Consider the following 47,245-nt stretch of genomic DNA (forward strand, 5'->3'; position numbering starts at 1 on the left):
TTCTGCTTAGACGAACATGACCCATGCACTGATGCAGTCGCTGTGACGAATGCAGTGCGCCGACGGATCAGGGGTACAGGTTTCGTCACCAGTGGTTCGCTGGCGTCGCAATGGCAACTGCTCTTGCGACGATGCGTTACAAAGCCAGGCGCTGCGCTTAGACTTGAGACGGGTTTGTTTTCCTGGGGCAAGTCCACCAATTCGGGAGAGAGTTTTCATGAAGCTAGTCACTGCCATCATCAAGCCGTTCAAGTTGGACGATGTACGCGAGTCGTTGTCCGAAATCGGCGTGCAGGGCATTACCGTTACTGAGGTCAAAGGCTTCGGGCGGCAGAAGGGTCACACCGAGCTGTATCGCGGCGCGGAATACGTGGTTGATTTCCTGCCGAAGGTGAAGATTGATGTCGCCATTGACGACAAGGATCTTGATCGGGTTATCGAGGCGATAACCAAGGCCGCCAACACCGGCAAGATCGGTGACGGCAAGATCTTTGTGGTCAATCTGGAACAGGCTATTCGCATCCGTACCGGCGAAACCGATACCGACGCAATCTAAGCCGCCAAACCCAACGCCCCAGGAGAAAACAATATGACTCTGCGTAAATTCGCAGGGCTCGGAGCCCTGTTGTCCATCGTAATGCCAAGCCTGGCCATGGCGGCAGACGAAGTGGCTGCTCCAGTCCTCAATTCCGGCGACACCGCGTGGATGCTGACATCCACCGCGCTGGTGCTATTCATGACCATTCCCGGCCTGGCGCTGTTCTACGGCGGTATGGTTCGCTCGAAAAACATTCTGTCGGTGATGATGCAGTGTTTTGCCATCACTGGCCTGATCAGCATTCTGTGGGTCATCTACGGTTACAGCATCGCGTTTGACACGACCGGCATGGAGCAGGGCGTTGTAAACTTCAACTCCTTCTTTGGCGGCATGGGCAAGGCGTTCCTGGCGGGCGTAACCCCGGCCAGCATCACCGGGCCTGCGGCGCTGTTTCCGGAAGCGGTGTTCGTCACCTTCCAGATGACCTTCGCCATCATCACCCCGGCGCTGATCGTCGGTGCGTTCGCCGAGCGCATGAAGTTCTCCGCGATGCTGATCTTCATGGCTATCTGGTTCACCCTGGTTTACGCGCCGATCGCACACATGGTCTGGAGCGGCAATGGTGGCCTGCTGTGGGACTGGGGCGTGCTGGACTTCGCTGGTGGCACCGTGGTGCATATCAACGCGGGTGTGGCTGGTCTGGTGGCGTGCATCGTGCTTGGCAAGCGTAAAGGCTACCCGACTACCCCGATGGCCCCTCACAACCTGGGTTACACCTTGGTCGGTGCGGCCATGCTGTGGGTCGGTTGGTTCGGCTTCAACGCCGGCTCCGCTGCTGCGGCCAACGGCACTGCCGGTATGGCGATGCTGGTGACCCAGATCGCTACAGCTGCTGCGGCGCTGGGCTGGATGTTCGCCGAGTGGATCACCCACGGTAAGCCAAGTGCCCTGGGCATCGCCTCGGGTGTGGTGGCTGGCCTGGTCGCCGTCACGCCTGCGGCAGGCACCGTGGGCCCGATGGGCGCTCTGGTGATCGGCCTGGTTGCCGGTGTGATCTGCTTCTTCTGCGCCACCAGCCTCAAGCGCAAGCTGGGCTATGACGACTCCCTGGATGCGTTCGGCGTACACGGTATCGGTGGCATCGTCGGTGCGATCCTCACGGGCGTTTTCGCAGCCCCAGCCCTGGGCGGCTTCGGCACCGTGACTGACGTGGCGGCCCAAGTCTGGATTCAGTGCAAAGGCGTCGGCTTCACTGTGATCTACACCGCCATCGTGACCTTCATCATCCTCAAGGTGCTGGATATGGTCATGGGCCTGCGGGTTACCGACGAAGAAGAGGCTGTCGGCCTCGACCTGGCACAACACAACGAACGCGGCTACAACTTGTAAGTAGGCGAAAAAAACATGCCCGGCTTGCCGGGCATTTTTTTGTCTGGTGTTTGTCACTCATGACGCGGGATGCCGGGTTTTTGCGTCGCGTGGATGATGGCGCTCACACGGCACTTTTCCGGGTGCGAATGTCTTACAGGCATGTAGGCGTATTCGACACTTTGTTTTTTCCCAGAGCGCGCTAGAATGCGCGCCGATGGGCGGAGAACTGTATGTGGCAACAGACCCTGATTACCCTGCGGGCCAAGCCCCGGGGCTTTCACCTGGTAACCGACGAGTTGCTTGCCGGTTTGCCTGAATTGAAGGCGTGTCGCGTGGGCCTGTTGCATCTGTGGTTGCAGCATACCTCGGCCTCGTTGACCATCAACGAGAATGCCGATCCGGCGGTTCGTCGTGACTTCGAGCGTTTTTTCAACTCGCTGGTGCCGCAAGGCCGAGCCGGGTTCGAACACAACGACGAAGGCCCGGACGATCTGCCGGCGCACTTCAAGGCCAGTCTCCTGGGTTGCCAGCTGAGTTTGCCGGTCAAGGCCGGCCGCTTGGCGATGGGGACCTGGCAAGGTGTTTATCTGGGCGAGCACCGTGATCATGGCGGTGCTCGTAAAGTCCTCGCCACTTTGCACGGTGATGGGGCATAAGCCACTGGTTATCCGGTGGATGTTGATTTTTTTCCGGCGACCTTCGACAGATGGTGAAGCTGGGCTATAACTAATCTGCTTTTCGCAAGTCATGAGGTAGAACATGAGCGACGATGATCTGGAAAACGACGAACTGGAAGTAGGCGACGAAGACGACACCGAAGAAGGTCTTGAGGCGGCAGCGGAAGACGTTGCTGACGACGACGGTGGCGATGACGTTCCTGTTCCGGCTGCCAAAGGCAAAGCCAAGGCCGCTGTTTCGGTCGATGAGCTGCCAAGTGTTGAAGCCAAGAACAAAGAGCGCGACGCGCTGGCCCGTGCGATGGAGGAATTCCTCGCTAAAGGCGGCAAAGTGCAGGAAGTCGAGGCCAACGTGGTAGCAGATCCACCCAAGAAGCCGGATAACAAGTACGGCAGCCGACCTATCTGAGGTCTGCTTCTGGCTTGCTGGAAAAGCCCGCCGTCGCTGCGGGCTTTTTCATGCCTGAAACAAATTCCTACGACTCACCGCCTGCCAATATAGGCAAACCCCCTCCCACTTACTGCCAGCTTTTGAGCAACGGAGGCAGTTCCGTCAGGCTGCGAATCTGCGCATCCGGGAGTTTATCCCCTTCCCAGACCTTGCCTGCCGGGTTGAACCACACGGCACGCAGCCCCGCCTGTTGCGCTCCGGCGATGTCGTCACCGGGGTGATCGCCGATATGCACCGCCGCGCTGGCATCCACCCCGCCCCGTTGCAGCGCTTCCTGAAACAACCGCGCATCCGGCTTGGCGATGCCGATGTCTTCGGCGCGCAACGCAAAGTGGAAGTAGTCCGCCAACCCGACGCGCTGTACGTCAGCGTTACCGTTGGTGATCACGCCCAGCAGGAAGTGTTTGCGCAGCGCTTGCAGCATCGGCTCGGCTTCGGGGAATACGGTGAGCTGGTGGCGCGCATGAATGAACGCTTCAAAGCACACATCGGCCATTTCCGTCGCTTCAGGTTGTGGATAACCGGCCTCTTCAAACGCGTGCATCAGTACGCGGTGGCGCAGCATGCTGATGCGGTGCTTGAGTTCGGGATGGCGTTCCAGCACCTGCTGGCGAAGACTGGCGAAATGTTCCAGGGGCAGTTCGCCGACCTTGGCGGCATGGGTGGCCAGCCATTCGCGCATCGACGCTTCGGCGCTGATGATGACGGGGACGTTGTCCCAGAGAGTGTCGTCGAGGTCGAAGGTGATCAGCTTGATACTCATGAGTCGCCGCCCTTGATGCGTTTGGCCCGTGGATGGGCGCTGTCGTACACCGTTGCCAGGTGTTGGAAGTCCAGGTGGGTGTAGATCTGTGTCGTCTTGATATCAGAGTGGCCGAGCAGTTCCTGCACCGCGCGCAGGTCTTGGGACGACTCCAGCAAATGGCTGGCAAACGAGTGCCGCAGCATGTGCGGATGCAGGTTCTGCCCCAGCTCGCGCTCGCCGGCCGCCTTGACCCGCAGTTGAATCGCCCGCGGCCCCAGGCGCCGGCCCTGCTGGCTGACGAATACGGCGTCGTCCGCCGGGTTGGTCAGTGCGCGCAGGGGCAGCCACAGTTGCAGCGCTTCCCGGGCCTTCCTGCCCACCGGCAGCACGCGGGTCTTGCTGCCTTTGCCGAGCACTTGCACCAGGCCGTCGGCGAGGTCGAGCTGATCGAGGTTCAGCCCGGTCAGTTCCGACAGGCGCAGGCCCGAAGAATAGAACAGCTCCAGGATCGCCTGGTCACGATGGGCCAGGAAGTCGTCCTCGACGGCGCCATCGAGCAATTGCAGGGCGCGGTCGGTGTCGAGGGTCTTGGGCAGCCGCCGCTCGCCCTTGGGCGGGGCCAGCCCATTGGCCGGGTCGTGGTCGCACAGGCCTTCGCGGTTGAGGTAGTGATACAGGCCGCGCACCGCCGACAGCAGGCGCGCCAGGCTGCGCGAGGATTGGCCCTGCTGGTGCAGGCGCGCGATCAGGCTGCGCAGGCCCTGGATGTCCAAGGCCTTCCAGCTGGGGATCTGCTGCTTTTCGCAGTAGGCCAGGACCTTGTTCAAGTCCCGCCGGTAGGCCTCCAGGGTGTGGGGCGACACCTGGCGCTCGCTGCGCAGGTGTGCGCAGTAAGCGTCCAGTTGCCGTTCCATGGTCAGCGCACCGCGCGCAGGGCGGTGGTGAAGCGCGGTAATACGCGGCCCAGCACTTCGGCGATGTAGGTCAGGAACAACGTGCCCACCGAACTTTTGTAGTGCGCAGGATCACGGCTGGCGATGGCCAGTACCCCATGCAGGCCTTGATGGCTGAGGGCGACCACGGCGGTCGAGCCGATCTGCTTACGCTGCTCGGCGCCAAACAAAAAGTCCAGTTCATGCTCGCGCAAGGTGCCGCTGATGGTCTTGCCTTCGGAAAGCAGGCCGCCGATCGCCGTTTGCGCTTCGCCGCCGCTGACCCAGCGCCCGACCGGCATCGGGTTGTCGCTGAACAGGATCAGGCTGACGAAGGGCACCTGGAAGTCCTGGCGCAGGCTGTCTTCCACGGCGATCACAGTTTCTTCCAGGCTGGTGGCGTCCATCAGCGTCAGAATCAGGCGACGGGTCTTGTCGAACAGGCGGTCGTTATCGCGGGCGACGTCCATCAAGTGCGAGAGCCGATGGCGCATTTCGATGTTGCGCTCGCGCAGGATCTTCATCTGCCGCTCCACCAGCGACACGGTATCGCCACGCTGGTGGGGGATGCGCAGGGCTGGCAGCAGTTCTTCGTGTTCGACGAAGAAGTCCGGGTTAGCCTCAAGGTACGCCGCGACGGCAGCGGCCTCCAGACTTTCGCTCGGGGATGCTTGTGCGGGTACTTGAGGCTTATCGGTCATTTGCTTGGCTCACTCATAGACGGACCTGTCCTTCGTATACGCGCGTGGCCGGCCCGGTCATCATCACCGGGTGGCCGGGGCCTGCCCATTCGATGGACAAACGTCCGCCGGGCAGGTCGATCAGCAGCGGCGAATCCATCCACCCCTGGCTGATCGCGGCCACGGCAGCGGCGCAAGCACCGGTGCCGCAGGCCTGGGTTTCGCCAGCGCCGCGTTCCCATACGCGCAATTGCGCGCGGGAGCGGTCGATCACCTGCAGGAAGCCCACATTGACCCGTGCCGGAAAGCGCGGGTGATGTTCGATCTTCGGCCCCAGCTCGTGCACCGGCGCATTATTGATGTCGTCGACCCGCAGCACCGCATGGGGGTTGCCCATGGACACCGCCGCCAGTTCGACAGCCTGGCCGTCGACATCGACGGTGTAGTGGGTGGCCTGCTCGGTGGCCTGGAACGGAATATCCGCCGGCACCAGGCGTGGCGCGCCCATGTTGACGCTGATCTGGCCGTCGCTGCGGACATCCAGCTCGATCACGCCGCTCTTGGTCTCGACACGAATCTGCCGCTTGGCGGTCAGGCGCTTGTCCAGCACAAAGCGGGCGAAGCAGCGCGCACCGTTGCCGCACTGTTCCACTTCGGAACCGTCGGAGTTGAAGATCCGGTAACGGAAATCCACCTCCGGGTTGCTCGGCGCCTCAACGATCAGCAACTGGTCGAAGCCGATGCCGGTATGACGGTCGCCCCACTGTTTGGCGTGCTTGGGCAGGATGTGCGCGTGCTGGCTGACCAGGTCAAGGACCATGAAGTCATTGCCCAGCCCGTGCATCTTGGTAAAACGCAGCAGCATGGCTTACTCCGGCAGCAGGCTTTCGCCAGCATACAACTCGGCTACCGTCTCGCGGCGACGCACTTCAAACGCTTGATCACCGTCCACCAGCACCTCGGCGGCACGCCCGCGGGTGTTGTAGTTGGAACTCATGACAAACCCGTAGGCACCGGCCGAATGAATGGCCAGCAGGTCGCCTTCTTCCAGGGCCAACTGACGATCCTTGGCCAGGAAGTCGCCGGTTTCGCAGATCGGGCCGACGACGTCATAGGCGCGCGCTGCGCTGTCGCGAGGCGTTACGGCGGTGACATTCATCCAGGCCTGGTACAGCGCCGGGCGGATCAGGTCGTTCATCGCCGCATCGACGATGGCGAAATCCTTGTATTCGGTGTGCTTGAGGTACTCGACCTGGGTCAGCAGCACGCCGGCATTGGCGACGATGTAGCGGCCCGGCTCGAACATCAGCGTCAGGTCGCGGCCTTCCAGGCGTTCGCGCACGGCCTTGATGTAGTCGCCGATCAGCGGTGGCTCTTCATCGCGGTACTGCACGCCCACGCCGCCACCGAGGTCGATGTGCTGCAGGTAGATGCCGCACTCGCCGAGGCGGTCGGTCAGCGCCAGCAGACGGTCGAGGGCATCCAGAAACGGCGGCAGGGTGGTCAGTTGCGAGCCGATATGGCAGTCGACACCCAGCACTTCCAGGTTCGGCAATTGGGCGGCGCGGATGTACACGTCCTCGGCGTCGGCGATGGCGATGCCGAACTTGTTCTCTTTCAGGCCGGTGGAAATGTACGGGTGGGTGCCAGCGTCGACGTCCGGGTTGACGCGCAGGGAAATCGGCGCGCGAACGCCCATCTCGGCGGCGACCACTTGCAGGCGCTCCAGCTCGTCGGTGGATTCGACGTTGAAGCAATGCACGCCGACTTCCAGGGCACGGCGCATGTCTTCGCGGCTCTTGCCGACGCCGGAGAAGACGATCTTGTCAGCCTGGCCGCCAGCCGCCAGGACACGTTCCAGCTCGCCGCGGGAGACGATGTCGAAACCGGCGCCCAGACGCGCCAGGACATTGAGCACGCCCAGGTTGGAGTTGGCCTTGACCGCGTAGCACACCAGGTGCGGCACGCCGTTCAACGGGTCGGTGAAAGAGCGATATTGGGCTTCGATATGCGCGCGCGAGTACACATAGGTCGGGGTGCCAAAGCGCTCGGCAATTGCGGACAGCGCCACGCCTTCCGCGAACAGCTCGCCGTTCCGGTAGTTAAAAGCGTCCATGGGGTTCCCTTAGTAAGTGTCGTGCTTATGCGCTTTGGCAGGCTTTTGCGACGATTGCGCCTGTTCATTCGGGTCTTTGCTGTCATCGGGCAGATACAGCGGGCCTTTTTGACCACAGGCACTAACGAGGCAAGCGACCGCGACGAGCGCAGCAAGGGAAGAGATCAGGCGCTTCATGGCGAAATCCTTGAATATGCATTAATTGCGCCCGAGTATACCGACCACCCGCCAGCTTGCCTATGCGCCGGAATACCCGTCCGGCGGGGGTTTGCCGACATAACTGCGAAGCTGGCTACGCTAGTCAGGGATATTTCTTACCGCCATCGGTAATGAACTCGGTATCCTTTGCAATCGGCGGAGCGCGTCCGTATCGTGCGGCGCTTGAGCAAAACCAGACACTTTTGAGGTTGCCGCAATGAGTTTGACCGAAGCCCGTTTTCACGACCTGGTGGATTCGACCCAGAACGCGCTGGAAGATATTTTCGACGACAGCGGCCTGGATGTGGACCTGGAAAGCTCGGCCGGGGTGCTGACCGTCAAGTTCGAGAACGGCACTCAACTGATCTTCAGTCGCCAGGAACCGTTGCGCCAACTGTGGCTGGCGGCACGTTCCGGTGGTTTTCACTTCGATTACAACGAAGAAGACCGCAATTGGCAGTGCGATACCAGCGATGAGCTGCTCAGCGAAATGCTCGCGCGGCTGGTTCAGGAACAAGCCGGCGTCGAGCTCGGCTTCGATGAGCTGAACCCCGACGAGAATTGATTGTGAGCCAGCCTGCAATCGTGCGTCCGCCCAAGCCGTTGTTCAGTAATGTCAGCCCGGCGGTGCCGTCACCTTGTATCAGTTTGTGTCGGCTGGACGAGGCAAAAGTCTGCCTTGGCTGCTTTCGCCATGTGGAAGACATCCGTGAATGGCGCTCCGCCGATGATCAGCGGCGACGCGTGATCGTGGCCCAGGCCGAGCGGCGCAAAGTCGGGCCTTGAGCCCGTCTTGTTTATTTACGGTGCTGTGGTAGTGTCCGGGTACACCTCAACTCATCGAGGTCCGTGAGAACCCCGCCTTTTCCTGGCGGGGTTTTGCTTTTTTGTGCAGAAAAAAGGAGTCTGCCTGAATCATGACCGCACCTTCCATCATTCTTACCCGTCTCGACGTGCAGCGTCTTGAGCAACTGATCGACCGTGTCGGCGAGAATTCGCCAGGCGTAGAAGCCCTGCAGCACGAACTCGACCGCGCCGAAGAAGTGGTTGGCCACGATGAAGTGCCTGCAAGCGTCGTGACCATGAACTCCAGCGTGCATTGCCGCGAGCAAGGCAGCGGCAAGGACTATCACCTGACCCTGGTTTACCCCAAGGATGCGAATGCCGACGCGGGCAAGATTTCGATCCTGGCGCCGGTGGGCAGCGCGTTGCTCGGCCTGAAAGTGGGTCAGCACATCGACTGGCCGGCACCCGGCGGCAAGACCCTCAAGCTCGAACTGCTCAGTGTTGAAGGCCAGCCCAAAGACGGCGGCGCCTTCTCGCTTTAAATCTGCTTCAGTGCGTCATTGAGCGCCTGTTCCAGCTCGGCTTTGTAACGCAGGTACAGATTGCTCGGGCTTTGTACGTCGCCGAGCAGGCCCGACAGATCCAGATCAGTGATATAGCAGCGGTAGCGCTCGGTTTCGCGGCGCTGCCCGACGATCTCCCGGGCGACCACTGCAAACAGCTGGTCGCCAAACTCCAGTTCGGAAAACTCCCGCTGATTGCAGTACAGGGTGATCCCCACCTGGCCCGGCGCCGCCTTGCCGATAATCGCCTGCACGTCATAAAACGGCTTGTTGGCCGGGTTTTGCGGGGCCGGCCGGGGCTCGATACCGCGTGCGCGATTGCTGCCCGACGGCAACAGTTGGTAATACAAGGTTTGCACCGCGCCCAGCGGTTCTTGCGGGTCCAGGGGCGACAGCGCGTCCCGGCGATAGATGATCGACTGCAGAAAACGCTGCAACGGCGCCAGCAGGCTCTGTTCATCATGGAACGGCAAGCGTTGCTGCCAGAGCGCGTTGAACTCATCCAGCACATACAGCTCGGCGAAGCCTTCGTTGACCCGGTAAAACACCTGCACGCATTCGGCCATGCCCATCGGCAGCAGCAGCGCCAGGTCGTGGTCTTCCAGGGCCATGGCGTCCAGGTGCAACGGGCTGTAGCTGGCCAGTTCTTCTCTGAGGTAGGCGATCAGCGCGTCCTGGGTCGCCAGTGAGACGTGGGTGGCCTGGCCGGGCATCAGCTCCATCACGTGATAGTGCTGCTGCACCTGCAGCAAGTAGCGATGGTTGCCCTGGCCCAGCAGCAGGTTCTGCGCGGTGTCGAAGATGTCTTCCACGCGCTGGGCAATGAACTGTGCGCGGTTGTGGCAGAAGCAGCGCACCCGCAGGCGTGGCAGGTGGTCCGACGGCAACTGGTTGAGGTAGTCGCGCAGGCAGTCGAGCAGGGCATGGGGACCGTCGTAGCGGCTGACCATCACCTCGTTCCAGCTGTTGAGCGTGACCTGGTCGAGGGTCAGCACCAGGTTTTCGCGCACGCCGGCGTAACTCAGGGAGTCGGTGCGCTCGGTGGTCATCAGGATGTTCAGGTCGCGATGGTGCTTGAGCGGGTCGACGCCGACGTTGATCAGCAACAGCACTTCTTCCGGCACCGCCGAGCGCAGCAGGCGCTCTTCATCGACGCTGGCCAGGGGCAGGGCGATGGTCTGTTGCAGGCTGCCCAGCAGGTTGAACAGTTCGAATTCGGTCATGTCGCTGACGCCTGGGTGCAGCGCCAGGCGCGTGCTGCTGTCGATCACGCCGTTGCGGTGACACCAGGTGAGCATTTCCAGCAGGTCGCGGCTGCGCTTGATCGGCGCGAAGTGCTCCGATTCCAGGGCGGTGAGGTTGCCGTTGTACAGGCCCCAATGATGCTGGCCCGGTTCCTTGCGGTTGGCCGATTGCACCAGGGTCAGGGTGTCTTCGGCCAGGTCCGGGGCGATGCCGGGGTTGATGAATTCGACCTTGCCGGCCTTGCGTTCAAACGCCGCGTACAAGCGACGGCCAAGCACATTGAGGTCGCGCTTGTTGATCAGGCTGACGGTCTGTTCGGTGCGGGCGAACTGGGTCAGGAAGCGATAGCTGTAGTTCAGCTCATTGACCAGGGCGCGGCGCTCGGAGGCCACCTGGCGTACTTTCCATTGGCTGCGGCTGTCGAGCAGCGCCAGTTGGCGCTGGTCCCAACCCCATTCATGGGCCAGGCGTTCCAGCAACAGGCGCTGCCAGCCGACGGTGCGCTGGCCGGCGCTGAGCTTGCGGTTGACCTTCAAGTACAGCGCGCGCCGTACCAGTTCCAGGCGTTCCGGCTCGTTGCGCGCGTTGAGGTATTCCTCGATGCGCCGGTAGACCACGACGTAAGGGTCCAGCTCGTCCAGGTCCATCCGGTTGGCGAACACCGCCCGTTTGAAGCGCAGGCTCAGGCACTGCACATTCGGGTGCTCGCTGGCGTAGACCTCGGTCAACAGCAGCTTGAGCAGCGACTTGTAGGGCGATTCGATGCCCTTGAACAATTGCCACAGCCCGGCGCCAATGAACTCGCCGGGCGGGATGCGCGCCAGGTGGCCGAGGTCGAGGGTTTCATCGGCGCGGATAAAGCGTTTGGAAATCAGTGTGTGGGTGAACTCGGCGTAGCGCACTTCTTCATACACCGGCACCAGCCACCAGATCGGCGTGCGACCGGCGAGCCAGATGGCGGTGCGATAGAACTCATCCAGCAACAGATAATGCTGGGTGGTGCCGCAGTCGTCGGAGCTCAGTTGCGTGTCGCGTTCGCCCAAGACAAACCGGCTCGGCTCGATCAGGAAGAAGTGCGCCTCGGCGCCCATGCTCTGGGCCCAGGCTTCCAGTAACTGGCATTTCTTGCGCAGCTCGACCAGTTCGTTGTCGCTCAGGTCGGGGGCGTGGCATACCCACACGTCCATGTCGCTCTGGTCGGCTTGGGCCAATGTGCCGAGGCTGCCCATCAGGAACAGGCCATGGATCGGCTGCGGCGGGTTGCCGTGGCGCGGTTTGTAGGAGAACGAACGGGTCAGGCGTTGGGCTTCGTTCAGGGCCTGCGCGTCGGGTTCGAAATTCGACAGCCCGGCCGGGGTGCTGCCCGACACGTAACCGGGCAACAGCGGGTGATTGACGTGGAAAAACAGCGGCAGCAGGGTCAATACGCTTTGCTGGCGTGGCGTCAGCCCTTCGACAGCCCGGGCCATGCGCCCTGCGTTAAGCGCCATGAACCGCGCGCGCAGTTGGGCCAGCACCTTGCGGTCGATGCCTTCGTCCAGGTCGGGGCGGATCTCATGGGTGCGGGTCATGTCGAACTCGGCGGCGTGCAAGGCCCGACATGGGCGGCCGTGTAGGAGTTTACATTCAGAAGCGTAGGAGGTTTAGAGGGGAAACGGTTTTTGGCGTCAGAATTTTATCCGGTTCACGGCAATGCCCTCGGAATCCGCCGCGGCGGACTCCATGGGCAGTATCCGGAATCAGGCAGCTTCTTTGGTTGCGGCGGTGGTCAGGATGGTCAGCAGGGTTTGGGCTTGTTCTGCAGCGTCCCGGCCAAGGCTGGTCAGGTAACCGCCGTCCGGTTGGTCGATCAGTTTTTTCTCGAACAGGCGTTTGGCGGCGGCGATAGCAGTCGGTGCGGCAGTCTGATGGACTTTCAGACCTTCCTGGGAGCTGTCCAGGTTGAAGAGTGCAAGGATTTCCAGTTCGGCAACCAACTCAGGGGTATACGACATAGGGACTCCAGACTTTCTAAGAATTTGTTAGAGGCTAGCAGGCCCTAAGGTGAACGTACTTTGGCGGGCTGTCCAGTGGGAAACTCGCGGCTGTTGATATGGCGCAGTGTTGTGGCGAGGAAGCAGGCTTCCCGGCCACACGGGCGCTCGCTTCAGGCGTTTTCAGGCGGCAGCTCGGGCAGTGCGCGCAAGGCGGATTCATACCATTGGGTATCGAAGGCGCGGTCTTCGTCGAGCATCTTGTCGATTTCCACCGCCAGCACATGGGCCATCATGTTCAAAATCTCTTCGCGCTCGTAACCCACCAGCGTCAGCTTGTTGAACGTGGCCTTGGCGGCGGGCGGATTGTCGCTTTCGATCTGGTTTTCGATGGCCTGGGTCAGCGTGCTTTCGGTGAACGCTTCTTCGTCGTTGTCGATATCGGTCGGCTCGCTCATGGCAGGCTCCTCAAGAAAAGGGCGCCAGTCTACCCCCATTCAGGCAGGTGATGCTGCTAGCCAGGTTGGTCGGGCGGATCTATAACTCATGCAGCCAACCCCGCACATGGCCTGGAGGCTTTGCGATGCTCAAGCTCTACGGATTTTCGGTCAGCAATTACTACAACATGGTCAAGCTGGCGCTCTTGGAGAAAGGCCTGGCATTCGAAGAGGTGCCTTTTTTTGCCGGGCAAACACCCGCCGCCCTAGCGATCAGCCCGCGGGGAAAGGTGCCGGTGCTGGGTGTCAAACAGGGCTTTATCAACGAAACCAGCGTGATCCTCGAATACATCGAGCAAACCCAGGAAGGCCCCTCGCTGCTGCCGGCCGAACCGTTTCAGCGCGCTCAGGTGCTGACATTGTGCAGGGAAATCGAGCTGTACATCGAGCTGCCCGCCCGTGCGTGTTTCGCCGAAGCGTATTTCGGCATGCCGGTGCCGGAGGCGATCAAGGACAAAGCCCGGGCCGAGTTGCTGCTGGGGGTGGGGACGTTAGGTCGGCACGGCAAGTTCGCGCCTTACGTAGCGGGGGAGAGCTTTACGATTGCCGATCTGTATTTCATGTACAGCCTGAACCTCGCCTGCGGCGTGGCCGAGAAGCTGTTCGGCCTGGACCTGTTGGCTGAATTGCCGACGGCCAAGGCATTGCTGGAGCGTTTGCACGCCATGCCTAACGCCCTCAAGGTGGCGGCGGACAGGGAAGCGGCGATGCCGGCGTTCATGGCGATGGTGGCGGCGAAGAAGTGATCAATGTGGGAGGGAGCAAGCCCCCTCCCACATTTTCGACCTAGCGGCTGGCGAGCAGGACCTGACCGCGCACGACGGCGGCCTTGACCTGGGCCGGTGCGGTACCGCCCACGTGGTTGCGCGCATTCACCGAACCTTCCAGGGTCAGCACGGCAAACACGTCCTGCTCGATCTGGTCGCTGAACTGGCGCAGTTCTTCCAGGCTCATTTCCGCCAGGTCCTTGCCGCTTTCCACGCCGTACTTCACGGCATGGCCGACGATTTCGTGGCAGTCGCGGAACGGCAGGCCACGGCGCACAAGGTAGTCCGCCAGGTCGGTCGCGGTGGAGAACCCACGTAGCGCCGCTTCACGCATGATCGCGTGCTTGGGCTTGATCGCCGGGATCATGTCGGCAAAGGCACGCAGCGAATCGCGCAGGGTGTCGGCGGCGTCGAACAGCGGTTCCTTGTCTTCCTGGTTGTCCTTGTTGTAGGCCAGGGGCTGGCCTTTCATCAGGGTCAGCAGGCCCATCAGCGCGCCGAATACGCGGCCGCTCTTGCCACGTACCAGCTCCGGCACGTCGGGGTTTTTCTTTTGCGGCATGATCGAGCTGCCGGTGCAGAAGCGGTCGGGCAGGTCGATGAACTGGAATTGCGCGCTGGTCCACAGCACCAGTTCTTCGGAGAAGCGCGACAGGTGCATCATCGCGATACTGGCGGCGGCGCAGAATTCGATGGCGAAGTCGCGGTCCGACACGCCGTCCAGGGAGTTGCCGCCCACGGCGTCAAAACCCAGCAGTTGTGCGGTGTACTCGCGGTCGATCGGGTAGGTGGTGCCCGCCAGCGCGGCGCTGCCCAACGGCATGCGGTTGGCGCGCTTGCGGCAGTCCACCAGGCGCTCGTAGTCGCGGCTGAGCATTTCGAACCAGGCCAGCAGGTGGTGGCCGAAGGTTACCGGTTGTGCGGTCTGCAGGTGGGTGAAGCCGGGCATGATGGTGTCCGATTCACGCTCGGCCTGTTCCAGCAACCCTTTTTGCAGGCGGGTGATTTCGGCCAGGATCAGGTCGATTTCGTCACGCAGCCACAGGCGGATATCGGTGGCCACCTGGTCGTTACGGCTGCGCCCGGTGTGCAGTTTCTTGCCGGTCACGCCGATGCGATCGGTGAGGCGGGCTTCGATGTTCATGTGCACGTCTTCCAGGTCGACGCGCCAGTCGAACGTGCCGGCTTCGATCTCGCCACGGATGGTGGTCAGGCCGTCGATGATGCTGTCGCGCTCGGCGTCGGTCAGCACGCCGACCTTGGCCAGCATCGTGGCGTGGGCGATCGAGCCCATGATGTCGTGGCGGTACAGGCGCTGGTCGAAGGTGACGGAGGCGGTGAAGCGGGCGACGAAGGCGTCGACGGGTTCACTGAAGCGGCCGCCCCAGGACTGGTTGGTCTTGTCGGTGCTCATGGATTCGCTCGTGATCTGCTTAAAAGAGGCGTGGAGGTGTGCCGACGATAATAACAGGGTTGCCCGTGGAGGCGGTGCTGCGGGTGGTCGGCATTTTATTTGTGCCAAGCATGGCTAAGTGCCTTGCCGCCGACCGCGTCCGGGAAGAGACTGGGCAGAGGTGCTTATTGAAACGATATTTGACGAATGAGCAATGTCGTCTCGGCGAGCGTCTACAGTTGGACTGATAGTGTGTGAATGCACCAAAGTCAGGTGATGCGGTCATAACCCTGACTACCATTAAACAAGGGGGGTATTCGGATTGTGTATCAGCAAACCCTACGACGATGCCCAAGGGCGGCAGGTTTTGGGCGCTATTGAACAGGTCCGGATAAATATGAGTGCCACTCTCAGGGCACTTTTTGCCGCTCGCGCTAGTCTTAGCGTGGATCGCTGTGACGCAAGTCACCGCACCTGTCTACGCTATCCTTGTGCGAGACTCACGCAGGAATCCAGCGCAATATGAATGTCCTGATCGTTGATGACGAACCCCAAGCCCGCGAGCGACTGAGCCGTCTGCTCAGCGAACTCGAGGGTTATACAGTCCTTGAACCGAGCGCCAGCACGGGTGAGGAGGCGTTGACGTTGATCGACAGCCTCAAGCCGGATGTGGTGCTGCTCGACATCCGCATGCCGGGCCTGGATGGCCTGCAAGTCGCCGCCCGCCTGAGCGAGCGCGAATCGCCGCCGGCCGTGGTGTTGTGTGCCGCCGAGGAAGAATTCCCTGCCGAAACCCTGGAAGCCAGCGGTGTCAGCTTCCTGGCCAAGCCGGTGACTGCCGAGGTGTTGCTCAAGGCGTTGAAAAAAGCCGAGCGCCCCAATCGCGTCCAGCTCGCCGCCCTGACCCAGCCCGCCGCCCAGAGCGGTAACGGGCCGCGCAGCCATATCAGTGCGCGCACCCGCAAGGGTATCGAGCTGATCCCGCTGAGCCAGGTGGTGTACTTCATCGCCGATCACAAGTACGTGACCCTGCGTCACGAGTCTGGCGAAGTGCTGCTCGACGAGCCGCTCAAGGCCCTTGAGGATGAATTCGGCGACCGTTTCGTGCGTATCCACCGCAACGCGCTGGTGGCCCGCGAGCGCATCGAGCGCCTGCAACGCACGCCCCTGGGGCACTTTCAGTTGTTCCTGAAAGGGCTTAACGGCGATGCTTTGATCGTCAGCCGCCGCCATGTCGCTGGCGTGCGCAAGATGATGCAGCAGCTTTAGTCCACGGGCTGCAGCGCGGTCTATAGTCGTGATCCCGGTGCGCTGTGGCCAGGGAGGCCCCGCACTTGCTGATTCAAATCAAAGCGAATTTGCCTGAGCTGTTATTATCTGCCGTATCTATTCAGTACGGATTGATCCATGTCCTCTCGCGAAATCCGCATCGCCACCCGTAAAAGCGCCCTGGCCTTGTGGCAGGCCGAATACGTCAAAGCACGTCTCGAGCAGGCCCACCCTGGGCTCCAGGTATCCCTGGTGCCCATGGTCAGTCGCGGCGACAAGCTGCTCGACTCGCCGCTGTCGAAGATCGGCGGCAAGGGTCTGTTCGTCAAGGAACTGGAAACCGCGCTGCTGGAAAACGAAGCCGACATCGCCGTGCATTCGATGAAAGACGTGCCCATGGACTTCCCCGAAGGCCTGGGCCTGTTTTGCATCTGCGAGCGCGAAGACCCGCGTGATGCCTTTGTGTCCAATACCTACGCGTCCCTGGATGAGCTGCCGTTGGGCAGCATCGTCGGCACTTCCAGCCTGCGTCGTCAGGCCCAGTTGCTGACGCGTCGCCCGGATCTGCAGATCCGCTTCCTGCGCGGCAACGTCAACACGCGTCTGGCCAAGCTCGATGCCGGTGAATATGACGCGATCATCCTCGCGGCGGCCGGCTTGATCCGGCTCGGCTTCGAGGACCGCATCACCTCGGTCATCAGCGTCGAAGACAGCTTGCCCGCCGGCGGGCAGGGCGCAGTGGGCATCGAATGTCGCACCGCCGACAGTGAAATCCACGCCTTGCTCAAACCGCTCGACCACCACGACACCGACGTCCGTGTCACCGCCGAACGCGCCCTGAACAAACACCTCAATGGTGGCTGCCAGGTGCCAATCGCCTGCTACGCCGTGCTCGAAGGCGAAAACCTGTGGCTGCGTGGCCTGGTGGGCGACCCGGAAGGCGGCAACTTGATCACCGCGCAAGTGCGCGGGCCGCAGCGTGATGCGACGGCGCTGGGGATCCAGGTTGCCGAAGAGCTGCTGGACCAGGGCGCCGGTGCCATCCTGCAAAAAGTCTACGGCGAGGCCGGTCCGCAGTGACCGATTGGCGTGTGCTGCTGACGCGGCCTGCCGAGGAGTCTGCGCTGTTGGCGGCGTCGTTGTCGGATGTCGGGATTTTCAGCAGCAGCCTGCCGTTGCTGGAGATCGAAGCCTTGCCGGTCACGCCTGAGCAGCAGGCGGTCTGGGCTGACCTGGGTCGCTATTGCGCGGTAATTGTGGTCAGCAAACCGGCGGCGCGCCTTGGCGTGCAACGCCTGGAGCGACACTGGCCGCGGTTGCCGTGGTTCAGCGTGGGTGCCGCCACCGCCCAGGTACTGGCCGATCAGGGCCTGGACGTTCATTATCCGCCCAGCGGCGACGACAGCGAGGCCTTGCTGGCCTTGCCCGCCTTGCGCGAGGCCATTGCGCGCACCGATGCGCGGGTGCTGATCCTGCGCGGCGAGGGCGGGCGAGAGCTGCTGGCGGAGCGTTTGCGCGAGCAAGGTGCTAGTGTCGACTATCTGGAGTTGTATCGCCGTTTCCTTCCGGCCTACGACCCGGGTGTACTGATGCAGCGCATCCAGTTGGAACGCTTGAACGGCCTGGTGGTCAGCAGTGGGCAGGGTTTTTTGCACCTGCAGGCCCTGGCCGGTTCGGATTGGTCACAGGTGGCCCGGCTGCCGTTGTTCGTGCCCAGCCCGCGCGTCTATGAGATGGCGCGGGCGGCTGGCGCAGAAAAAGTTGTGGATTGTCGCGGCGCGAGTGCCGCGGCTTTGTTAGTGGCGTTACGGAGCCATTCCGTTCCCACTCTCTGATACGCAAAGGATGGATACGTGAGCGAAACAGCCTTGCCTAAAGATGAAGCTCAGCCCGCGCTCGATGCGCCGGGCCAGACACCGGTCACCGCGCCGCGCCGTGGCAATGGCCTGGCAATCGTCGCCTTGCTGCTGGGTGCTGCGGGCGTTGCCGCCGGCGGGTGGGGGATCTGGCAGGTCCGCACCCTGCAAGCCAGCAACCAGCAACAGCTGAGCCAGGTAAAGAGCCTCGACGACCAGTCCCAGACCCTCAAGCAAAGCCAGCAACAGTTGGCTGCACGCCTGGCGCAACTGCCGGGTGCGGACGAGCTGGAGGAGCGCCGCCGCTTGCTGGCCCAGTTGCAGGGCGACCAGCAGCGTTTGGGCCAGCGCCTGGAAACCGTGCTCGGGGCCAGCCGCAAGGACTGGCGCCTGGCGGAAGCCGAACACTTGATTCGTCTGGCGAGCCTGCGCTTGTCTGCCCTGCAGGACATTAACAGCGCGCAGTCGCTGGTCCAGGGCGCCGACGAGATTCTTCGCGAGCAGAGCGATCCGGGTTCCTACGCCGCGCGCGAGCAATTGGCCAAGAGCCTTGCCGCGTTGCGCAGTACCGAACAACCGGACCGTACCGGGCTCTACCTGCAATTGGCGGCCTTGCGCGATCAAGTCGTGCAACTGGCGGCGATTGCGCCGGAGTACCAGCTTCAGGAACCGACATCCCATGGGCGTCCGACCACCGATACGGAAAACCGCTTGAGCCAATGGTGGGAGCAGCTCTCGCGTTACTTCCGCATCGACTTCAACCCCGATGACAACATTCGCCCACTGCTCGCCGGCCAAGGCCTGAACCAAGTGCGCCTGGCCCTGAGCCTGGCCCTCGAACAGGCGCAATGGGCTGCGCTCAATGGCGAGGCGGCGGTGTACAGCCGTTCGCTGGGTGAAGCGCGCAGCGTGTTGCAGGACAACTTCAACCAGGACAACCCGCAGAGCAAAGCGATGCTCGCGCGTATCGCCGAGCTTGAGCCCAAGGCCGTCTCGGTTGTGACTCCGGACCTGGCCGCCAGCCTGGCCGCCGTGCAGGCATACCTTGAACGTCGTCACTTGCCTGCCGACGAAGCCAAGGCTTCGGCCGGCACGCCGGCGAGCCAGGAGTAGAGCCGATGAAGCGTTTCTATGTGATCCTGGTGCTGGCGATTGCGGTCGCCCTGGCGCTGGCCGTGGGCATTTCGAAACACACCGGCTACGTGTTGATTACCTATCCCCATCTGCTGCATTACGAGTCGAGCCTGTGGGCTACCCTGGTGGCGGTGTTTGTCATCGGCCTGGCGATCTACCTGATTCGTGTGTTGTTGAGCCTGTTGAGCACCTCGGGCGGCGTGGTCAACCCATGGTCGCAGCGTAACCGCAGCCGTCGCGTGCAGATCGCGATCGAGCACGGCCAGATGGACCTCGCCGAAGGCCGCTGGGCCAGTGCCGAACGCCACCTGCATCGTGCCGCCGAAGCCGAACGCCAGCCGCTGTTGTATTACCTTGGCGCGGCCCGGGCGGCAAACGAGCAAGGGCGATATGAAGAGTGCGACGGCCTGCTGGAGCGCGCCCTTGAGCGACAGCCCCAGGCCGAACTGGCGATTGCCTTGAGCCATGCACAATTGCAGACGGACCGTGGCGACACCGACGGCGCGCTGACCACCTTGCAGGCCATGCACGAGCGTCATCCGCATAACGCCCAGGTGCTGCGCCAGTTGCAACGCTTGCATCAGCAGCGGGGCGATTGGTCGTCGGTGATTCGTCTGTTGCCTGAGCTGCGCAAGGACAAAGTATTGCCGGCCGGCGAATTGGCCGAGCTGGAGCGCCGCGCCTGGGGTGAAAACCTGAGCCTGGCCGCCCAGCGTGAAGAGCAGGGCGAAGCGGGGTTGCAGGCGCTTGAGCGCGCCTGGCAGCAACTGACGTCCGCCCAGCGCCAGGAGCCGCCGTTGGTGCTGGCCTACGCCGAGCAACTGCGCCAGCTGGGCGCCGATGCCAAGGCCGAAGAGGTGCTGCGCGGCGCGCTCAAGCGTGCGTATGACAGCCACCTGATCCGCCTGTATGGCCTGTTGCGCGGCAGTGACCCGGCCCGTCAGTTGAAGTTTGCCGAAGGCTGGCTCAAGGATCATCCCGGTGATGCCAGCTTGCTGTTGACCCTCGGGCGCCTGTGCCTGCAAAACAGTCTGTGGGGCAAGGCGCGGGACTATCTGGAAAGCAGCCTGCAGGTGCAGCGTAACCCCGAGGCGTGTGCCGAACTGGCACGCCTGCTGGCCCAGTTGGGTGACACCGAGCGCAGCAACCAGCTGTTCCAGGAAGGCCTGGGCCTGCTGGACAATCGTTTGCTCGCCTCACCGTTGCCCGCGCCGGTGCGGGGTTGAAGTAGGAACAGGTACGAGGGTTGGCTCGGATGCATCCGACAGCCAACCCTTGGGTTCTGTGTAAAGACTCGGTTTAACTGGGTTCGTAATACATTCCTACGTTGCGTCAGGTTATGTCCTCCAAGCTCTGGCGGGATGTCCCTACGTTTTAACGGAATCGTCTGCTCTAACGCGTATTGAAAGGGGTCAGGCCTTTCCTCTACCGTAACGGCCTATCTCTCGCGGTACGGATAAACAATGTCTTTGGCCCCCTCACGCTCCTTGTTTTTCCTGGCGTTCATGGCCGGTGCGCTGACGTTGGGTGCGTCTTTCTACCTGGAATATGGCGCGCTGCTGCGGCCCTGCTTTCTGTGCCAGGTTCAGCGGCTATTCCTCGCCACCTTTACGTTGATCAACCTGGTCGCGGCTGTTCATAACCCCAAGCGCTACGGCATCTATGGGTACGGGTTGGCGAGCATGGGCTGTGCCGCGCTAGGCGCAATTACCGCGGTGCGCCAGGTGTTGCTGCAGAACACTGCGTCTGATCAGGCCGGCGATTGTTGGCCCAGTTTGCAGTACATGCTCGAAAACCTGTCGTTCTCGCAGGCGCTGCGCTCGATCTTCAACGGTACCGTCGACTGCGTGGAAATCACCTGGACCCTGTTCGATTTGAGCCTCCCGGAGTGGAGTCTGTTGTTTTTCGTGGCGATGTTGATCCTGGGTTTCATGCAGTTTTCACGGCTGATATTCAGCCAACGCTTGCGCCTGTCGACACGCTGAAAAGTGGTCGCAAGTTGTAGGACGGGATTAAACACTTGTATGAACTTTCTCTCCTGCGTACCTTGAAGCCATAGTCATGCGGGCATAATCTGGCCCGCATGCGTTATTGAAACCGTTGTCAGATGCGGCTTTGTCCGGCTGCCGCTTTATCCTTGAAGTACTGCGCGGGCACAGAGTGGCAGCGCCCCCTATAGGGAAGAGAGATCATCATGCTGGAAAGTTGTCAGAATGCTCAGGAACGCTGGGGTGGGGTGCACAAGCTGATCGACAGCTGGTTGAAGGCACGCCACGAACTGGTTCGGGCGTTTGATGCTCTCGGCGAGAAGCCCGAAGCATTAGCGATGAATCGCAAGCCGCTGCAGGCGTTTTGCGGTGTCTTGGTGGACTACGTGTCTGCCGGTCATTTCGGCGTCTACGAACAGTTGACCAAGGAGGCGGAAGCCTTCGACGATCAGCGTGGTCTTGAATTGGCCGAGACCCTCTACCCACGCATCGATGTGATCACCGAGAAGCTGCTGGCGTTCAATGACCTGTGTGATGCCGGCAAGTGTGTTGCCGAGAAATTCAAAGAGCTGGGCGGCCTGCTCCATGAGCGTTTCGAGTTGGAGGATTGCCTGATCGAAGTGCTGCACAATGCTCACCGGGATGTGGCTGTCGCCCAGGCCTGACCTTTGCTGATGAGATAAAAAAACGGTGCGTATGACGCGCCGTTTTTTATTGGATCAATGCCGGGTGCCGAGCAATTCGATCTCGAATACCAGAGGCGTGTAAGGCGGGATCAACGCGCCAGCACCGTCGGCGCCATAGGCCTGCGCCGATGGAATCACCAGGCGCCACTTCGCGCCCACCGGCATCTGTTGCAGCGCACTGCTCCAGCCGCTGATCACACTGTCCAGACGAAACCATTGCGCCTGGGTGCTTTGATCGAACACCGTCCCATCGGGCAATCGCCCCACGTATTTCACCTGAACCTCATCACTGGCCAACGGCTTGTTGCCGCTGCCGGGCGTGAGTTCCGTGAGCAGAACGCCATCGGCCAATTCGCGCACGCCGCTCGCGGCTTTTTCCTGGGTCAAAAACTGCTGTTCGGCCGTCAGTGCTTTTTCGCTTTGCGGTGCCTGAGCATCGGCTTCGTCCTGCGCTTCATGCTGCGCCAGGAGTTGTTCGATGCGCGCGCTATCCAGTGCCAGCGGTTTACCTTGATAGGCTTGCTTGAGACCCTCGATCAAGGCCTGGATCTGCAGGTCGGGGACCTCCTGGCGCAGCCGCTCACCGAGGCTGGCGCCCAGGCTGTACGCGAGGTCGTGCGCGTCCGGGGCAGTGGTTTTGGAGGACGCCGGCTCGTTTGCATTGGCCACGGAAATCGCCAAGCCAAGCGCAAGAAAAAGGTAACGCGACATGGGTCTTCTCCAGCCGAAAGTGCGACGGATTATGCCAGTGTGAGAGGGTAAAAAGTGGCGTGGTTTTTCGTTATATCGATAAGATTTTTCGCACGGTGCAACGCAAGGCAAACGATACTGTCAACATGCCCTAGCGGCGGTAAGAGCAGAGGGCTAGTATGAGCCGCACCCACGTCAGCCAGGAGGTAAACCATGTCGGCCAAACAAAAGCCTGTAAATACCCCGTTGCACTTACTCCAACAACTCTCGGGCAGTCTGCTCGAGCATTTGGAAAGCGCGTGTTCCCAAGCCTTGGCTGATGCAGAAAAACTGCTCGCCAAGTTGGAAAAACAACGCGGTAAAGCGCAAGAAAAACTGCATAAGTCCCGCACCAAATTGCAAGACGCCGCCACTGCCGGCAAAGCCAAGGCTCAAGCCAAAGCCAAAGACGCAGTCAAAGAACTTGAGGACATGCTGGACGCCCTCAAGGATCGCCAAGCCGAAACCCGCACCTACATTTCCCAACTCAAAAAAGATGCTCAAGAAAGCCTGAAACTGGCCCAGGGCGTTGGTCGTGTGAAGGAAGCTGTATCGAAAGTGCTGGGCGCTCGTACACCGGCAAAAGCCGTTGCCGCCAAAGCGCCGGCGAAGGCCGCCGCCAAGCCAGCTGCCAAGACTGTTGCCAAGACCGCTGCTGCCAAACCGGCCGCCAAGCCAGCTGCCAAAACGGCTGCTGCAAAACCAGCCGCCAAGCCAGTGGCTAAAGCCGTTGCTGCCAAACCAGCCGCCAAGCCAGTCGCTAAAGCCGCTGCTGCAAAACCGGCTGCCAAGCCAGCTGCCAAAACGGCCGCTGCCAAACCAGCCGCCAAGCCAGTGGCTAAAGCCGCTGCTGCAAAACCAGCTGCCAAACCAGTTGCTAAAGCCGCTGCTGCAAAACCGGCTGCCAAGCCAGCTGCCAAAACTGCTGCTGCAAAACCAGCTGCCAAGCCAGTGGTTAAAGCCGCTGCTGCAAAACCAGCCGCCAAGCCAGTGGTTAAAGCGGCTGCTGCGAAACCAGCCGCCAAGCCAGTGGTTAAAGCGGCTGCCGCGAAACCAGCTGCCAAGCCAGTGGCTAAAGCTGCTGCTGCAAAACCAGCACCGGCCAAGCCAGCCACCCCGGCAGCATCGGTTGCTACCCCTGCAGCGCCAAGCGCATCGACCAGCACCCCTGCGTCGGTCGCGCCAAGCAACAGCACTCCAACCAGCGCTTCCTAAGTGCCGGTGACTGCGACGCGCAGCTGCTGCAGCGCGTCGTGGTCAAGGTTGGCGGCTCCCTCAGCCGCCAGGCCTTCCAACCATCGTTGACCCATCGCCTCGCCTGTCAGCCATGTCGTTGCCAGCGCTTCCAGGCGCGCCAGCAACTCGCGTTCCGCGTCCAGCTCCAGGGCTTTGACCCGCTCCCGTAACGCCGCCAAGGGCGCATCCTGCTGCGCCACGGCCCGCCATTGCCGGCGTACCTGTCGCAACGGTTCAACCACCTGCGATTGCCAGGGCTCGGCGATTTGCCTCAGCGCCAGCGCGCGTTCACGCGTCAGCGCCACGCCCCGCTGTTCCAGCCACGCCCCGCAGAGCAACAGGCACACATCCGCGCCTTGTTCCTGCACACGCAGGCACGCAGCCTCGACGCCCGGGCGGGCGTAAGTCGAGAGGGCAAAGCTCCATAGGTCAGCGCACATATTCACACCCAAGCCAGCGGCCAACGAAGCTGGTAGACTCCGCCGCCATTATGATCCGACTTCAAAGCCTAACATTACAGCGTGGCCCGCAACGTCTTCTCGAAGACGCCGAGCTGACCCTGCACGCCGGTCACAAAGCCGGCCTGATCGGTGCCAACGGCGCCGGCAAATCCACGTTGTTCGCCCTGTTGCTGGGTGAGCTGACCCCGGACTCCGGGGACTGCTTGCTGCCGGCCGACTGGCGCATCGCCCATATGCGCCAGGAGATCGACACCCTGGACCGCATCGCGATCGACTACGTGCTCGATGGCGACCTGCGTCTGCGCCAGGTGCAACACGACCTGGCCGCGGCCGAGAAAGCCCAGGACGGCGCCGCTCAAGCCCGCCTGCACGCGGAACTGGACAGCGCCGACGGCTACACCGCCGACGCCCGTGCGCGCAAGATGCTCGCCGGCCTTGGCTTTACCAACGAACAGATGGACCGCCCGGTCGCCGACTTCTCCGGCGGCTGGCGCATGCGCCTGAACCTGGCCCAGGCACTGATGTGCCCCTCGGACCTGTTACTGCTCGACGAACCGACCAACCACTTGGACCTCGATGCGATCCTGTGGCTGGAGGATTTCCTCAAGAGCTACCAGGGCACCTTGCTGCTGATTTCCCACGACCGGGATTTCCTCGACGCCGTGGTCGACAACATCGCCCACGTCGAACAGAAGAAAATCACCCTCTATCGTGGCGGCTACACCGCGTTCGAACGCGCCCGCGCCGAACGCCTGGCCCAGCAACAGCAGGCGTTCGAGAAGCAGCAGGCGCAGCGCGCGCACATGGAAAGCTACATCGCCCGGTTCAAGGCCCAGGCCACCAAGGCCCGCCAGGCCCAGAGCCGGATCAAGGCGCTGGAGCGCATGGAAGAACTGTCGGCGGCCCACGTCGATTCGCCTTTCGATTTCGTGTTCCGCGAGTCGGTGAAGATCTCCAGCCCGTTGTTCGACCTGTCCGATGCCCGCCTGGGCTATGGCGAGAAAACCATCCTCGAGAAGGTCAAGCTGCAACTCACACCGGGCGCGCGCATTGGCCTGCTCGGGCCGAACGGTGCGGGCAAGTCGACGCTGATCAAGAACCTGTCGGGCGAGCTGCAACCCCTGGCCGGTCGCCTGACCCGTGGCGAGAACCTGGTGGTCGGCTACTTCGCCCAGCATCAGTTGGACTCCCTGGACGCCAAGGCCAGCCCGTTGCTGCACCTGCAGCGCCTGGCGCCGACCGAACGCGAGCAGCCATTGCGCGACTTCCTCGGCGGCTTCGACTTCCGTGGCGCGCGCATCGATGAGCCGGTGCTGAATTTCTCCGGCGGCGAAAAAGCCCGCCTGGCCCTGGCGTTGATCGCCTGGGACCGGCCGAACCTGTTGCTGCTCGACGAACCGACCAACCACCTCGACCTGGAAATGCGCCTGGCGCTGACCATGGCCTTGCAGGAGTTCAGCGGTGCGGTACTGGTGGTGTCTCACGATCGCCACTTGCTCAAGAGCACCACCGACAACTTCCTGCTGGTGGCCGACGGCAAAGTCGAAGAGTTCGACGGTGACCTCGACGACTACGCGCGCTGGCTGACGGAATACCGCCTGCGCAACGCGCCGACCAGCAACACCCCGGTCAACCCGGACAAAACCGACAAGAAGGCCCAGCGCCAGGCCGCCGCCGCCCTGCGTCAGCAGTTGGCGCCGCACAAGCGCGAAGCCGACAAGCTGGAAGCCGAGTTGGGCAAGGTCCACGAGCGCCTGGCCAAGATCGAAACCAGCCTGGGCGACAGTGCCGTGTACGAAGCCGCGCGCAAGGATGAACTGCGCGATCTGCTGGCCGAGCAGGCCAAGCTCAAGGTCCGTGAAGGGCAGTTGGAGGAAAGCTGGATGGAAGCCCTCGAACTGCTCGAAAGCCTGCAAGCGGAGCTGGAGGCGCTGTCCTGATGGACGCGCTGCAACTGCCGCTGCCGGCGCAATGGGTCGCGCCCGTGTGGATCGGCGTGCAAATCCTGCTGATCCTGCTGGCCGGCTACCTGACCCAGCGGTTTGTCGCCAAAGGCCTGACCCGCCTCGGCGAGCACTACCCCTTCCCGCCGCAGCTGTTGATGCCGCTGCGCGGCGGCTTGCGCTGGCTGATCATGGGCAGTGCGCTGATCTTCGTGCTGGAGCGCCTGGGCGTGTCCGCCACGGTGTTGTGGACTGCGCTGTCGGGGTTTGTCGCGGTGGCGGCGGTGGCGTTCTTCGCCATGTGGTCGGTGTTGTCCAACCTGTTGTGCGCGATCCTGATCTTCACCGTCGGGCCGTTCCGCCTCGGTGATGTGGTCGAGCTGGTGGACACCGTCGACAAGCCCGGCGTCAAAGGCCGGGTAGTGGCGATCAACCTGCTTTACACCACGCTGATCGAAGTCGAAGAGGCGGGGACCGGCGGCGTGACGGTGCAGGTGCCCAATAGCCTGTTCTTCCAACGCTCGGTGCGCCGCTGGCGCGACAGTGCTGTCCTCCCGGGCCAGCGCTAGCGTTCACATCTTGCAAAAAACTATAGCCAGCCTTCGGTCGGCAGCGTTAGCTTAAGGCACAACCGCAAACTCGCTGCTGAGGTGTGCAATGGCACTCGACACATGGCTGGCTTTTTTCCTCGCTAGTTGGATCATTTCCCTTTCTCCTGGCGCAGGCGCCATCGCCTCAATGTCCAGTGGCCTGCAATATGGTTTCCTGCGCGGCTACTGGAACGCCATCGGCCTGCAAATCGGCCTGGCGATGCAGATCGCCGTGGTCGCGGGCGGCTTGGGAGCCATTCTGGCGGCGTCGTCCACTGCGTTCTATGCGATCAAATGGTTTGGCGTGGCGTACCTGGTGTACCTGGCCGTCAAGCAATGGCGCGCGCTGCCCATGGACATGACCGATGACGCCGCAGTACGGCCGATCGGCAAGCCGATGGCGATGATGTTCCGTGGCTTTCTGGTCAACGCCAGCAACCCCAAGGCGTTGGTGTTCATGCTCGCGGTGCTGCCGCAGTTCGTGAACCCGCAGGCGCCGCTGCTGATCCAATACCTGATCCTCGGCGCGACGATGATCAGCGTCGATATGATCGTGATGGCGGGCTATACCGGCCTGGCGTCGAAAGTCTTGCGCCTGTTGCGCACGCCCAAGCAGCAAAAACGCATGAACCGCACGTTTGCCGGGTTGTTCGTGGGGGCTGCGGGCTTCCTCGCCAGCTTGCATCGCGCGACGGCTTGAACCCGGACCGGGCTGAAGAAATCGGATCGACAATGTGGGAGCGGGCTTGCTCGCGATAGTGGAGTGTCAGTCACCGAGTCAGTCGGCTGACCCACTGCTATCGCGAGCAAGCCCGCTCCCACATTGGTTTTGCGTTGTCTGTGCGCGTTGGGTTCAGCGCAGAATCGTCGGGCGTGGCGTCATTGCTACAGCTCAATCTACTCTGTTACTCAAAATACAAATCACTTACACCTTGAGTCAAATCTCATAAAGCTCAACAATGTGTTACTTCGTATTTCCCTTTGAGATTCGTTCATGACTGCCCCCTTCCGTTTTCTCGCCTGGCTGCTATTGCCGGCGTTGATGTCGTGCAGCTTCAATCTGTTGGCCGCGCCTGCCGAGGGCGCCACGAAAGCCCTGCATTTGCTGGACTACATCGGCGCGGACTATCCGCCGACGGTAGCGGCGGGCAAGGTCGTCGATGAATCGGAATACCGTGAGCAGGTGGAATTTCTGGGGGTATTGCAGGGCCTTGTGGCTGAGCTGCCGTCCAAGCCCGAGCGCGCGGAATTGGTCAAAGGGGTCGATGAATTGGTCGCGGCCGTGACCGCTCGTCAGGAAGGCGCCAGCGTGGCGCACCAGGCCCGACAGTTGGGCGCCAAGCTGGCGGCGGCGTATGAAGTCAGCCAGGCCCCGGCGATTACGCCCGACCCGACCCGCGGCGCACCACTGTATGCCCAGCACTGCTCGGTCTGCCACGGCACGGCCGGCGCCGGTGATGGCCCGGCGGGTGTCGGCATGACGCCGCCACCGGCGAACCTGCAGAACGCGGAGCGCCTGGACCGCCTGAGCCTCTATGCGATCTACAATACGCTGGGCCTGGGCGTCGAAGGCACGGACATGCCGTCCTTCGCCGACCAACTGGACGAACGCCAGCGCTGGGACCTGGCCACCTACATCGCCGGCTTCACGGCCGACCCGGCTGCCGCGAAAAGCGCGCAACCGTTCAACCTCGCCGACCTGGCCCGCCAGACCCCCAATGAAGTGTTGGCCGCCAACGGCCCGGCTGCTGCTGCGACGTTCCGCGCCCAGCGTGCCCAGCCGCCGCAGGTCAAGCGTGGCCCGGCGCAGTTGCTCGACTACACCGCCGCGACCCTCGACAAGAGCCTTGCGGCGTTCCGCAGCGGTGACCATGAGCAAGCCTACGACCTGTCGGTAGCGGCGTATCTGGAAGGGTTCGAGCTGGTGGAAAGTTCCCTGGACAACGTCAACGCCAACGTGCGCAAAGACACCGAGAAGGCCCTGATGGCCTATCGGCAGTCGTTGCAGGACGGCTTGCCGCTCGAACAGGTGCAGCAGCGCCTGGACGCCGCCAAGGGCAAACTCACCGAATCTGCCGGCTTGTTGGGCGGCGATGGCCTGAGCTGGTCGTTGAGCTTTATCTCAGGCTTGCTGATCCTGCTGCGCGAAGGTCTGGAAGCGATCCTGGTGCTGGCGGCGGTCCTCGCCTTCCTGCGTAACACCGGCCAGGAATCGGCGGTGCGCGGCGTCCACGTCGGCTGGGGCCTGGCCTTGTTGGCCGGCTTGGCCACCTGGGCGTTGGCGGCCTATGTGATCGATGTGAGCGGCGCCCAGCGCGAATTGCTCGAAGGTTGCACGGCGTTGTTTGCCAGTGTGATGGTGCTGTGGCTCGGCGTGTGGATGCATGACCGGCGCCACGCAGCGGCCTGGCAGGACTACATCAAGAGCAGCCTGGTGGGCGGCGGTGGCCGTTTCGGCTTCGCGCTGCTGGCGTTCTTCTCGGTGTACCGCGAGCTGTTCGAAGTGATCCTGTTCTACGAAACCCTGTGGTTGCAAGCCGGCCCGGCCGGGCACAACGCCGTGCTGGCGGGCGGCGCCACGGCGCTGGTGCTGTTGATGGGTCTGGCGTGGGTGATCCTGCGCGGTTCGGCGAAGCTGCCATTGGCGCTGTTTTTCGGGATCAACGCGGCGCTGCTGTGTGCGTTGTCGGTGGTATTCGCCGGGCACGGCGTGAAGGCGTTGCAGGAAGCCGGTATCTTCGGCACGCGGCCGGTGGCGTTCTTTGACTTCGACTGGCTGGGTATCCACGCCGATGCCTACTCGCTGAGTGCGCAGGTGGTGGCGATCCTGGCGATTATGGTGATGTATGGCCGCAGTCGGATCGCCGACAAGCGCCGGCTGGCGGCATAAGCATGCGCGTGTGGATCGACGCCGATGCTTGCCCGCGCGCGGCCAAGGACCAGGTGGTGAAGTTCGCTCTCAAGCGTCAGTTCGAGGTGGTGCTGGTGGCCGGGCAGAGCCAGATCAAGCCGGCCTTCGCCTGCGTTAAGCTGATCGTGGTGCCCAGCGGCCCGGACGCGGCGGACGACTACCTGGTGGCGCACGCGGTGCCCGGTGAGCTGGTGATCTGCAGCGACGTGCCCCTGGCTGACCGCCTGGTGAAGAACGGCGTGACGGCCCTCGACCCGCGCGGCAAGGAATTCAGCCCGCAGAACATGAGTGAGCGGCTGGCGGTGCGTAACCTGTTCACCGATCTGCGCGAGCAAGGCCAGATGGGCGGTGGTCCACCGCCCCATGGGGAAAAGGACAAGCAAGCGTTCGCCAACGCACTCGACCGCCTGCTCACACGCTTGATGCGGGCCGGTTAGTCGTTTTCGTGGGTCAGCTCCAGCACCCGATCCACCAGCTTGTTGATGCCTGACGCGACTTCGCTGATGTTCTTGCCGAGCATATAGGCGGGGGTGCTGACCAGCTTGCGCGCGGTGTCTTCGACGATATCGTCCACCGCGCATGCCTGGTGGTGGGCGCCCATCTTGTCCAGCACGGCGGCGGTGTCGGCATCGTTGCCGATGGTGCAGGTCACTCCCGGGCCATAGATCTTCGCGGCCAGGGCCGGCGAGATGCAGATCAGTCCCAGCGGCTTGCCCGCTTCGGCAAAGGCTTCGGCCAGCGCCAATACCTGCGGGTTGAGGCTGCAACCGGCGCCTGCGCTGGCAAAGTTCGACAGGTTCTTCGCCGCGCCAAACCCGCCAGGCACGATCAGCGCGTCGAAATCCTCGGCGTTGGCTTCACGAATGTCTTTCACGTCGCCCCGGGCAATGCGGGCGGACTCCACCAGCACATTGCGCGACTCGGGCATTTCTTCGCCCGTGAGGTGGTTGATCACGTGCAACTGCGCGATGTCGGGTGCAAAGCATTGGACCTGAGCGCCGCGCTGATCCAGGCGCAGCAGGGTGATCACGCTTTCATGGATTTCTGCGCCGTCGTACACGCCACAGCCGGAAAGGATCACTGCAATCTTTTTGCTCATGGGCATTTCTCCTGATTCATGGCGTTAAATGTCTACTAATTTGTCATCTGTTGCCAATGGGAACTCCCGCCGCAGCCCCTAATCTTGATGCAATAAAAACAGACCGGACTAGCCCATGGACTTCGTGCCTTACGCGGTACCGTTTTTCATCGCCTTGATCGTGGTTGAACTGCTCGTCGACCGTTGGCGCGGCGCGCGCAATTATCGGGTGGCGGATGCCATCAACAGCCTCAGCACTGGCGTGCTGTCCACCACCACCGGGCTGCTGACCAAGGGCGTGGGATTGCTGACCTACGCATTCGCCCTCAAGCACCTGGCGCTGATCGAGCTGTCGGCCGAGAGCGTCTGGACCTGGGTGTTCGCCTTTGTGTTCTACGACTTCTGCTATTACTGGCTGCATCGCTGCGGTCACGAGCGCAATATCCTGTGGGCCGCGCATTCGGTGCATCACCAGAGCGAGGACTACAACCTCACCACCGCCTTGCGCCAGACCAGCACCGGCTTTCTGCTGAGCTGGATCTTCTATCTGCCTCTGGCCGTGCTCGGCGTGCCGCTGGTGGTATTTATCAGCGTAGCTTCGCTCAACCTGCTGTATCAATTCTGGGTCCACACCCGCCATGTGCCCAAGCTCGGCTGGTTCGAGTGGTTCTTCGTCACCCCGTCCAATCATCGGGCCCACCATGCACAGAACGCTCTCTACATGGATCGCAACTACGGCGGGGTGTTCATTATTTGGGACCGGCTGTTTGGCTCGTTTCAGGAAGAAGACGAAAACGAGCCGGTGATCTTTGGCGTCACCACCCCCTTGGCCAGTTGGAACCCGCTGTGGGCCAACCTGCAGTTCTATGCGCAGTTGTGGAGTGACGCGCGGCGCACGCAAAGCCGTTGGGACAAGCTGCGCATCTGGTTCATGCGTACCGGCTGGCGGCCGGCCGACGTGAAGGCCAACTACCCGTTGACCAAGCCGGACTTGAGCCAGTTCCGCAAATTCGAGGTGCCGCTGGATACGCGGCAACAGGTGTACGTCGCCCTGCAATTCGCGGTGTATGTGGGGTTTGGCAGTTATCTGATGAACGTCGGCGAAGGGCTGCCCACGGCGGCGTTGGTGCTGGGCTGGAGTGCAATGGCGTTGGGCCTGTTCAGCCTGGGCGTCGCCCTGGAGAACCGCCCGTGGGCGTTGAAGGCGGAACTGGTGCGCCTGGGCCTGAATGTGCCGTTGGTATGGCTGGCGCCGCTGGTCGGGCTTTGGCCGGCCAGCCACCTGGGCTGGCCGGGTCTGTTGAGCTACAGCTTGCTGAGCCTGATTGGCCTCTACTGCTGCCGAGGCCGGCTTACTCGACTGGCGTCTTAGGCGGCTCGGCCGGGCTGGTCTCACTCAGTTGTGCGGCCGCCAGTCGGGCCTTGGCGTCGGCACAGGCTTGACGGGCGATGCGCGCGTTCTTGAACCGCCGCCGCAGCCAGAGAACCAGGCCCAGCAGTAACAACGCACCCAGCACCCACAGCTCGTACTTCTTGATGCTGCCCAGCATGCCTTCCAGCACCGCGCCGAAATGGTACGCCGCCGCGCCGAGCGCCGCCGCCCAGACCGCCGCGCCAATGCCGTTGAGTAACAGGTAGCGCAAGGGCGGATAGCCGGACAGGCCAATCGCCACGGGCATCACCGTGCGCAATCCGTAGACAAAGCGGAAGCTCAACACCCAGATATCCGGGTGCTTGCGGATATGTTCCAGGGCTTTGTCGCCCATCAATTGCCAGCGCGGTTTACGTGCCAACAGTTTGCGGCCGTGCTTGCGCCCCATGTAATACCAAAGCTGGTCGCCGGCGTAGCTGCCAAAAAAAGCAACGACCACCACCAGGTTGATATCCATGTACCCACGGAACGCCAGGAAGCCTGCGAGAACGAGTATGGTCTCGCCTTCGAAGAACGTCCCGAGGAAGAGGGCAAAGTAGCCGAAGTCATGCAGAAATTGTTGAAGCATGGTCTGGGTGCTGGCGAAATGAACGCGCAGCCTACGCCTTCGCGATCATTCGTGAAAGTATCGAGATGTGTCACGAAGTGAACAATTCCTACAGAAACGCCGAATGCGACTACAGGTCGCATCGTTAAGCACAACTGTCATACCTTCGTCATAATGGCCGCTTATAACTGCAACACTCGCCCGTAAACGCGGGCTCAGGAGTCTGTCGTGAGCTTTACCCCTGCCAATCGCCTGTTTCCCGCGACCCGTCTGCGTCGCAACCGTTGTGATGATTTCTCTCGCCGTCTGGTCCGTGAAAACGTACTGACCACGAACGATCTGATCCTGCCGGTCTTTGTGCTGGACGGGGAAAACCGTCGGGAAGCCGTGGCGTCGATGCCGGGTGTCGAGCGCTTGACCATTGATCTGCTGCTGGAAGAGGCGGCGAACTGGGTCGAGTTGGGGATTCCGGCGCTGGCGCTGTTCCCTGTCACGCCTGCTGAACTCAAGTCCCTCGATGCCGCCGAAGCCTGGAACCCGCAAGGGATCGCCCAGCGCGCCACCCGTGCGTTGCGTGAGCGCTTCCCGGAATTGGGGGTGATCACCGATGTGGCCCTGGACCCGTTCACCACCCACGGGCAGGATGGCATCCTGGATGAAGACGGCTACGTGCAGAACGACATCACCGTCGACGCGCTGGTCAAGCAAGCCTTGTCTCATGCCGCCGCCGGGGCCCAGGTGGTCGCGCCGTCGGACATGATGGACGGCCGCATCCAGGCGATCCGCGAAGCCCTGGAACTGGCCGGCCACGTCAATGTGCGGATCATGGCCTACTCGGCCAAATACGCCAGTGCCTACTATGGTCCGTTCCGCGATGCGGTGGGCTCGGCCCTGAACCTGGGCAAGGCCAACAAAGCCTCGTACCAGATGGACCCGGCCAACAGCCATGAAGCACTGCACGAAGTGGCCGCCGACCTGGCCGAAGGCGCCGACATGGTGATGGTCAAGCCCGGGATGCCTTACCTGGACATCCTTTATCGGGTCAAAGAGGAATTCAAGGTGCCGACCTTTGTCTATCAGGTCAGCGGTGAATACGCCATGCACATGGCCGCGATCCAGAATGGTTGGTTGAGTGAAGGGGTGATCCTCGAATCCCTGACAGCCTTTAAACGTGCTGGCGCTGATGGCATTCTGACCTACTTCGCCGCCCGCGCTGCCCAATTGCTTAGAGAGCAACAATAGCCCTCACAGGAACACTCGATGAATACCGAAGGACTCTCAGAAGTTGCCGTAAAAGACGCCCACCCGGTGGTCGAATCCGTCGCCGAGACCCCGCCGGTGCCGGAGCCTGCGCCGCCGGTGGTGGTCGCCGAAGCGCCGGCCCCGGCGCCAGCGCCTGCCGTGGTGACCAACCTGGATGACAGCAGCCTGTACATCCACCGTGAGTTGTCACAACTGCAATTCAACATCCGCGTGCTGGAACAGGCGCTGGATGAGTCCTACCCGTTGCTGGAACGCCTGAAATTCCTGCTGATTTTCTCCAGCAACCTGGACGAGTTCTTCGAGATCCGCGTCGCCGGCCTCAAGAAGCAGATCACCTTCGCCCGTGAACAGGCCGGCGCCGATGGCCTGCAACCGCATCAAGCCCTGGCGCGCATCAGCGAGCTGGTACACGGGCATGTGGATCGCCAATACGCGATCCTCAACGACATCCTGCTGCCGGAACTGGAAAAACATCAGGTCCGCTTCATCCGTCGCCGTCACTGGACCACCAAGATCAAGACCTGGGTGCGTCGCTACTTCCGCGACGAGATTGCGCCGATCATCACGCCGATCGGTCTCGACCCGACTCACCCGTTCCCGTTGCTGGTCAACAAGAGCCTGAACTTCATCGTTGAGCTTGAAGGTATCGACGCCTTCGGTCGCGATTCCGGCCTGGCGATCATCCCGGCACCGCGTCTGCTGCCACGGATCATCAAGGTACCGGAAGAGGTGGGGGGCGCTGGCGATAACTATGTATTCCTGTCGTCGATGATCCACGCGCACGCCGATGACCTGTTCCAGGGCATGAAGGTCAAGGGCTGCTACCAGTTCCGCCTGACCCGTAACGCCGACCTGGCGCTGGACTCCGAAGACGTCGAAGACTTGGCCCGCGCCCTGCGCGGCGAACTGTTCTCGCGGCGCTACGGCGATGCGGTGCGTCTGGAAGTGGCCGACACCTGCCCGAAACATCTGTCGGACTACCTGCTCAAGCAGTTCAACCTCGGCGAGAGCGAGCTGTACCAGGTCAACGGCCCGGTCAACTTGACGCGTCTGTTCAGCATCACCGGCCTGGACAGCCACCCGGAGCTGCAATACACGCCGTTCACGCCGCAGATCCCGAAACTGCTGCAAAACAGCGAAAACATTTTCAGCGTGATCAGCAAGCAGGACATCCTGTTGCTGCACCCGTTCGAGTCCTTCACCCCGGTGGTCGACCTGTTGCGCCAGGCCGCCAAGGACCCGCATGTACTCGCCGTGCGCCAGACCCTGTACCGCAGCGGTGCCAACTCGGAGATCGTCGACGCCCTGGTGGACGCTGCGCGTAACGGCAAGGAAGTCACCGCGGTGATCGAACTGCGCGCGCGCTTCGACGAAGAGTCCAACCTGCAACTGGCCAGCCGCCTGCAAGCGGCCGGCGCGGTGGTGATCTACGGTGTGGTCGGGTTCAAGACCCACGCCAAGATGATGCTGATCCTGCGCCGCGAAGCCGGTGAGATCGTGCGTTACGCGCACTTGGGCACCGGCAACTACCACGCCGGTAACGCCAAGCTCTACACCGACTACAGCCTGCTGACTTCCGACGACGCCTTGTGTGAAGACGTCGGCAAGTTGTTCAGCCAGTTGATCGGCATGGGTAAGACGTTGCGCATGAAGAAGCTGCTGCATGCGCCGTTCACCCTGAAGAAGGGCATGCTCGACATGATCGCCCGCGAGACCCAGTTCGCGCTCGACGGCAAACCGGCGCACATCATCGCCAAGTTCAACTCGCTGACCGATCCGAAGATCATCCGCGCGCTGTACAAGGCCAGCCAGTCCGGCGTGCGTATCGACCTGGTAGTACGCGGCATGTGCTGCCTGCGGCCGGGCATCGCCGGGGTCTCGCACAACATCCATGTGCGCTCGATCATCGGGCGGTTCCTGGAGCACACGCGGGTGTTCTACTTCCTCAACGGCGGGGAGGAGCAGATGTACCTCTCCAGCGCCGACTGGATGGAGCGCAACCTCGACAAGCGCGTGGAGACGTGCTTCCCGGTGGAGGGCAAGAAGCTGATCATGCGGGTCAAGAAAGAGCTGGAAAGTTATCTCACCGATAACACCCACAGCTGGAGCCTGCAGTCGGACGGCCGCTACGTGCGCAACACGCCGACCGGCAACCAGAACCCGCGCAGCGCCCAGGCCACCTTGCTGGAGAGGCTGGGTAGCCCGATTCTCGCAGTGAATTAACCGACCTAATGTGGGAGGGGGCTTGCCCCCGATGGCGGCAGTTCAGTCAAAGTACCAAGTGACTGACCCGCCGCCATCGGGGGCAAGTCGAATCGTCGCACCGCCCCTCCCACATGTATTTTCGGTGTTCTTTAGCGCACGTTCAGGCTGAAGCCCACCCGCGTCAGCCACTCCGCTTCCTGGGCGAAGTCCGCCTGGGTCAGCTGGTTTTCCTCCAGCCAGCCTTCCGGGAACACCACGTCGAGGCTGTCGCCGCTGGCGCGCAGGGTCACCTGGGGCATTTCCTGGGTGCCACGGATGTGGTGGAACAGGATCGCAAAGCGCAGCAGCACGCACAGGCGGATCAGCTTGATGCCTTCGTCACCGAATTCGGCGAACTTGTCCTTGGGGATATTGCGGCGATGGCCGCGTACCAGCAGCGCGAGCATCTGCTGGTCTTCCCGGGAGAAACCAGCCAGGTCGGAGTGCTCGATCAGGTAGGCGCCGTGCTTGTGGTAATGGTAGTGGGCGATATCCAGGCCCACTTCATGCACCTTGGCCGCCCAGCCCAGCAGTTCGCGCCATACACCGTCTTCCAGGTCCCAGTCCGCGGCCACCTGGTCGAAGGCATGCAAGGCTTTGCGTTCCACGCGGGCCGCTTGTTCCAGATCGGCGTGATAGCGCTCCATCAGCGAGCTGAGGGTACGCTCACGCACGTCCTCATGGTGGTGACGCCCGAGCAGGTCGTAAAGCACGCCTTCGCGCAGGGCGCCGTCGCAGTGGTCCATACGTTGCAGTTCGAGGGCGTCGAAGATCGCTTCGAGAATCGCCAGGCCCGCCGGGAAAATCGTGCGGCGGTCGGGCTTGATGCCATCGAAGTCGATTTTTTCGGCATCTCCCAGCTTGAACAGCTTGCGCTTGAGCCACGCCAGGCCTTCGGCGTTGACCTCGCCGGTGCCATGGCCGCCGGCTTTCAAGGCCAGGCCGATGGCGCGGATGGTGCCGGACGAGCCGATGGCTTCATCCCACGACAGGCGATGCAGGGCGTGCTCGATGCTCATGATCTCCAGCCGCGCCGCCGTGTAGGCCTGGGCATAACGCGCCGGGGTGATCTTGCCGTCCTTGAAATAACGCTGGGTATAGCTGACGCAGCCCATCTGCAGGCTTTCGCGCAGCAGCGGCTCGAAGCGCTGGCCGATGATGAATTCGGTACTGCCGCCGCCGATGTCCGCCACCAGGCGCTTGCCGGGGGTGTCGGCCAGGGTGTGGGACACGCCGAGGTAGATCAGGCGCGCTTCTTCGCGTCCGGAGATGACTTCCACCGGGTGCCCGAGGATCTCCTCGGCGCGGCGGATGAATTCGCCCCGGTTACGGGCTTCGCGCAACGCGTTGGTGCCGACGATTCGCACAGCACCCGGGGGCATGCCGTTGATCAACTGGGCAAACCGCTTGAGGCAATCGAGCCCGCGCTGCATGGATTCTTCATTGAGCTGGCGCGCGTCGTCGATTCCGGCAGCCAGTTGGACTTTTTCGCCTAGCCGCTCAAGGATGCGGATTTCGCCGTTCTGGGCCTTGGCCACGACCATATGAAAGCTGTTGGAGCCCAGGTCGATGGCGGCGATCAGGGACAGATTCTTGGCTTGGGATTGCGGCATGGTTAGAGGGTCTCGGTCGATAACCTGACCATCGTGCCACGATCGACCGCTGGAGCCAACGCGTAGCGCTCCGGTAATTTTCCTAAGGGTGTCTGCGAGGAATTCTTGTGGGAAATGTAGGGTGGGTTTCTAAATATCCACTGAATGAGGTTTTAGTTTTGTAGGAGTTTTTAACTAGTTGTTGTTGTAAAGCTTTTTATGATTTTCCCTACAGGGTGCTTGTTGATGTTCCATTGGTTTTTTTGTTTGGGACTACCTCGCGGTCGGGTAAAGGCGACTCTTTGTTTTTACGGCTCCCACACTAACTGATGTGTTATCTGATTCTTTAATGAAGTGCCAAAGCGACAGACTGTCACCCGGCAATATTGCCTGGGTGTTATTTATTTATAGTCGTGCAGGTCCGGAGAAATAAGCCGTTTGGCGCTGGACTTGCCGAGAGATAAATAAAGAACGCCTGATAACTTTCAGTGACAGGTCGAATATGAAAAAAATTGTTGGATTGACTCTCGGTCTCGCTTGCCTGGCTGCGGCCATCAGTGCTAACGCATCCACCAGTGCCGAACTGGTCGTCAGGGGCACGATCAAACCCGCTGCCTGCAACCTGAGCATGACTGGCGGCGGCATTATCAATTACGGCGATATTCCTTCGGGCCAACTCTCCCAGACGGCGTTCAACCCGCTTCGGGAAATGACCACGCCCCTGTCCGTCAATTGCGGCACCGGCAGCGCTCCGTTCGGGCTGACATTCACCGACCTGCAGGCCGGCAGCAGGGTAACGGGCATTCTCAGCGCCCTTGGCGCAGGTTATACCGAGGTGCATAACTTCGGCTTGGGTTCGGTCGCTGGCAAAAATACCGGTGGCTATGCGGTTACGCTCAGGGACCTCAGGTCGCCGAGCAAAACGCTGACGGCTATTACACGTGTCGGCGAAGGCGCGGCCTGGCAGAGCAGTGATGGCAAAGTCGCGAAATCGCCTAACCAATCTTCGTGGCGCAGTGGCACTTCGCTCATTCCGGCCGAACTCTCTCAACTGACCGGGACTATTGCAGTACGGGCCGTGATCAACAAAGGCCAAGACTTGAACCTGGCTCGCGACGTTACTCTTGATGGTCGCGCAACGCTTACTTTGGTTTACCTCTAAGCGGCTGAAATACAGCCGATCAAAGAACGCACGCGTTCTGATCGGCTGTTTTCATGTGGGTGCTTGGCTATCAATTGCCAACTTCATGGTCTGCGGGGAACACTGAGTGCGTAGTCTTTCAGTAATAAATAATCTGCTGTTGTTGTGTGCAAGTGTGTGTCTGTGTTTTACCGGCATGGTATTGGCGGACGGAATGTTGCCGGAAACCTCGGTTGTGGTTCTTTATGAGGAACAAGGCGAGGCCACGATAAATATCAAGAACACCGATTCGGGGCCGGCGCTGCTTCATTCAGTCGTACTGAACGTGCCCGAAGACGTAGAGCCCCTATTGATTGTCACGCCGCCTATTGCGCGTGTGGAACCCGGTGAAACCCAGTTGGTGCGTTTCATCAGCACCTTGGAAGCACCGCTGAAGACCCAGCGCTTGAAGCGTGTGTCCTTCGAGGGTATTCCGCAGGCGCGTGCCGCAGGGGGTGCGACCATCGGTATCACCCTTCGGCAGAATCTGCCGCTGATCCTGCACCCCAAAGGCTTGCCTCAACATCACACGCCCTGGGAGCTGCTGAAGTGGCGGCGGGCAGGAGAGATGCTGGCTGTTCACAACGACAGTGCTTATGTGGTGCGCCTGGCGCCGGAGGTGCAGTTGCTGCCCCAACGGGTTCTGGCGACGTTGCCGCGTGCTTACATTTTGCCGGGGGAGGCGTTGACGGCGAAGGTTGACGGAACATTGGACGGCTTGGCCGAAGTCGAGATCCAGCCCGCCACGGTCTATGGATTTTCGGTGGACAGCTACCGCGCCCCGATCAGTACCGATGGGGGTTGAGCGGCTTATGAAAAACCTGTCGAGTAATACGCCTGCGGTTTCCATCCGGTCTCGCCGCCCCACGCTGCTCATCGGGTTTGCGACCCTGTGGAGCTTGCCCGGCCTGGCTCCAGCGCTGGAGTTGGGCGAGGGTTTCGACCTCGCGGCACTGACCACCCACGGTATTGACCCGAAGGTCTCCGACTACTTCCGCAGTGCGGCGCGTTTTCGCGAAGGCGTCCAGGTGGTGGGGCTGCGGGTCAACGGGAACCCGCTCGGGTCAGTCGATGCGCGGTTCGACGCACAGGGGCAATTGTGTTTCACCCCGGGCTTGCTCGAGAAAGCCGGGTTGGTGCAGCCCCGCGCCGTTGTCCGCAAAGGCGCGTCACCGGACCAGGCCTGCCATGACTTTCTGGGCGCCTTCCCGACGACGATGGTTCGGCTCCGGCCCGGCATCGATGAGGTGGCACTGGTGGTGCCGACCCAGTCATTGCGTGAACCCCAGTGGGAGGTAGGGGACTTTGCCCAGGGTGGCGCAGCGGCGATGTTCAACTATGACGTGCTGGGTTTCGACAACCGTTCGCGCAGTGAGTCCAGCCGGTTCGTGTCGGCCTACACCGAAGCAGGCTTCAACCTGGGCGACTGGATTGTCCGCAGCCGCCAATTCTATGTGTCCGACAATGGCGACGCGCGCACCGAACACCTGTACGCCTTCGCCCAGCGGGATCTGGCCGTGCTGCGATCGACGTTCCAGGTGGGCCAGCTCTCCAGCAACAATCCGCTGTTTGGCGGCATCCAGTTGTCCGGTGTGCAGTTTTCCCCCGATGGCCAGTCGCGGGTGCCGGCGGGCGGCAATAATGCGGTGGTCGAGGGGCTGGCCCAGAGTCAGTCGCGGATTGAAGTGCGCCAGTCCGGCGTGCTGATCCATAGCACGCTGGTGCCCGAAGGCCCCTTCCGGCTGACCGGGTTGCCTTTGCTCAATGGCACCAGCGACCTCGAAGTCAGCGTGATCGATGTACGCGGCGCCAAGCGCAGTTTCGTGGTGCCGGCGGCTTCGTTCGCGGGGGCAGCCCCGGCGGCGCCCGGCTATTATTTTTCGCTCGGCAAGGTGCGCGAAAACATCGACGCGCGGGCGCCGTCGCCGGTGGTCGCCATGGGCAGCGGCACCTGGGGTCTGGGGCGTGAATCGTCGGCGGGGTTTGGCTTATTGAGCACCGATGAATACTGGTCGGCAGGCGGCACCCTGAGCAGCGTCTTTTTCCAGCGGGTTGCGGTTGGCGCTCGCCACAATGTGTCCCGGGACGGCCGTAACGCGGTGTCGGGTTCGCGTAGCAGCGTGTCCGTGAGCAGCCCGGTCTACGCCAATATAGACGTCAACTTCAGCGCCACCACCCAGACCCGGGGGTATCGCGAGGTGCTTGAAGCGGGCCGCTCGTTCAAGGCCGACGAGTTGGGTTCGCGCTTCAAGAACCAGTACACGGCGGGCATGAGCTGGGCCGATCCAACCCTGGGCGTGTTCTCCCTGGGTTATTCGCGCAGCGCGCAATTTGACCGGCAAACGGCCGAACATGTGTTTGCTTCGTGGAACAAGTCGTTCAGTCACGTCGATGTTGCTTTGATCGCCGACTCGCAGGTGGGCGGCACGCGGCCGCGGCGTGACGCCACCGTTGCCGCCGGCCGGCGCGATAGCACGGTGGACAATGATCTGTCGGTACGGTTGCAGATCAGCGTGCCGCTGGGCGGTGATCGTCGTGTGAACAGCTACGTCAGTCGGCGTGGTAACCAGTCCCGCGCCGGTACGGCACTCAGCGAGCGGGTCAATGACTATGTGAATTACGAGGTGGGTGTCGAGCGCGACCTCAGCGCCCGCGAACAAGCGGTTCGCGGCCATGTGGACCTGCTGCCGCGCTACACCCGCGTCGGCCTGGGCGTCAGCCGAGATGCCCAGGGCACCGGTTATACGGGGCAATTGCAAGGCGGCATCGTCGCGCACGAAAACGGCCTGACCTTCTCGCCCTATGCGGTGCAGGACACGTTCGGCATCGTCTCCGTGGGGGATATCGGTTCCGCGAAAGTCGAAACCCCCCAGGGGCCGGTGTGGACCGACTTCACCGGGCAGGCCGTGATTGCCGGCTTGCCGGCGTATGCCAACAGCCGCCTCGAAGTGCAGACGCAGTCGTTGCCCAGGCGGGTTGACCTGAAGAACGGCACCCAGGTGCTCGCCGCCGGTCGCGGGTCCTTCAATACCGTCGCGTTCGATGTGGTGACAGTGCGCCGCGTGTTGCTCACCGCCAGCGATCAGCACGGTCAGCGGTTGCCCCAGGGCGCGTCGGTATTCGGCCAGGATGGCCGCTTCCTCACCAGTGTGGTGGGCGAGGGCATGATTTTCCTGAATGACGTCAATGAGTCGCAAAGCCTGCGGGTTTCGTTGCCGGACTCTTCCGCCTGCCAACTGAGCCTTGACCCCGGAACCCAGCCTGACCATGACAAGTTCTATGAGACCACGACGGCGGTGTGCCATGGCCGCTAAGTGGAGAAGCGCGGGCGTCGTCCTGTTCTGCGCGCTGTTGATGGCCCAGGGCGTGCGCGCTGAAAACTGCCGGTTGTCCGTGAGCCAGCCGCGCCTCGACTATGGCGTCATTCGCAGGGAGGCCGTTGTCCAGAGTACCTCCGTGGCCCTCGGCACCCGCACGCTGCACCTGAACGTCGTGTGTACGCAGCCTTCGATGATGGCGTTGCGCTTCATCGGTGCGGCGGATGGGCAAGGTTTCCGGTTTGACCGCCAGGGGCGTATGCGCCTGAGTCTCAAGCATGCCCAGGTCGATGGGCGCACCGTCGAGTGGGGGGTGGCGCATTTGCCCGGTGAAACCGTCAGCGGGGCGTTGTTGCCGGGCCAGGTCCTGGTGGCACGCGCAGCAGGTCAAGCGCTGGTCGGCCAGCGCCTGACGGCCCAGGTCGATGTCGATATCGACCTGCCTTCCGATGCCCTGCAGGTCCGTGATGAAACGCGGCTGGAGGGGCAGGGCACCTTCGAGCTGGTCAGCCCGGCTGCCCCACCGAGCCGATGAAGTTGGCCAGTTCGGGGGTGCGGGGGTTGGCGAACAGCGCCTGGGGCGGGCCCACTTCATGCACCTTGCCCTGGTGCATGAACACCAGTTTGTCCCCGACTTCGCGGGCGAAACGCATTTCGTGGGTCACCATGATCAGGGTCATGCCGTCCTTGGCCAGTTGGCGCACCACGCTCAGCACTTCATTGACCAGCTCTGGGTCCAGCGCCGAGGTGATCTCGTCGCACAGCAACACTTTGGGCGACATGGCCAGGGCGCGGGCTATCGCGACGCGTTGTTGCTGGCCACCGGACAGGCGATCAGGGAAGGCGTCGAACTTCTCGCCCAGGCCGACCCGCTCCAGCATCTGCCGCGCCAACTGGGCGGCCTTGGCCTTGGGCACTTTCTGCACCACCTGCGGCGCGAGCATGACGTTTTCGCCCACCGTCAGGTGCGGGAACAGGTTGAACTGCTGGAACACCATGCCGACTTTCTGCCGCAGGCTGCGCAGGTCGGCGCGGGCGGCGTCGAGGTATTCGCCGTCGACTTCGATCACGCCGTCGTTGATCGACTCCAGGCCATTGAGGGTGCGCAGCAAGGTCGACTTGCCCGAGCCGCTGCGGCCGATGATCGCGACGACCTGGCCTTCTTCAACGGTCAAGTCGATGCCCTTGAGCACATGGTGATCGCCGTAATACTTATGCAGGGCGGAAATTCTAAGCAGAGGCATGCAGTCTCCTTTCCAGGTAGCGCGCACTGAGGGACAAGGGGTAGCAGAGCAGGAAGTAACCGAGGGCCACCAGGCCATAGACCATAAAGGGCTCGAACGTGGCGTTGGCGAGCATGCCGCCGGTCTTGGTCAGTTCGGTGAAGCCGATGATCGAGGTCACTGCGGTGCCTTTGACCACTTGCACCGAGAACCCCACGGTAGGCGCCACGGCAATCCGCAGGGCCTGGGGCAGGATCACGTAGCGCAGCTGTTCCAGCGGGCTCAGGGCCAGGCTGGCCGAGGCTTCCCACTGCCCGTGGGCGATGGAGTCGACGCAGCCGCGCCAGATCTCGGCGAGGTAGGCGCTGGTAAACAAGGTCAAGGCAATCGCCGCCGCCAGCCAGGGCGAGATGTCCACCCCGAGCAGGGCGACGCCGAAAAACACCAGGAACAGCTGCATCAACAGCGGCGTGCCCTGGAACAGTTCGATATAGGTGCGGGCGACATTGCGCGGGAAGGCTTTGCGGCTGATACGCATCGTCATCACCAGCAGGCCGATCAGGCCACCGCCCACAAACGCCACCAGCGACAGCAACAGTGTCCATTGCAGGCCGATGAGCAGGTTGCGCACGATGTCCCAGAAGGAAAAATCACTCATCGGCTGTTCCTCATCACAAACCGGCGGCCGATCCAGTTGAGCAACTGGCGAATCATCAACGCCATGCACAGGTACACCAGGGTGGTCAGGGCATAGGTCTCAAAGGCGCGGAAGTTGCGCGACTGGATGAAGTTGGCGGCAAAACTCAGCTCTTCGGTGGCGATCTGCGAACACACCGCCGAGCCGAGCATCACAATGATGATCTGGCTGCTCAGGGCCGGCCACACCTTGCCCAGCGCCGGCAGTAACACCACGTGGCGGAACGCCTCGAAGCGCGTCATTGCCAGGGCGGCAGCAGCCTCCAGCTGACCACCGGGGATCGCCTGGATGCCGGCGCGGATGATCTCGGTGGAATAGGCGCCCAGGTTGATCACCATCGCCAATACCGCCGCTTGCCACTCGGTGATTTTCAGCCCCAGGGAAGGCAGGCCGAAGAAGATGAAAAACAACTGCACCAGAAATGGCGTGTTGCGGATCAACTCGACATACACCCCGAAGAACCAGGCGAACGGCTGGATTTTCCACGCCCGCACCACTGCGCCGACGGTGCCCAGGGCCACCCCCAGGATTGCGCCGATCGCCGTCAGTTCAAGGGTGAACAGGGCGCCGCGCAACAGCAGGTCGGTATTGGCCAGCACCGGCACAAAGTCGAATTGATAGGCCATGAATCAGCTCCGTCGCGGGCTTCAGAGATCAGCAGGCAGAGGTTCTTTCAGCCACTGCATTGCATTCTTTTCCAGGCTGCCGTCAGCCTTGGCCGCCACCAGGATCTGGTTGACCTTCTCCAGCAGCGCCGGCTCGTTCTTGTTCACGCCCACGTACACCGGCGAATCCTTGAGCTTCACTTTCAGCGCTGGCACGCGTTTCGGGCTGCGCTCGCTGATCGCAACCATCACCACGTTGCCGCTGGCGATCAGGTCGACCTGGCCGGCCAGGTAGGCGGCGATGGTCGAATTGTTGTCTTCGAAGCGCTTGATCGTGGCTTCCTTGGGCGCGACGGCCGTCAGCTCGATGTCTTCGATGGCGCCGCGGGTCACGCTGATGGTCTTGCCCTTGAGGTCGTCGGTGCTGCTGATGGCGGCGTCAGGCGGGCCGAACACGGCCAGGTAGAACGGCGCGTAGGCCTTGGAGAAGTCGATGACCTTTTCTCGCTCGGGGTTCTTGCCCAGGCTGGAAATCACCAGGTCGACCTTGCCGGTCGTGAGGAACGGGATGCGGTTGGTGCTGTTGACCGGGGTCAGCTCCAGTTTGACCTTGAGCTGGTCGGCCAGCAGCTTGGCGGTGTCGATGTCCAGGCCGCGTGGTTTCATGTCGGGGCCGACCGAGCCGAACGGCGGGAAGTCCTGGGGCACGGCGACCTTCAAGGTGCCGCGGGCAACGATATCGTCCAGACCGTTGGCCTGGGCGGGTGCCTGGCTCAGCATCAGGCTGGCAAACAGGGCGGTGAGCAGGGCGCTGTAGCGCTTGGTCATGGGAACTCTCCGAGAAGGGCGAAGGGGTATTCTGTTTTTGCCCAGTGCACAGCCCATGCCATCCCGGCTCGGTTCGTCTGCAAGGCCGGGATTTGTTGAGCTTCAGTGGTCTTACTGGTCTGAACAGTGAGCGCGGCTTTCGCACCTTTTTCGAGCGCCGCCCAAAGCGCGCGAGCCCCTTTGGGGCGTGGCTTGCCGCCGGGCACGAATAGCTTTACAACTAGCCGCTCAGTTGTCTGGAACCTTGAGTTTTTTATGAATTCCATCGCCCAAGCGGTACCGGAAGCGGCCTTGCAGGCCATCCGCAAACTGATCAAGGAGCAAGGCTTCGGGCCGGGCGACGCACTGCCGTCCCAGCGCGACCTGGCGCTGCAGTTGGGCGTGAGCCGGGCGTCATTGCGCGAAGCGTTGTCGTCCCTGAGTGCCTTGGGGGTGGTCAGCGTGCAGCCGGGCAAAGGTGTGTTCGTGCAAGAGGCACAGGAGCCGCCGGGGTTTGCGTGGCCCTTCGCGGCCCAGGCGACGCCGCTGGATATCTTCCAGTTGCGCTATGCCCTGGAAGGGTTTGCGGCAGGGTTGGCGGCCGTCACGCTGACCATTGATGAACTGGATAGCCTGGAAGAGAATGTCGAAGCCATGCGCAAGGTGCTCAAGGCCGGCGACTTCGAAGCGGCCGCGCGGCTGGACTTCGAATTCCACCAGCGCATCCTCCTCGCCAGCGGCAACCAGGCGATGGTCAGCATCCTGAGTGCCAGCGCCGAGGTGTTCCTGGAGAGTCAGAAGCTACCGTTCATCCGGCCGGAGCGGGCCATGGAAACCTGGCAGGAGCACCGCAGAGTCTTGCGCGCCCTGGCCCGGCGCGCGAGCGCGGCGGCGCAGAAAACCATGCAGGAACATGTACGTAATGCGGCGTTGCGCACCGGGATTGCTTTCGTGACTCCCGTAGCGCCGTGAGCGAGGCGATACCCAAACTCATGCGCCACCATAGCAAGACTCAATCAGAGGCGGCTTCCTGAACGAGGGAAGGGCAGCTATGATGGGTCACGTTTTTTTTGCTTACAATCCGGAGACATCCATGAGCAACGATCTTATCAAGCACGTCACCGACGCGACCTTTGAGGCCGAAGTACTCAAGGCTGCTGGCCCGGTGCTGGTTGACTACTGGGCTGAATGGTGTGGCCCTTGCAAAATGATCGCTCCGGTTCTGGACGACATTGCAACCGAGTACAACGGCAAATTGACCATTGCCAAGCTGAACATCGACGAAAACCAGGAAACCCCGGCCAAGCATGGCGTGCGTGGTATTCCGACCCTGATGCTGTTCAAGGACGGCGAAGTCGCAGCGACCAAAGTGGGCGCGCTGTCGAAGTCCCAACTGGCTGCATTCATCGACGTGAACATCTAAGCGCCGTCAAAAAAGCCCCGCAAATTCAGGCTGTGTGAAAACCTAGCAATTTGCCGCTCGGTTTAAGAAAATGCCCGTATCGCAAGATACGGGCATTTTTCT

49 protein-coding genes are annotated in these 47,245 nt (G+C 62.0%); 30 read left to right on the forward strand and 19 right to left on the reverse strand.

Going from position 1 to position 47,245, the window contains the following annotated elements; genetic code table 11:
• Positions 1-217: 217 nt before the first annotated feature.
• The 4 genes from glnK to sutA all read left to right on the forward strand — a co-directional run bounded on the left by glnK (position 218) and on the right by sutA (position 2,995).
• Positions 218-556: a P-II family nitrogen regulator gene (gene glnK, locus AC07W0_RS14350; RefSeq protein ID WP_002555808.1), complete on the forward strand. Its 339-nt coding sequence runs from the start codon at positions 218-220 to the stop codon at positions 554-556.
• A gap of 33 nt (positions 557-589) precedes the next feature.
• Complete coding sequence (locus tag AC07W0_RS14355; RefSeq protein ID WP_017845177.1) at positions 590-1,927, forward strand: ammonium transporter; 1,338 nt, start codon at positions 590-592, stop codon at positions 1,925-1,927.
• 212 nt (positions 1,928-2,139) lie between these two features.
• On the forward strand, positions 2,140-2,565 hold the full coding sequence (locus tag AC07W0_RS14360; RefSeq protein WP_017845176.1) for a secondary thiamine-phosphate synthase enzyme YjbQ: 426 nt from the start codon (positions 2,140-2,142) through the stop codon (positions 2,563-2,565).
• A 103-nt stretch (positions 2,566-2,668) separates the two neighbouring features.
• The gene (gene sutA / locus AC07W0_RS14365) at positions 2,669-2,995 is read left to right on the forward strand and encodes a dormancy-specific transcriptional regulator SutA (protein ID WP_017845175.1); all 327 of its coding nucleotides are present in this window, start codon (positions 2,669-2,671) and stop codon (positions 2,993-2,995) included.
• 109 nt (positions 2,996-3,104) lie between these two features.
• On the opposite strand, the gene AC07W0_RS14370 is transcribed toward sutA, so the two are convergent.
• Genes AC07W0_RS14370 through lptM form a run of 6 tightly spaced genes read right to left on the reverse strand, consistent with a single transcriptional unit; the run spans position 3,105 to position 7,687 of the window.
• Complete coding sequence (locus AC07W0_RS14370) at positions 3,105-3,800, reverse strand: HAD family hydrolase (RefSeq protein WP_102617843.1); 696 nt, start codon at positions 3,798-3,800, stop codon at positions 3,105-3,107.
• Complete coding sequence (gene xerC / locus AC07W0_RS14375) at positions 3,797-4,696, reverse strand: tyrosine recombinase XerC (RefSeq protein WP_046381665.1); 900 nt, start codon at positions 4,694-4,696, stop codon at positions 3,797-3,799. Before xerC ends, AC07W0_RS14370 begins: the two co-directional genes overlap by 4 nt.
• A gap of 2 nt (positions 4,697-4,698) precedes the next feature.
• On the reverse strand, positions 4,699-5,415 hold the full coding sequence (locus AC07W0_RS14380; protein ID WP_017845172.1) for a DUF484 family protein: 717 nt from the start codon (positions 5,413-5,415) through the stop codon (positions 4,699-4,701).
• 13 nt (positions 5,416-5,428) lie between these two features.
• Positions 5,429-6,259 carry a diaminopimelate epimerase gene (gene dapF / locus AC07W0_RS14385; protein ID WP_017845171.1) on the reverse strand — a complete coding sequence of 277 codons (831 nt, stop codon included), beginning with the start codon at positions 6,257-6,259 and terminating at the stop codon, positions 5,429-5,431.
• Between the two features lie 3 nt (positions 6,260-6,262).
• Positions 6,263-7,510 (reverse strand): diaminopimelate decarboxylase, encoded by a 1,248-nt coding sequence (gene lysA, locus AC07W0_RS14390; RefSeq protein ID WP_017845170.1) that lies wholly within the window; start codon positions 7,508-7,510, stop codon positions 6,263-6,265.
• A gap of 9 nt (positions 7,511-7,519) precedes the next feature.
• The gene (gene lptM, locus AC07W0_RS14395) at positions 7,520-7,687 is read right to left on the reverse strand and encodes an LPS translocon maturation chaperone LptM (protein WP_017845169.1); all 168 of its coding nucleotides are present in this window, start codon (positions 7,685-7,687) and stop codon (positions 7,520-7,522) included.
• A gap of 238 nt (positions 7,688-7,925) precedes the next feature.
• On the opposite strand from lptM, the gene cyaY reads away from it, so the two are divergent.
• The 3 genes from cyaY to rnk all read left to right on the forward strand — a co-directional run bounded on the left by cyaY (position 7,926) and on the right by rnk (position 9,036).
• Entirely contained in the window at positions 7,926-8,273 is a 348-nt protein-coding gene (gene cyaY, locus AC07W0_RS14400) for an iron donor protein CyaY (protein ID WP_017845168.1), read from the forward strand.
• A gap of 2 nt (positions 8,274-8,275) precedes the next feature.
• Positions 8,276-8,494: a DUF1289 domain-containing protein gene (locus AC07W0_RS14405; protein WP_026139803.1), complete on the forward strand. Its 219-nt coding sequence runs from the start codon at positions 8,276-8,278 to the stop codon at positions 8,492-8,494.
• A 131-nt stretch (positions 8,495-8,625) separates the two neighbouring features.
• Complete coding sequence (gene rnk, locus AC07W0_RS14410) at positions 8,626-9,036, forward strand: nucleoside diphosphate kinase regulator (protein WP_017845167.1); 411 nt, start codon at positions 8,626-8,628, stop codon at positions 9,034-9,036.
• Here the strand turns inward: rnk and AC07W0_RS14415 are convergent.
• From AC07W0_RS14415 to AC07W0_RS14425, 3 genes are all read right to left on the reverse strand, one after another.
• Entirely contained in the window at positions 9,033-11,873 is a 2,841-nt protein-coding gene (locus AC07W0_RS14415) for a class I adenylate cyclase (RefSeq protein WP_102617859.1), read from the reverse strand. The two genes, rnk and AC07W0_RS14415, sit on opposite strands and share 4 nt — an antisense overlap.
• Positions 11,874-12,041: 168 nt before the next feature.
• Positions 12,042-12,296 (reverse strand): TIGR02647 family protein, encoded by a 255-nt coding sequence (locus tag AC07W0_RS14420; RefSeq protein WP_017845165.1) that lies wholly within the window; start codon positions 12,294-12,296, stop codon positions 12,042-12,044.
• Between the two features lie 152 nt (positions 12,297-12,448).
• Positions 12,449-12,733: a hypothetical protein gene (locus AC07W0_RS14425; protein WP_017845164.1), complete on the reverse strand. Its 285-nt coding sequence runs from the start codon at positions 12,731-12,733 to the stop codon at positions 12,449-12,451.
• 125 nt (positions 12,734-12,858) lie between these two features.
• Here AC07W0_RS14425 and AC07W0_RS14430 point away from each other — a divergent pair, with 125 nt between their 5' ends.
• Positions 12,859-13,518, forward strand: a complete 660-nt coding sequence (locus tag AC07W0_RS14430; RefSeq protein WP_046381668.1) for a glutathione S-transferase family protein — start codon at positions 12,859-12,861, stop codon at positions 13,516-13,518.
• Between the two features lie 40 nt (positions 13,519-13,558).
• On the opposite strand, the gene argH is transcribed toward AC07W0_RS14430, so the two are convergent.
• The gene (gene argH, locus AC07W0_RS14435) at positions 13,559-14,953 is read right to left on the reverse strand and encodes an argininosuccinate lyase (RefSeq protein WP_046381669.1); all 1,395 of its coding nucleotides are present in this window, start codon (positions 14,951-14,953) and stop codon (positions 13,559-13,561) included.
• 501 nt (positions 14,954-15,454) lie between these two features.
• Between argH and AC07W0_RS14440 the strand changes: the two genes are divergently transcribed.
• From AC07W0_RS14440 to rsd, 7 genes are all read left to right on the forward strand, one after another.
• Complete coding sequence (locus AC07W0_RS14440; RefSeq protein ID WP_017845161.1) at positions 15,455-16,201, forward strand: LytR/AlgR family response regulator transcription factor; 747 nt, start codon at positions 15,455-15,457, stop codon at positions 16,199-16,201.
• Between the two features lie 138 nt (positions 16,202-16,339).
• A complete protein-coding gene (gene hemC / locus AC07W0_RS14445) occupies positions 16,340-17,281 on the forward strand; it encodes a hydroxymethylbilane synthase (protein ID WP_017845160.1) in 942 nt (313 codons plus the stop codon).
• A complete protein-coding gene (locus tag AC07W0_RS14450; RefSeq protein ID WP_102667075.1) occupies positions 17,278-18,036 on the forward strand; it encodes a uroporphyrinogen-III synthase in 759 nt (252 codons plus the stop codon). Before hemC ends, AC07W0_RS14450 begins: the two co-directional genes overlap by 4 nt.
• An 18-nt stretch (positions 18,037-18,054) precedes the next feature.
• Positions 18,055-19,170, forward strand: coding sequence for a uroporphyrinogen-III C-methyltransferase (locus tag AC07W0_RS14455; protein ID WP_017845158.1), 1,116 nt, complete (start codon positions 18,055-18,057; stop codon positions 19,168-19,170).
• Positions 19,171-19,175: 5 nt separating this feature from the next.
• Positions 19,176-20,417 carry a heme biosynthesis protein HemY gene (locus tag AC07W0_RS14460; protein ID WP_102617841.1) on the forward strand — a complete coding sequence of 414 codons (1,242 nt, stop codon included), beginning with the start codon at positions 19,176-19,178 and terminating at the stop codon, positions 20,415-20,417.
• A gap of 237 nt (positions 20,418-20,654) precedes the next feature.
• Positions 20,655-21,176 (forward strand): disulfide bond formation protein B, encoded by a 522-nt coding sequence (locus tag AC07W0_RS14465; protein WP_102617840.1) that lies wholly within the window; start codon positions 20,655-20,657, stop codon positions 21,174-21,176.
• A 209-nt stretch (positions 21,177-21,385) separates the two neighbouring features.
• Complete coding sequence (rsd, locus tag AC07W0_RS14470) at positions 21,386-21,844, forward strand: sigma D regulator (RefSeq protein WP_102617839.1); 459 nt, start codon at positions 21,386-21,388, stop codon at positions 21,842-21,844.
• A 54-nt stretch (positions 21,845-21,898) separates the two neighbouring features.
• Here rsd and AC07W0_RS14475 read toward each other — a convergent pair whose 3' ends face one another.
• On the reverse strand, positions 21,899-22,576 hold the full coding sequence (locus AC07W0_RS14475; RefSeq protein ID WP_102617838.1) for an FKBP-type peptidyl-prolyl cis-trans isomerase: 678 nt from the start codon (positions 22,574-22,576) through the stop codon (positions 21,899-21,901).
• Between the two features lie 192 nt (positions 22,577-22,768).
• On the opposite strand from AC07W0_RS14475, the gene AC07W0_RS14480 reads away from it, so the two are divergent.
• Positions 22,769-23,809 carry an AlgP family protein gene (locus AC07W0_RS14480; RefSeq protein ID WP_102617837.1) on the forward strand — a complete coding sequence of 347 codons (1,041 nt, stop codon included), beginning with the start codon at positions 22,769-22,771 and terminating at the stop codon, positions 23,807-23,809.
• Here AC07W0_RS14480 and AC07W0_RS14485 read toward each other — a convergent pair.
• Positions 23,806-24,270 (reverse strand): TIGR02444 family protein, encoded by a 465-nt coding sequence (locus AC07W0_RS14485; protein ID WP_079444914.1) that lies wholly within the window; start codon positions 24,268-24,270, stop codon positions 23,806-23,808. The genes AC07W0_RS14480 and AC07W0_RS14485 overlap by 4 nt on opposite strands.
• A 50-nt stretch (positions 24,271-24,320) precedes the next feature.
• Between AC07W0_RS14485 and AC07W0_RS14490 the strand changes: the two genes are divergently transcribed.
• From AC07W0_RS14490 to AC07W0_RS14510, 5 genes are all read left to right on the forward strand, one after another.
• Positions 24,321-26,231 carry an ATP-binding cassette domain-containing protein gene (locus AC07W0_RS14490; RefSeq protein ID WP_102617836.1) on the forward strand — a complete coding sequence of 637 codons (1,911 nt, stop codon included), beginning with the start codon at positions 24,321-24,323 and terminating at the stop codon, positions 26,229-26,231.
• Positions 26,231-26,803, forward strand: coding sequence for a mechanosensitive ion channel family protein (locus AC07W0_RS14495; RefSeq protein ID WP_046381676.1), 573 nt, complete (start codon positions 26,231-26,233; stop codon positions 26,801-26,803). Before AC07W0_RS14490 ends, AC07W0_RS14495 begins: the two co-directional genes overlap by 1 nt.
• Positions 26,804-26,891: 88 nt before the next feature.
• Positions 26,892-27,524: a LysE family transporter gene (locus tag AC07W0_RS14500; protein WP_026139801.1), complete on the forward strand. Its 633-nt coding sequence runs from the start codon at positions 26,892-26,894 to the stop codon at positions 27,522-27,524.
• Between the two features lie 294 nt (positions 27,525-27,818).
• On the forward strand, positions 27,819-29,714 hold the full coding sequence (locus AC07W0_RS14505; RefSeq protein WP_102617835.1) for an FTR1 family protein: 1,896 nt from the start codon (positions 27,819-27,821) through the stop codon (positions 29,712-29,714).
• A 2-nt stretch (positions 29,715-29,716) separates the two neighbouring features.
• On the forward strand, positions 29,717-30,172 hold the full coding sequence (locus tag AC07W0_RS14510) for a YaiI/YqxD family protein (protein ID WP_102617834.1): 456 nt from the start codon (positions 29,717-29,719) through the stop codon (positions 30,170-30,172).
• Here the strand turns inward: AC07W0_RS14510 and elbB are convergent.
• The gene (elbB, locus tag AC07W0_RS14515; protein WP_102617833.1) at positions 30,169-30,834 is read right to left on the reverse strand and encodes an isoprenoid biosynthesis glyoxalase ElbB; all 666 of its coding nucleotides are present in this window, start codon (positions 30,832-30,834) and stop codon (positions 30,169-30,171) included. The genes AC07W0_RS14510 and elbB overlap by 4 nt on opposite strands.
• 115 nt (positions 30,835-30,949) lie before the next feature.
• On the opposite strand from elbB, the gene AC07W0_RS14520 reads away from it, so the two are divergent.
• Positions 30,950-32,185, forward strand: coding sequence for a sterol desaturase family protein (locus tag AC07W0_RS14520; RefSeq protein WP_046381679.1), 1,236 nt, complete (start codon positions 30,950-30,952; stop codon positions 32,183-32,185).
• Here the strand turns inward: AC07W0_RS14520 and AC07W0_RS14525 are convergent.
• A complete protein-coding gene (locus AC07W0_RS14525; RefSeq protein WP_017845144.1) occupies positions 32,166-32,813 on the reverse strand; it encodes a DedA family protein in 648 nt (215 codons plus the stop codon). The two genes, AC07W0_RS14520 and AC07W0_RS14525, sit on opposite strands and share 20 nt — an antisense overlap.
• 207 nt (positions 32,814-33,020) lie before the next feature.
• Here AC07W0_RS14525 and hemB point away from each other — a divergent pair, with 207 nt between their 5' ends.
• Complete coding sequence (hemB, locus tag AC07W0_RS14530; protein WP_102617832.1) at positions 33,021-34,034, forward strand: porphobilinogen synthase; 1,014 nt, start codon at positions 33,021-33,023, stop codon at positions 34,032-34,034.
• Between the two features lie 18 nt (positions 34,035-34,052).
• The gene (ppk1, locus tag AC07W0_RS14535) at positions 34,053-36,278 is read left to right on the forward strand and encodes a polyphosphate kinase 1 (protein ID WP_017845142.1); all 2,226 of its coding nucleotides are present in this window, start codon (positions 34,053-34,055) and stop codon (positions 36,276-36,278) included.
• Positions 36,279-36,409: 131 nt separating this feature from the next.
• Here ppk1 and ppx read toward each other — a convergent pair whose 3' ends face one another.
• Positions 36,410-37,912, reverse strand: coding sequence for an exopolyphosphatase (ppx, locus tag AC07W0_RS14540; RefSeq protein ID WP_017845141.1), 1,503 nt, complete (start codon positions 37,910-37,912; stop codon positions 36,410-36,412).
• Positions 37,913-38,393: 481 nt separating this feature from the next.
• Here ppx and AC07W0_RS14545 point away from each other — a divergent pair, with 481 nt between their 5' ends.
• The 4 genes from AC07W0_RS14545 to AC07W0_RS14560 all read left to right on the forward strand — a co-directional run bounded on the left by AC07W0_RS14545 (position 38,394) and on the right by AC07W0_RS14560 (position 42,923).
• Positions 38,394-39,053, forward strand: a complete 660-nt coding sequence (locus AC07W0_RS14545; RefSeq protein ID WP_046381682.1) for a DUF1120 domain-containing protein — start codon at positions 38,394-38,396, stop codon at positions 39,051-39,053.
• 106 nt (positions 39,054-39,159) lie between these two features.
• Entirely contained in the window at positions 39,160-39,876 is a 717-nt protein-coding gene (locus AC07W0_RS14550) for a fimbria/pilus chaperone family protein (protein WP_169796380.1), read from the forward strand.
• A gap of 7 nt (positions 39,877-39,883) precedes the next feature.
• Positions 39,884-42,385: a fimbria/pilus outer membrane usher protein gene (locus tag AC07W0_RS14555; protein WP_173677816.1), complete on the forward strand. Its 2,502-nt coding sequence runs from the start codon at positions 39,884-39,886 to the stop codon at positions 42,383-42,385.
• On the forward strand, positions 42,375-42,923 hold the full coding sequence (locus tag AC07W0_RS14560; RefSeq protein ID WP_017845137.1) for a DUF1120 domain-containing protein: 549 nt from the start codon (positions 42,375-42,377) through the stop codon (positions 42,921-42,923). The genes AC07W0_RS14555 and AC07W0_RS14560 overlap by 11 nt, the downstream gene beginning before the upstream one ends.
• Here AC07W0_RS14560 and AC07W0_RS14565 read toward each other — a convergent pair.
• The 4 genes from AC07W0_RS14565 to AC07W0_RS14580 are packed head-to-tail and all read right to left on the reverse strand — an operon-like array spanning position 42,895 to position 45,741.
• A complete protein-coding gene (locus AC07W0_RS14565; protein WP_017845136.1) occupies positions 42,895-43,632 on the reverse strand; it encodes an amino acid ABC transporter ATP-binding protein in 738 nt (245 codons plus the stop codon). The genes AC07W0_RS14560 and AC07W0_RS14565 overlap by 29 nt on opposite strands.
• On the reverse strand, positions 43,619-44,269 hold the full coding sequence (locus AC07W0_RS14570) for an amino acid ABC transporter permease (RefSeq protein WP_017845135.1): 651 nt from the start codon (positions 44,267-44,269) through the stop codon (positions 43,619-43,621). The genes AC07W0_RS14565 and AC07W0_RS14570 overlap by 14 nt, the downstream gene beginning before the upstream one ends.
• Positions 44,266-44,934 carry an amino acid ABC transporter permease gene (locus tag AC07W0_RS14575; RefSeq protein ID WP_017845134.1) on the reverse strand — a complete coding sequence of 223 codons (669 nt, stop codon included), beginning with the start codon at positions 44,932-44,934 and terminating at the stop codon, positions 44,266-44,268. Before AC07W0_RS14575 ends, AC07W0_RS14570 begins: the two co-directional genes overlap by 4 nt.
• A gap of 21 nt (positions 44,935-44,955) precedes the next feature.
• Positions 44,956-45,741: a transporter substrate-binding domain-containing protein gene (locus AC07W0_RS14580; RefSeq protein ID WP_046381688.1), complete on the reverse strand. Its 786-nt coding sequence runs from the start codon at positions 45,739-45,741 to the stop codon at positions 44,956-44,958.
• Positions 45,742-45,996: 255 nt separating this feature from the next.
• Between AC07W0_RS14580 and AC07W0_RS14585 the strand changes: the two genes are divergently transcribed.
• Entirely contained in the window at positions 45,997-46,692 is a 696-nt protein-coding gene (locus tag AC07W0_RS14585) for a FadR/GntR family transcriptional regulator (protein WP_017845132.1), read from the forward strand.
• 121 nt (positions 46,693-46,813) lie between these two features.
• Positions 46,814-47,143 (forward strand): thioredoxin TrxA, encoded by a 330-nt coding sequence (trxA, locus tag AC07W0_RS14590; protein WP_017845131.1) that lies wholly within the window; start codon positions 46,814-46,816, stop codon positions 47,141-47,143.
• Positions 47,144-47,245 lie beyond the last annotated feature (102 nt).

The organism is Pseudomonas sp. GW704-F2 (assembly GCF_059423025.1).

Bases quoted from the DNA above. Each gene is read 5' to 3' on its own strand.
- glnK (WP_002555808.1), top strand. From the start codon at position 218: ATGAAGCTAGTCACTGCCATCATCAAGCCGTTCAAGTTGGACGATGTA.
- AC07W0_RS14355 (WP_017845177.1), top strand. From the start codon at position 590: ATGACTCTGCGTAAATTCGCAGGGCTCGGAGCCCTGTTGTCCATCGTA.
- AC07W0_RS14360 (WP_017845176.1), top strand. From the start codon at position 2,140: ATGTGGCAACAGACCCTGATTACCCTGCGGGCCAAGCCCCGGGGCTTT.
- sutA (WP_017845175.1), top strand. From the start codon at position 2,669: ATGAGCGACGATGATCTGGAAAACGACGAACTGGAAGTAGGCGACGAA.
- AC07W0_RS14370 (WP_102617843.1), bottom strand. From the start codon at position 3,800: ATGAGTATCAAGCTGATCACCTTCGACCTCGACGACACTCTCTGGGAC.
- xerC (WP_046381665.1), bottom strand. From the start codon at position 4,696: ATGGAACGGCAACTGGACGCTTACTGCGCACACCTGCGCAGCGAGCGC.
- AC07W0_RS14380 (WP_017845172.1), bottom strand. From the start codon at position 5,415: ATGACCGATAAGCCTCAAGTACCCGCACAAGCATCCCCGAGCGAAAGT.
- dapF (WP_017845171.1), bottom strand. From the start codon at position 6,259: ATGCTGCTGCGTTTTACCAAGATGCACGGGCTGGGCAATGACTTCATG.
- lysA (WP_017845170.1), bottom strand. From the start codon at position 7,510: ATGGACGCTTTTAACTACCGGAACGGCGAGCTGTTCGCGGAAGGCGTG.
- lptM (WP_017845169.1), bottom strand. From the start codon at position 7,687: ATGAAGCGCCTGATCTCTTCCCTTGCTGCGCTCGTCGCGGTCGCTTGC.
- cyaY (WP_017845168.1), top strand. From the start codon at position 7,926: ATGAGTTTGACCGAAGCCCGTTTTCACGACCTGGTGGATTCGACCCAG.
- rnk (WP_017845167.1), top strand. From the start codon at position 8,626: ATGACCGCACCTTCCATCATTCTTACCCGTCTCGACGTGCAGCGTCTT.
- AC07W0_RS14415 (WP_102617859.1), bottom strand. From the start codon at position 11,873: ATGACCCGCACCCATGAGATCCGCCCCGACCTGGACGAAGGCATCGAC.
- AC07W0_RS14420 (WP_017845165.1), bottom strand. From the start codon at position 12,296: ATGTCGTATACCCCTGAGTTGGTTGCCGAACTGGAAATCCTTGCACTC.
- AC07W0_RS14425 (WP_017845164.1), bottom strand. From the start codon at position 12,733: ATGAGCGAGCCGACCGATATCGACAACGACGAAGAAGCGTTCACCGAA.
- AC07W0_RS14430 (WP_046381668.1), top strand. From the start codon at position 12,859: ATGCTCAAGCTCTACGGATTTTCGGTCAGCAATTACTACAACATGGTC.
- argH (WP_046381669.1), bottom strand. From the start codon at position 14,953: ATGAGCACCGACAAGACCAACCAGTCCTGGGGCGGCCGCTTCAGTGAA.
- AC07W0_RS14440 (WP_017845161.1), top strand. From the start codon at position 15,455: ATGAATGTCCTGATCGTTGATGACGAACCCCAAGCCCGCGAGCGACTG.
- hemC (WP_017845160.1), top strand. From the start codon at position 16,340: ATGTCCTCTCGCGAAATCCGCATCGCCACCCGTAAAAGCGCCCTGGCC.
- AC07W0_RS14460 (WP_102617841.1), top strand. From the start codon at position 19,176: ATGAAGCGTTTCTATGTGATCCTGGTGCTGGCGATTGCGGTCGCCCTG.
- AC07W0_RS14465 (WP_102617840.1), top strand. From the start codon at position 20,655: ATGTCTTTGGCCCCCTCACGCTCCTTGTTTTTCCTGGCGTTCATGGCC.
- rsd (WP_102617839.1), top strand. From the start codon at position 21,386: ATGCTGGAAAGTTGTCAGAATGCTCAGGAACGCTGGGGTGGGGTGCAC.
- AC07W0_RS14475 (WP_102617838.1), bottom strand. From the start codon at position 22,576: ATGTCGCGTTACCTTTTTCTTGCGCTTGGCTTGGCGATTTCCGTGGCC.
- AC07W0_RS14480 (WP_102617837.1), top strand. From the start codon at position 22,769: ATGTCGGCCAAACAAAAGCCTGTAAATACCCCGTTGCACTTACTCCAA.
- AC07W0_RS14485 (WP_079444914.1), bottom strand. From the start codon at position 24,270: ATGTGCGCTGACCTATGGAGCTTTGCCCTCTCGACTTACGCCCGCCCG.
- AC07W0_RS14490 (WP_102617836.1), top strand. From the start codon at position 24,321: ATGATCCGACTTCAAAGCCTAACATTACAGCGTGGCCCGCAACGTCTT.
- AC07W0_RS14495 (WP_046381676.1), top strand. From the start codon at position 26,231: ATGGACGCGCTGCAACTGCCGCTGCCGGCGCAATGGGTCGCGCCCGTG.
- AC07W0_RS14500 (WP_026139801.1), top strand. From the start codon at position 26,892: ATGGCACTCGACACATGGCTGGCTTTTTTCCTCGCTAGTTGGATCATT.
- AC07W0_RS14505 (WP_102617835.1), top strand. From the start codon at position 27,819: ATGACTGCCCCCTTCCGTTTTCTCGCCTGGCTGCTATTGCCGGCGTTG.
- AC07W0_RS14510 (WP_102617834.1), top strand. From the start codon at position 29,717: ATGCGCGTGTGGATCGACGCCGATGCTTGCCCGCGCGCGGCCAAGGAC.
- elbB (WP_102617833.1), bottom strand. From the start codon at position 30,834: ATGAGCAAAAAGATTGCAGTGATCCTTTCCGGCTGTGGCGTGTACGAC.
- AC07W0_RS14520 (WP_046381679.1), top strand. From the start codon at position 30,950: ATGGACTTCGTGCCTTACGCGGTACCGTTTTTCATCGCCTTGATCGTG.
- AC07W0_RS14525 (WP_017845144.1), bottom strand. From the start codon at position 32,813: ATGCTTCAACAATTTCTGCATGACTTCGGCTACTTTGCCCTCTTCCTC.
- ppk1 (WP_017845142.1), top strand. From the start codon at position 34,053: ATGAATACCGAAGGACTCTCAGAAGTTGCCGTAAAAGACGCCCACCCG.
- ppx (WP_017845141.1), bottom strand. From the start codon at position 37,912: ATGCCGCAATCCCAAGCCAAGAATCTGTCCCTGATCGCCGCCATCGAC.
- AC07W0_RS14545 (WP_046381682.1), top strand. From the start codon at position 38,394: ATGAAAAAAATTGTTGGATTGACTCTCGGTCTCGCTTGCCTGGCTGCG.
- AC07W0_RS14555 (WP_173677816.1), top strand. From the start codon at position 39,884: ATGAAAAACCTGTCGAGTAATACGCCTGCGGTTTCCATCCGGTCTCGC.
- AC07W0_RS14560 (WP_017845137.1), top strand. From the start codon at position 42,375: ATGGCCGCTAAGTGGAGAAGCGCGGGCGTCGTCCTGTTCTGCGCGCTG.
- AC07W0_RS14565 (WP_017845136.1), bottom strand. From the start codon at position 43,632: ATGCCTCTGCTTAGAATTTCCGCCCTGCATAAGTATTACGGCGATCAC.
- AC07W0_RS14570 (WP_017845135.1), bottom strand. From the start codon at position 44,269: ATGAGTGATTTTTCCTTCTGGGACATCGTGCGCAACCTGCTCATCGGC.
- AC07W0_RS14575 (WP_017845134.1), bottom strand. From the start codon at position 44,934: ATGGCCTATCAATTCGACTTTGTGCCGGTGCTGGCCAATACCGACCTG.
- AC07W0_RS14580 (WP_046381688.1), bottom strand. From the start codon at position 45,741: ATGACCAAGCGCTACAGCGCCCTGCTCACCGCCCTGTTTGCCAGCCTG.
- AC07W0_RS14585 (WP_017845132.1), top strand. From the start codon at position 45,997: ATGAATTCCATCGCCCAAGCGGTACCGGAAGCGGCCTTGCAGGCCATC.
- trxA (WP_017845131.1), top strand. From the start codon at position 46,814: ATGAGCAACGATCTTATCAAGCACGTCACCGACGCGACCTTTGAGGCC.